73 protein-coding genes and 2 pseudogenes (2 of these 75 only partly in view) are annotated in these 54,141 nt (G+C 38.9%); 39 read left to right on the forward strand and 36 right to left on the reverse strand.

Annotation, left to right across the window (positions count from 1 at the left end; genetic code table 11):
• Positions 1–99: the 5' portion of an AraC family transcriptional regulator gene (locus I7X29_RS06325; RefSeq protein WP_088595163.1), read on the reverse strand. It extends 765 nt beyond the left edge of the window; only the first 99 of its 864 coding nucleotides appear in the window; it begins with the start codon at positions 97–99; the stop codon falls past the left edge of the window.
• A gap of 696 nt (positions 100–795) precedes the next feature.
• Positions 796–1,572: an SDR family NAD(P)-dependent oxidoreductase gene (locus I7X29_RS06330; RefSeq protein WP_198473447.1), complete on the reverse strand. Its 777-nt coding sequence runs from the start codon at positions 1,570–1,572 to the stop codon at positions 796–798.
• Between the two features lie 323 nt (positions 1,573–1,895).
• On the opposite strand from I7X29_RS06330, the gene I7X29_RS06340 reads away from it, so the two are divergent.
• Positions 1,896–2,228 (forward strand): MerR family transcriptional regulator, encoded by a 333-nt coding sequence (locus I7X29_RS06340; RefSeq protein WP_048746967.1) that lies wholly within the window; start codon positions 1,896–1,898, stop codon positions 2,226–2,228.
• The gene (locus tag I7X29_RS06345) at positions 2,228–3,307 is read left to right on the forward strand and encodes a winged helix DNA-binding domain-containing protein (protein WP_198473451.1); all 1,080 of its coding nucleotides are present in this window, start codon (positions 2,228–2,230) and stop codon (positions 3,305–3,307) included. The genes I7X29_RS06340 and I7X29_RS06345 overlap by 1 nt, the downstream gene beginning before the upstream one ends.
• A gap of 36 nt (positions 3,308–3,343) precedes the next feature.
• Here the strand turns inward: I7X29_RS06345 and I7X29_RS06350 are convergent, their stop codons facing one another.
• From I7X29_RS06350 to I7X29_RS06360, 3 genes are all read right to left on the reverse strand, one after another.
• Complete coding sequence (locus I7X29_RS06350; RefSeq protein ID WP_198473453.1) at positions 3,344–3,934, reverse strand: Uma2 family endonuclease; 591 nt, start codon at positions 3,932–3,934, stop codon at positions 3,344–3,346.
• A 139-nt stretch (positions 3,935–4,073) separates the two neighbouring features.
• Positions 4,074–4,604, reverse strand: a complete 531-nt coding sequence (locus tag I7X29_RS06355) for a DUF1877 family protein (protein ID WP_198473455.1) — start codon at positions 4,602–4,604, stop codon at positions 4,074–4,076.
• Between the two features lie 64 nt (positions 4,605–4,668).
• Positions 4,669–5,490: a glycoside hydrolase family 16 protein gene (locus I7X29_RS06360; RefSeq protein ID WP_198473457.1), complete on the reverse strand. Its 822-nt coding sequence runs from the start codon at positions 5,488–5,490 to the stop codon at positions 4,669–4,671.
• A gap of 138 nt (positions 5,491–5,628) precedes the next feature.
• On the opposite strand from I7X29_RS06360, the gene I7X29_RS06365 reads away from it, so the two are divergent.
• Positions 5,629–6,048 (forward strand): SlyB protein, encoded by a 420-nt coding sequence (locus I7X29_RS06365; RefSeq protein ID WP_198473459.1) that lies wholly within the window; start codon positions 5,629–5,631, stop codon positions 6,046–6,048.
• Between the two features lie 84 nt (positions 6,049–6,132).
• Here I7X29_RS06365 and I7X29_RS06370 read toward each other — a convergent pair whose 3' ends face one another.
• Positions 6,133–6,975: an aldo/keto reductase gene (locus I7X29_RS06370; protein ID WP_198473461.1), complete on the reverse strand. Its 843-nt coding sequence runs from the start codon at positions 6,973–6,975 to the stop codon at positions 6,133–6,135.
• Positions 6,976–7,179: 204 nt separating this feature from the next.
• Positions 7,180–7,833: a helix-turn-helix transcriptional regulator gene (locus I7X29_RS06375; RefSeq protein WP_198473463.1), complete on the reverse strand. Its 654-nt coding sequence runs from the start codon at positions 7,831–7,833 to the stop codon at positions 7,180–7,182.
• 85 nt (positions 7,834–7,918) lie between these two features.
• Between I7X29_RS06375 and I7X29_RS06380 the strand changes: the two genes are divergently transcribed.
• The gene (locus I7X29_RS06380; protein WP_198473464.1) at positions 7,919–8,767 is read left to right on the forward strand and encodes a CPBP family intramembrane glutamic endopeptidase; all 849 of its coding nucleotides are present in this window, start codon (positions 7,919–7,921) and stop codon (positions 8,765–8,767) included.
• Positions 8,768–8,863: 96 nt separating this feature from the next.
• Here I7X29_RS06380 and I7X29_RS06385 read toward each other — a convergent pair whose 3' ends face one another.
• From I7X29_RS06385 to I7X29_RS06435, 11 genes are all read right to left on the reverse strand, one after another.
• Positions 8,864–9,457, reverse strand: coding sequence for a nitroreductase family protein (locus I7X29_RS06385; protein ID WP_096088078.1), 594 nt, complete (start codon positions 9,455–9,457; stop codon positions 8,864–8,866).
• Between the two features lie 18 nt (positions 9,458–9,475).
• Complete coding sequence (locus I7X29_RS06390; protein ID WP_002679235.1) at positions 9,476–9,898, reverse strand: organic hydroperoxide resistance protein; 423 nt, start codon at positions 9,896–9,898, stop codon at positions 9,476–9,478.
• Between the two features lie 11 nt (positions 9,899–9,909).
• Positions 9,910–10,335 (reverse strand): MarR family winged helix-turn-helix transcriptional regulator, encoded by a 426-nt coding sequence (locus I7X29_RS06395; RefSeq protein WP_095898872.1) that lies wholly within the window; start codon positions 10,333–10,335, stop codon positions 9,910–9,912.
• 159 nt (positions 10,336–10,494) lie between these two features.
• On the reverse strand, positions 10,495–12,600 hold the full coding sequence (locus I7X29_RS06400; RefSeq protein ID WP_198473465.1) for a subtype B tannase: 2,106 nt from the start codon (positions 12,598–12,600) through the stop codon (positions 10,495–10,497).
• 64 nt (positions 12,601–12,664) lie between these two features.
• Positions 12,665–13,243: a Crp/Fnr family transcriptional regulator gene (locus tag I7X29_RS06405; RefSeq protein ID WP_198473466.1), complete on the reverse strand. Its 579-nt coding sequence runs from the start codon at positions 13,241–13,243 to the stop codon at positions 12,665–12,667.
• Between the two features lie 65 nt (positions 13,244–13,308).
• A complete protein-coding gene (locus I7X29_RS06410; RefSeq protein WP_088595145.1) occupies positions 13,309–13,773 on the reverse strand; it encodes a DUF302 domain-containing protein in 465 nt (154 codons plus the stop codon).
• Between the two features lie 8 nt (positions 13,774–13,781).
• Positions 13,782–14,951: an alpha/beta hydrolase gene (locus tag I7X29_RS06415; protein WP_198473467.1), complete on the reverse strand. Its 1,170-nt coding sequence runs from the start codon at positions 14,949–14,951 to the stop codon at positions 13,782–13,784.
• Between the two features lie 52 nt (positions 14,952–15,003).
• Positions 15,004–16,566: a hypothetical protein gene (locus I7X29_RS06420; RefSeq protein ID WP_198473468.1), complete on the reverse strand. Its 1,563-nt coding sequence runs from the start codon at positions 16,564–16,566 to the stop codon at positions 15,004–15,006.
• 59 nt (positions 16,567–16,625) lie between these two features.
• Positions 16,626–17,846 carry an RNA polymerase sigma factor gene (locus I7X29_RS06425; protein ID WP_198473469.1) on the reverse strand — a complete coding sequence of 407 codons (1,221 nt, stop codon included), beginning with the start codon at positions 17,844–17,846 and terminating at the stop codon, positions 16,626–16,628.
• A 1-nt stretch (position 17,847) separates the two neighbouring features.
• Positions 17,848–18,192, reverse strand: a complete 345-nt coding sequence (locus tag I7X29_RS06430) for a YciI family protein (RefSeq protein WP_002666814.1) — start codon at positions 18,190–18,192, stop codon at positions 17,848–17,850.
• Between the two features lie 142 nt (positions 18,193–18,334).
• Positions 18,335–19,651 carry a DUF389 domain-containing protein gene (locus I7X29_RS06435; protein WP_198473470.1) on the reverse strand — a complete coding sequence of 439 codons (1,317 nt, stop codon included), beginning with the start codon at positions 19,649–19,651 and terminating at the stop codon, positions 18,335–18,337.
• Between the two features lie 109 nt (positions 19,652–19,760).
• Here I7X29_RS06435 and I7X29_RS06440 point away from each other — a divergent pair, with 109 nt between their 5' ends.
• Positions 19,761–20,294, forward strand: coding sequence for a DUF488 domain-containing protein (locus I7X29_RS06440; RefSeq protein ID WP_198473471.1), 534 nt, complete (start codon positions 19,761–19,763; stop codon positions 20,292–20,294).
• A 4-nt stretch (positions 20,295–20,298) separates the two neighbouring features.
• Here the strand turns inward: I7X29_RS06440 and I7X29_RS06445 are convergent.
• The 10 genes and pseudogenes from I7X29_RS06445 to I7X29_RS06490 form a co-directional block, all read right to left on the reverse strand.
• Positions 20,299–20,964: pseudogene (locus I7X29_RS06445) on the reverse strand (DUF421 domain-containing protein).
• Between the two features lie 63 nt (positions 20,965–21,027).
• Positions 21,028–21,814: pseudogene (locus tag I7X29_RS06450) on the reverse strand (hypothetical protein).
• Between the two features lie 106 nt (positions 21,815–21,920).
• Positions 21,921–22,343 (reverse strand): organic hydroperoxide resistance protein, encoded by a 423-nt coding sequence (locus I7X29_RS06455; RefSeq protein WP_198473473.1) that lies wholly within the window; start codon positions 22,341–22,343, stop codon positions 21,921–21,923.
• Positions 22,344–22,759: 416 nt separating this feature from the next.
• Positions 22,760–23,128 (reverse strand): TfoX/Sxy family protein, encoded by a 369-nt coding sequence (locus I7X29_RS06460; RefSeq protein WP_198473475.1) that lies wholly within the window; start codon positions 23,126–23,128, stop codon positions 22,760–22,762.
• A gap of 3 nt (positions 23,129–23,131) precedes the next feature.
• Complete coding sequence (locus tag I7X29_RS06465) at positions 23,132–23,602, reverse strand: DinB family protein (protein WP_198473477.1); 471 nt, start codon at positions 23,600–23,602, stop codon at positions 23,132–23,134.
• Between the two features lie 76 nt (positions 23,603–23,678).
• Positions 23,679–24,248, reverse strand: coding sequence for a Crp/Fnr family transcriptional regulator (locus I7X29_RS06470; protein ID WP_198473479.1), 570 nt, complete (start codon positions 24,246–24,248; stop codon positions 23,679–23,681).
• The gene (locus I7X29_RS06475) at positions 24,245–24,589 is read right to left on the reverse strand and encodes a hypothetical protein (RefSeq protein WP_198466408.1); all 345 of its coding nucleotides are present in this window, start codon (positions 24,587–24,589) and stop codon (positions 24,245–24,247) included. Before I7X29_RS06475 ends, I7X29_RS06470 begins: the two co-directional genes overlap by 4 nt.
• 71 nt (positions 24,590–24,660) lie before the next feature.
• On the reverse strand, positions 24,661–25,860 hold the full coding sequence (locus tag I7X29_RS06480; RefSeq protein WP_198466407.1) for a hypothetical protein: 1,200 nt from the start codon (positions 25,858–25,860) through the stop codon (positions 24,661–24,663).
• Between the two features lie 341 nt (positions 25,861–26,201).
• Complete coding sequence (locus I7X29_RS06485) at positions 26,202–26,402, reverse strand: helix-turn-helix transcriptional regulator (RefSeq protein WP_225879463.1); 201 nt, start codon at positions 26,400–26,402, stop codon at positions 26,202–26,204.
• Positions 26,403–26,558: 156 nt separating this feature from the next.
• The gene (locus tag I7X29_RS06490; RefSeq protein ID WP_009750937.1) at positions 26,559–26,882 is read right to left on the reverse strand and encodes a hypothetical protein; all 324 of its coding nucleotides are present in this window, start codon (positions 26,880–26,882) and stop codon (positions 26,559–26,561) included.
• Positions 26,883–27,575: 693 nt separating this feature from the next.
• Between I7X29_RS06490 and rpsL the strand changes: the two genes are divergently transcribed.
• From rpsL to I7X29_RS06660, 34 genes are all read left to right on the forward strand, one after another.
• A complete protein-coding gene (gene rpsL, locus I7X29_RS06495; protein ID WP_002679283.1) occupies positions 27,576–27,989 on the forward strand; it encodes a 30S ribosomal protein S12 in 414 nt (137 codons plus the stop codon).
• 32 nt (positions 27,990–28,021) lie between these two features.
• On the forward strand, positions 28,022–28,498 hold the full coding sequence (gene rpsG / locus I7X29_RS06500) for a 30S ribosomal protein S7 (RefSeq protein ID WP_002679527.1): 477 nt from the start codon (positions 28,022–28,024) through the stop codon (positions 28,496–28,498).
• Positions 28,499–28,506: 8 nt separating this feature from the next.
• Positions 28,507–30,627 carry an elongation factor G gene (gene fusA / locus I7X29_RS06505; RefSeq protein ID WP_088595132.1) on the forward strand — a complete coding sequence of 707 codons (2,121 nt, stop codon included), beginning with the start codon at positions 28,507–28,509 and terminating at the stop codon, positions 30,625–30,627.
• Positions 30,628–30,639: 12 nt separating this feature from the next.
• Positions 30,640–30,951 (forward strand): 30S ribosomal protein S10, encoded by a 312-nt coding sequence (gene rpsJ / locus I7X29_RS06510; protein ID WP_002679460.1) that lies wholly within the window; start codon positions 30,640–30,642, stop codon positions 30,949–30,951.
• Between the two features lie 181 nt (positions 30,952–31,132).
• Positions 31,133–31,750 carry a 50S ribosomal protein L3 gene (rplC, locus tag I7X29_RS06515; protein ID WP_009750934.1) on the forward strand — a complete coding sequence of 206 codons (618 nt, stop codon included), beginning with the start codon at positions 31,133–31,135 and terminating at the stop codon, positions 31,748–31,750.
• Complete coding sequence (gene rplD, locus I7X29_RS06520; protein WP_198473481.1) at positions 31,750–32,379, forward strand: 50S ribosomal protein L4; 630 nt, start codon at positions 31,750–31,752, stop codon at positions 32,377–32,379. The genes rplC and rplD overlap by 1 nt, the downstream gene beginning before the upstream one ends.
• A gap of 7 nt (positions 32,380–32,386) precedes the next feature.
• On the forward strand, positions 32,387–32,674 hold the full coding sequence (gene rplW, locus I7X29_RS06525) for a 50S ribosomal protein L23 (protein ID WP_009750932.1): 288 nt from the start codon (positions 32,387–32,389) through the stop codon (positions 32,672–32,674).
• Between the two features lie 21 nt (positions 32,675–32,695).
• Entirely contained in the window at positions 32,696–33,523 is an 828-nt protein-coding gene (rplB, locus tag I7X29_RS06530; RefSeq protein WP_088595131.1) for a 50S ribosomal protein L2, read from the forward strand.
• Positions 33,524–33,534: 11 nt separating this feature from the next.
• A complete protein-coding gene (gene rpsS, locus I7X29_RS06535) occupies positions 33,535–33,813 on the forward strand; it encodes a 30S ribosomal protein S19 (RefSeq protein WP_002675018.1) in 279 nt (92 codons plus the stop codon).
• 8 nt (positions 33,814–33,821) lie between these two features.
• Entirely contained in the window at positions 33,822–34,232 is a 411-nt protein-coding gene (gene rplV, locus I7X29_RS06540; RefSeq protein WP_009750929.1) for a 50S ribosomal protein L22, read from the forward strand.
• An 8-nt stretch (positions 34,233–34,240) separates the two neighbouring features.
• Positions 34,241–34,981 carry a 30S ribosomal protein S3 gene (gene rpsC / locus I7X29_RS06545; RefSeq protein ID WP_198473483.1) on the forward strand — a complete coding sequence of 247 codons (741 nt, stop codon included), beginning with the start codon at positions 34,241–34,243 and terminating at the stop codon, positions 34,979–34,981.
• A gap of 20 nt (positions 34,982–35,001) precedes the next feature.
• A complete protein-coding gene (rplP, locus tag I7X29_RS06550; RefSeq protein ID WP_002679503.1) occupies positions 35,002–35,421 on the forward strand; it encodes a 50S ribosomal protein L16 in 420 nt (139 codons plus the stop codon).
• Between the two features lie 10 nt (positions 35,422–35,431).
• Positions 35,432–35,623 carry a 50S ribosomal protein L29 gene (gene rpmC, locus I7X29_RS06555; protein WP_002675028.1) on the forward strand — a complete coding sequence of 64 codons (192 nt, stop codon included), beginning with the start codon at positions 35,432–35,434 and terminating at the stop codon, positions 35,621–35,623.
• Positions 35,624–35,637: 14 nt separating this feature from the next.
• Positions 35,638–35,895: a 30S ribosomal protein S17 gene (gene rpsQ, locus I7X29_RS06560; protein ID WP_002675041.1), complete on the forward strand. Its 258-nt coding sequence runs from the start codon at positions 35,638–35,640 to the stop codon at positions 35,893–35,895.
• Between the two features lie 2 nt (positions 35,896–35,897).
• Complete coding sequence (gene rplN / locus I7X29_RS06565; protein ID WP_002675043.1) at positions 35,898–36,266, forward strand: 50S ribosomal protein L14; 369 nt, start codon at positions 35,898–35,900, stop codon at positions 36,264–36,266.
• Between the two features lie 16 nt (positions 36,267–36,282).
• Complete coding sequence (rplX, locus tag I7X29_RS06570) at positions 36,283–36,597, forward strand: 50S ribosomal protein L24 (RefSeq protein ID WP_009750928.1); 315 nt, start codon at positions 36,283–36,285, stop codon at positions 36,595–36,597.
• A 1-nt stretch (position 36,598) separates the two neighbouring features.
• Positions 36,599–37,150 (forward strand): 50S ribosomal protein L5, encoded by a 552-nt coding sequence (rplE, locus tag I7X29_RS06575; RefSeq protein ID WP_053581609.1) that lies wholly within the window; start codon positions 36,599–36,601, stop codon positions 37,148–37,150.
• A gap of 4 nt (positions 37,151–37,154) precedes the next feature.
• Complete coding sequence (rpsN, locus tag I7X29_RS06580; protein ID WP_002675050.1) at positions 37,155–37,424, forward strand: 30S ribosomal protein S14; 270 nt, start codon at positions 37,155–37,157, stop codon at positions 37,422–37,424.
• A gap of 21 nt (positions 37,425–37,445) precedes the next feature.
• Entirely contained in the window at positions 37,446–37,844 is a 399-nt protein-coding gene (rpsH, locus tag I7X29_RS06585; protein WP_002675052.1) for a 30S ribosomal protein S8, read from the forward strand.
• Between the two features lie 21 nt (positions 37,845–37,865).
• Positions 37,866–38,408: a 50S ribosomal protein L6 gene (rplF, locus tag I7X29_RS06590; RefSeq protein WP_009750926.1), complete on the forward strand. Its 543-nt coding sequence runs from the start codon at positions 37,866–37,868 to the stop codon at positions 38,406–38,408.
• A gap of 11 nt (positions 38,409–38,419) precedes the next feature.
• Entirely contained in the window at positions 38,420–38,776 is a 357-nt protein-coding gene (gene rplR, locus I7X29_RS06595; protein ID WP_002679484.1) for a 50S ribosomal protein L18, read from the forward strand.
• 5 nt (positions 38,777–38,781) lie between these two features.
• A complete protein-coding gene (gene rpsE, locus I7X29_RS06600) occupies positions 38,782–39,306 on the forward strand; it encodes a 30S ribosomal protein S5 (RefSeq protein ID WP_002679388.1) in 525 nt (174 codons plus the stop codon).
• 11 nt (positions 39,307–39,317) lie between these two features.
• Positions 39,318–39,500, forward strand: coding sequence for a 50S ribosomal protein L30 (rpmD, locus tag I7X29_RS06605; protein ID WP_002679387.1), 183 nt, complete (start codon positions 39,318–39,320; stop codon positions 39,498–39,500).
• 17 nt (positions 39,501–39,517) lie between these two features.
• On the forward strand, positions 39,518–39,970 hold the full coding sequence (gene rplO, locus I7X29_RS06610) for a 50S ribosomal protein L15 (protein ID WP_009750924.1): 453 nt from the start codon (positions 39,518–39,520) through the stop codon (positions 39,968–39,970).
• 10 nt (positions 39,971–39,980) lie between these two features.
• Positions 39,981–41,324 (forward strand): preprotein translocase subunit SecY, encoded by a 1,344-nt coding sequence (gene secY / locus I7X29_RS06615; RefSeq protein ID WP_198466405.1) that lies wholly within the window; start codon positions 39,981–39,983, stop codon positions 41,322–41,324.
• 9 nt (positions 41,325–41,333) lie between these two features.
• Positions 41,334–41,549, forward strand: coding sequence for a translation initiation factor IF-1 (gene infA, locus I7X29_RS06620; RefSeq protein WP_002675066.1), 216 nt, complete (start codon positions 41,334–41,336; stop codon positions 41,547–41,549).
• Positions 41,550–41,826: 277 nt separating this feature from the next.
• A complete protein-coding gene (gene ykgO, locus I7X29_RS06625) occupies positions 41,827–41,943 on the forward strand; it encodes a type B 50S ribosomal protein L36 (RefSeq protein WP_002676536.1) in 117 nt (38 codons plus the stop codon).
• A gap of 2 nt (positions 41,944–41,945) precedes the next feature.
• Positions 41,946–42,320 carry a 30S ribosomal protein S13 gene (rpsM, locus tag I7X29_RS06630; protein WP_009750922.1) on the forward strand — a complete coding sequence of 125 codons (375 nt, stop codon included), beginning with the start codon at positions 41,946–41,948 and terminating at the stop codon, positions 42,318–42,320.
• A 13-nt stretch (positions 42,321–42,333) separates the two neighbouring features.
• Entirely contained in the window at positions 42,334–42,735 is a 402-nt protein-coding gene (gene rpsK, locus I7X29_RS06635; protein ID WP_002679512.1) for a 30S ribosomal protein S11, read from the forward strand.
• 83 nt (positions 42,736–42,818) lie between these two features.
• The gene (gene rpsD / locus I7X29_RS06640) at positions 42,819–43,424 is read left to right on the forward strand and encodes a 30S ribosomal protein S4 (protein ID WP_009750921.1); all 606 of its coding nucleotides are present in this window, start codon (positions 42,819–42,821) and stop codon (positions 43,422–43,424) included.
• 27 nt (positions 43,425–43,451) lie between these two features.
• A complete protein-coding gene (locus I7X29_RS06645) occupies positions 43,452–44,444 on the forward strand; it encodes a DNA-directed RNA polymerase subunit alpha (protein ID WP_088595130.1) in 993 nt (330 codons plus the stop codon).
• 31 nt (positions 44,445–44,475) lie between these two features.
• On the forward strand, positions 44,476–45,003 hold the full coding sequence (gene rplQ / locus I7X29_RS06650; protein ID WP_009750919.1) for a 50S ribosomal protein L17: 528 nt from the start codon (positions 44,476–44,478) through the stop codon (positions 45,001–45,003).
• Between the two features lie 132 nt (positions 45,004–45,135).
• Positions 45,136–45,804 (forward strand): YceI family protein, encoded by a 669-nt coding sequence (locus I7X29_RS06655; protein WP_198473486.1) that lies wholly within the window; start codon positions 45,136–45,138, stop codon positions 45,802–45,804.
• A 57-nt stretch (positions 45,805–45,861) separates the two neighbouring features.
• A complete protein-coding gene (locus I7X29_RS06660) occupies positions 45,862–47,115 on the forward strand; it encodes a hemolysin family protein (protein ID WP_009750917.1) in 1,254 nt (417 codons plus the stop codon).
• 635 nt (positions 47,116–47,750) lie between these two features.
• On the opposite strand, the gene sufD is transcribed toward I7X29_RS06660, so the two are convergent.
• The 8 genes from sufD to I7X29_RS06700 all read right to left on the reverse strand — a co-directional run.
• Entirely contained in the window at positions 47,751–49,052 is a 1,302-nt protein-coding gene (sufD, locus tag I7X29_RS06665) for a Fe-S cluster assembly protein SufD (protein ID WP_198473488.1), read from the reverse strand.
• A 4-nt stretch (positions 49,053–49,056) separates the two neighbouring features.
• Positions 49,057–50,226, reverse strand: coding sequence for an immunity 26/phosphotriesterase HocA family protein (locus I7X29_RS06670; RefSeq protein ID WP_198473490.1), 1,170 nt, complete (start codon positions 50,224–50,226; stop codon positions 49,057–49,059).
• 41 nt (positions 50,227–50,267) lie between these two features.
• Positions 50,268–51,128, reverse strand: a complete 861-nt coding sequence (locus tag I7X29_RS06675; protein WP_198473492.1) for a hypothetical protein — start codon at positions 51,126–51,128, stop codon at positions 50,268–50,270.
• Between the two features lie 15 nt (positions 51,129–51,143).
• Positions 51,144–51,884 carry a Fe-S cluster assembly ATPase SufC gene (sufC, locus tag I7X29_RS06680; RefSeq protein ID WP_198473494.1) on the reverse strand — a complete coding sequence of 247 codons (741 nt, stop codon included), beginning with the start codon at positions 51,882–51,884 and terminating at the stop codon, positions 51,144–51,146.
• Between the two features lie 67 nt (positions 51,885–51,951).
• Complete coding sequence (locus I7X29_RS06685) at positions 51,952–52,629, reverse strand: DUF6348 family protein (protein WP_198473496.1); 678 nt, start codon at positions 52,627–52,629, stop codon at positions 51,952–51,954.
• A 15-nt stretch (positions 52,630–52,644) separates the two neighbouring features.
• A complete protein-coding gene (locus I7X29_RS06690) occupies positions 52,645–52,851 on the reverse strand; it encodes an SMI1/KNR4 family protein (protein ID WP_225883682.1) in 207 nt (68 codons plus the stop codon).
• A 63-nt stretch (positions 52,852–52,914) separates the two neighbouring features.
• Positions 52,915–53,691 (reverse strand): SH3 domain-containing protein, encoded by a 777-nt coding sequence (locus I7X29_RS06695; protein ID WP_198473762.1) that lies wholly within the window; start codon positions 53,689–53,691, stop codon positions 52,915–52,917.
• Positions 53,684–54,141 carry the end of an SMI1/KNR4 family protein gene (locus I7X29_RS06700; RefSeq protein WP_198473498.1) on the reverse strand. 550 nt of this gene lie beyond the right edge of the window, so 458 of the gene's 1,008 nt are visible here — the last part of the coding sequence; its start codon lies off the right edge, out of view; it ends in the stop codon at positions 53,684–53,686. The genes I7X29_RS06695 and I7X29_RS06700 overlap by 8 nt, the downstream gene beginning before the upstream one ends.

The following is a 54,141-nucleotide window of genomic DNA, read 5'->3' on the forward strand; positions in this document are numbered from 1 at the left end:
TTGGGTATAAGTAGTGTTCTTTTCAAGGTACTCATTTAGAGGAACGAGCTCAAGTTGTAAGGCAGTAGGGGTGTCTTTGTGTGGGTTATATTTTTCCATTTGTCTATAATATAGTTTAGCTATTTTTGCAAAGAGTTATCAATTTGTTAAGTCAATTGGCGAATGAGATAACATACTGACAGCACCTGAAGAAAGAGATTCATCCCCGTACCTTCAAGCGTTTCGTCAGTGAAAATATTCATTTGTTATTATATAATAGGCAAAGGTAATAAAAAAAATAATATAGTAACAAATAAATTAATTAACAAATAAAAACAATAGTAGCTATAAGTGCTTATTTTTATTAGCAGATTAACAAATTTGTCAGATAATCTTTTTTGACCTCTATATTGCCTGCGAAGGTTGCCCCACTGATATTAAAAGGAGTTGTAATGAGGTGCAGGCCGTTTTTAGAAGGGACTACACTCACCAGCTTTTCTTCTCCATAGGGTTTACTTCTGCTAATTGCTTTCGTATGGTAGCTATCATTGTCTATAGCTTGCTTATTTCATCTATATGTATAATCCAATTCTTACCCATCTTTTTTATAGAGGTCTTCCCCTTCTTTTATCTGATATAACTTTATGATATGAGCGTACTTGTGTAGCTCTGCAACATCCTTCTTGCTGGTTCGTTTTTCACTTGTAAAAGGCGTGTGTTTATGAGCTTGGCAAGTATATCGGAATTATCGGTGTGCATATAACCTACCTGAAATTGAGAGGATAAAGATAGTAATAATTAGCAAATTAGCAAATTTTAATTTGTGGTGAGCCCGCCATCTACGGCAAGCACAGTGCCTGTAATCCACGAAGCATTGTCGCTGGCTAAGAATACACAAGCTTTGGCTATATCTTCAGGCGTGCCAATGTGTTGCAACGGGTATATTTCCTTTACTATAGTCTCAAAAGCGGCTTGCTTTTCGGGGGTGAGAGCTTGCAAATTGCGGTTGAATTGCGGGGTAGAAATACTTCCAGGGGCAATGGCATTTACGCGTACGCCCAACTGTCCTATTTCAAAAGCTAAAGCCTTGGTAAAAGAGTTCAAAGCTCCTTTAGTAGCTGAATAGACGGTGGTCGCGCGGTTAGGAAGCATTCGGTGCGCAAAATACGACGAGATATTAATGACATTCCCCTTGCTTTTCACCAAAGCAGGAAGCAGACTTTGGGTAAGGAAATAAGGCGCTTTTACATTCAGGTTGAAGTGAGCATCGTATAAGGTGTTGTCCACTTGCTCAAAAGGCACAAACTTCCCCAAACCGGCGTTGTTTACTAAAATATCTACCGTAGGCAACAGTCGCTCAATGTCTTTCACTACCTCAGTTACTGTCTCTGTTTTTGATAAATCAGCAGAGAGAGTGTGTACTTGCACGGCAAACTCATTTAGTAGCTCTTGTTGGGCTCTTTGTAGTTTCTCAGGGTCTTTGCCTATGAGCAATAGGTTCGCGCCCTCACGGGCAAAGGCTTTGGCTATTCCTAAGCCAATACCATCACTTCCGCCGGTAATCACGGCATTCTTGTTGTTTAAGTTTTTCATTTTAATATTTGTTTATTGATTTTATATTTTCTTCGTTTATACCATTTTACCAAGGAAACATACAGTACTGCCTGAGGAAATGATATTGCGTAAGAGGTTAAAAACTTCACGCTCCAATCACTCCAAAGATTCAACTTATCACTTGTGATAAAGCTGTTTACCAAGCAAAGTGGTGTCGCTATAAAAAAGACAAATTGCAGAGTTTGTTTAAGTTCTGTATTCATTTGTTGATTATCTTCTTTAATTGTAGATTATTTACAAAATGCAAAGGTAAAGTATTTATTTGTATATTTGCAACTTATTTCGTAATTTATTTACAATTTATGGCAAAAGAAGTACAAAAAGAACTCTTGTTAGACTTTGATTTTCTGAGGAAATTGGTAGTGGGCATAGGGGAAGTATCACAAATCACTGGTATCCCTACCCGACAAATACGCTATTGGGAAGAGAAAGGGATTATCAGCAGTTTAACAGAAGAGGAAGGAAAAAATCGCCGGTATGATTACCTTAATATCAAAAAAATACTCCTCATCAAAGAACTTCTTGATGAGGGGTATACATTAGATGCTTCGGTAGAGAAAGTAAAGAAGCGTATGGCGATGATAGAGGAAACGCTCTCCAAGATGAATCAATTAGTTAATAAACAGATGAGTTGATGAGAACAATAAGTAGGCAAGAGGCTATTACACTGAGATTGTTGCACCAGCAATTGCTTTCTCCTCAATATGAAAAACCTGAGGATATTGTAGCGTGGCAAGGGGCTATGCAAGCGCAGGACTATAACTATTTTCGTTGGGCAATAGGTATACGGCAATGTACTCCGCAACTAACCCAACTCCAAGAGGCTTTTGCTAAGGCTGAACTTTTGCGCCTTCATCTCTTGCGTTGTACGGTGCAAGTGGTGAGCAAAACGGATATAGGCTGGTTACTTCCCTTATGCAAGGAACGCAATCTGAGTACTTTGCTATCTTGGCAAAAGAGTATCAGTACAGCGTTTGCCCAAAATTACTTTAAGGAAGTAACCCACGCTCTACGTGAATTGTTCGTTGGTGGTAAGTCATTGTCTAAAAAAGCTATTGCTAACAGACTCACAGCTTTGGGGCTTTTACCCAATGACAAACTGCTCAACCCTTTATTATTGCGTGCTGAGATTGAAGGACTTTTGTGTTCGGGGGTGATGCAAGGCAAGGAAGCTACTTGGGCTCTATTGTCGGAAAGAGTGCCTACAACAGCTATTATTACCCTTGATGAAGCTTTGAAACGACTGGCACAGAAGTATTTCAGGAGTCATTCGCCTGCATCGTTAGAGGATTTCACGTGGTGGTCGGGATTGCCTAAAATGCAATGTAAGAAAGCTATAGAGGGGATTGCCTCTGAATTAGAAGAAGTTTTGGTAGAAAGTACTCCAATGTATCTATATCGCAATAACTTTGAAGCTACCGATTACGCAAAAACAATGCATTTACTTCCGCCGTACGATGAGTATCTGATAGGCTATAAAAGCCGTTGGGTAGCTCTCGACAAAAAGCACGAAGCAAAGGCACATAATAAGTTTGGTATATTCAAACCGGTTATTCTGCACGAAGGCAGAGTTGTAGGCAATTGGAAAGCGAGTATTGATAAACAAGCAACTAACCTAACTACCGACCTTTTTACTGAGAAAACCAAAGTAAGAAAACAGAGTTTGCAAGAGGCTACCGACCAACTTGTAAGGTTTTGTAAAATTAATAGGTAAAGTAGTGATGATTTGCTGATTTTTCAAAATTGCTCATTACAGTCTAAAAATATCTTCAGTTGATACATAGAGTTCAGGAAATTTAACTGATTGAACTATATCGCCTTCTACAATAGGAGGGAGGGCGCGATATTTGCCCTCTTCAAGAACAAACTGGGTAATCTCCTTGTCGATAGGGCGGACTACCCAATACTCCATCACCCCTGTTTCTTCATACAATTCATACTTATTGCGCATTTCCTTTTTAGTGTTGCCAGGAGATAGTATTTCAATAATTAGGTCGGGAGCTCCTAAACAACGCTTGTCGTTCTCTAACTTTTTAGGGTCGCACACCACACAGAGGTCGGGTTGTACCACACTGTCCTCCAAACCATTTTTATTTTTGAGTACCACATCAAAAGGAGCTGCAAAGAGCTGACAGGTTTTTCCTTTGAAATAATGATAAAGTTCTCCCGTTAAATTTCTTGCTATTTTTTGGTGTGAGATAGCAGGAGCAGGGCTCATTCTGAAAATTTTTCCTTTGAGAATTTCCAATCTTTCTTTTATTTCCCAAAGTACATAATCCGCATACGTATATACCCCATTTGCAAGGTCTAACTGATTGATATTGTTGATTGTTGTACTCATAGTTAACTAATTTTAAACGATTGTCAAGGGCAAAGATATAAAATAATTGGCAATAAAAAAACTCCCCTCGCTAAGACTGATTGCAAGAGGAGATTAAAGGGTGATCTATAAGGGAGTCTCTACAAAAAAAACTCAAAAATTAGGATAATCTGAAGCTAATAACAGCATTACCACTTTTAGCTGTTGCCATATAGAATTCTTTTACTTTCTCGTATTCCTGCATCATATAGTCAAAAACTCTTTCTACGTCTGTTTCAGGGTCTACTTCTGTGTCTTCCTCTTCTAATAAAGGAAAAGCATTTGCACATTCCATACTGTCAGCGTCAAAATTTTTTCTTAATTCTTGTTCTGTTATATTGGCTAATTTAGCACTGAGTTCCTTTACCTCATCAGGAGTAAGGTATTCATAATACCAATTAGAGTAATCTCCTGTTAAGTCTTCTCCTAAAAACACACCGCTATGAAAGATTTTATGAATAATGTCTTTTGAACGAAGAATAGGTTTATAACTTACAATCATACGTTCTATATCTTCCCAAGCATTGGTGTAAATATAAGAATAATCTTCTTTTGAAAAACCAAGTTTCCACTCTCTGAACCAACAAGGTTCTTTTAGCATTTCTTCAAAATCTTCTTTTGGTATGCTAACTAATTCTATATAACAACTCATAAGTAAGTGATTTTAATAAGACAAAGATATAAAATAATAAGCAATTTGCTAATTTTCTTATTTGTTAATTTTTCTGATAGAACCGCACCCAGTCCACGTACATTCTTATTGGCTTGGTAAAAGGTTTTACTTCACCTACCCAACTACCGCCTAATTGCATATCAATGCGCAACATATAGGGGTGGTTAAAAGGAAATTGTCCTTCACTTTCTTTCTCGGGCACGCGGGCATAACTGAAAGTTTGTTTGCCATTTACATAAAAACGCACCTCATCGGTGTCGAGTTCTACGGCATAAATGTTGTAATCATTGGGGTTGATAGGGGCAGTAGCGGTGCTTTTAGGCGTGCGCTTAGATTTGTCTTTTTTGCCTTCTTGAGTGTAAGTGGAATGTACCGAATGGTGTACAAAAGGCTCGTAGTTGAGTCGTTCTACAATATCTATCTCACCACCCGTAGGCCAAGGAGCATCGGGTACCATCCACAGAGAGGGCCAAGCACCTTGATGAGCTTCGAGCTTGCAACGGATTTCTAAACGCCCGTTTTGAAAATATTTCTTTCCTTGGCTAGTTATCCCTCCCGTAATGTAAGGAGTCTTGTGCTTAGCTGGGTCTGTTCTGGGTTTGCCCAAGAGAATAAGATTGCCATCCTTTATCTCAAACAGACTGGGGTCGTGATTCATTGTTTTGCACCAATCGGCAGTGGAAGTAGGACAACCCCATATTTTAGACCATATACCAGTAGCAAAGATATCGTCGCGGTTGAACTCGTCGTGCCAAACTAATTTCCATCCCTCTTTTTCTATGCCAGAAGAGTCATCTTCTTTTTGTTCTTGAGAACAGCCTACAATGATGCTCCAAATGCATAAAATAATAAAAGTTTTTCTCATAATATTGTATTGTTTTTAAGTTATTCTAAATGCAAAGGTAGTGATAATTCGATAATTAGCAAATTAGTAAATTAGCGAATTTGCATATTAGGCAATTAAGTATTACTTTTGCAGCATTAAAATATTAATAATATAATTATGAAAAAAGTACTTTTAATGGGAGTGTTAGCTTCCTTTATGTTAGCGGGTTGTGGTACAGCTAAATCACCAGAGATGAAACGCTTGGAAAAACAACAACAAGCCTTGAAACTCAATACCGAGCTCAACGAATTGCAAATGAAACTCACACAAGAGCAAACCAATAATCAGTCGTTGCAAACTGAGGCTACACAAGCTAATGAAGAAGCTACCAATCGTACGGATGCTTTTAGTGATGCCAACTCGGCTTCGGCAAGTGCTAAAAAAGCGAACAAAGCTGAAAAGGCTTTGCGCAAGGCTAGTAAAGCTAATAAGCAATTAGCAAAAAGTAATCGCCGTATTGAGAAATTGCAAAAAGACATCACTAAATTGCAAGAAAAGATAACTAAACTAAATGCTGAAGTAGAATTTAGCAAATAGATACAAGTTAGATGTTTTATTAAAAAATCCTTGTATGGTATATACCACACAAGGATTTTTATTTATTGCTTGTCGTGCTACGACCTAATTACCATATTGTAGTATCATCTCTACAAAAGCAGGATCTCTGTGAGAAAAGAATAGCGTTTGCTGGGTGTCGAGAGCGGCTATTTGGCTCATATCCTCTGCTGAGAGTTGGAAGTCAAATACATTAAAGTTCTGTTCCATACGCTCTTTGCGCACCGACTTAGGAATGCAGATAATATCGCGTTGTAATAGGTAGCGCAAGGCTACTTGGGCAGCACTTTTGTGATACTTTTCACCAATAATATTGAGCGTAGGATTGGCAAAGAAATCGTTTTTACCTTCTGCAAAAGGTCCCCACGACATTAGCTTGGTATCGTATTTCTTCATTAGTTCTTGGAGGGCTTGCTGTTGGTGGAATACGTGTGTTTCCATTTGGTTTACAGCAGGTTTTATCTCAGCGTGATATGCCAAATCGAGGTATCTATCGGCATAGAAGTTGCTCACCCCAATAGCGCGCACTTTGCCCTCTTTGTAGGCTTCTTCCATAGCGCGATAAGAGCCATAATAGTCGCCAAAAGGTTGGTGAATGAGCAAGAGGTCTATATAATCAGTTTGTAGTTTGCGCAAAGAGGTTTCGATAGAGGTTTTTGCCTTTTCATAACCAGCATTGCTTACCCACACTTTGGTAACAATAAAGAACTCTTTGCGGTCAATACCACTTTTTTTAATAGCATTGCCTACACCTTCTTCATTGCGATAGATTTGGGCAGTATCAATCATTCGGTAGCCTACCGAAATAGCATCGCTTACGCAACGCTCACATTCTTTAGGGTCTACTTGGTATACACCATAGCCCAAGAGGGGCATTTGTACTCCGTTGTTCAATTGGATGTTTTTCATTTGTAATTCTTATTTTTAGTTTTTAGACCCTGCAAAGATACAGATATTTTTCATTTCTCCACTACCTCTCTCGTTTTGTATAAAAACATTTAGGGGTAAGTCCGAGTGAATTTTATCAGTAATAATAAAATCCCTATGTGGTATGCCACATACGGATTTTATTTATAGCTTGTCGTGCTACGACTCGTGTTACGACTCGTGCTACTACCTTATAGCTTCAATCATATTATCTACTTGTAGTTTTTCGAGGATATTTTGGCGGTGGCGGTTTACAGTATGTACACTGATATTCAGTTTTTCGGAGATTTCTTTGCTGAACATTCCTTCTTTGGCAAGGGCGAGAATTTCTCTCTCACGAGGGGTGAGTAGTGCATCGGTAGCAGTTTCGATAGCAAAAGGTACAATCTCATCGGTAAGGCAGTTTTTTATTTGAAAACGGACAGAAGTATTGGCTGATTGCTCGGGAGCGAGGTCTATGATGCCCATCCCCAAAAAATTATCGTCTTTGAATGCCAATATACGCATTTGGTAAATCATTCGTACATACTTTCCTCTATCCAAGACTCTCATTTCATAGATGTATTTGTAAGTCAGCTTTTCTTCCTTGGGGAGCGTGTCCAAAAACTCCCATACTTTTTTATCAATTCGTCTTACCACTTTTAAATCATCAGGATGCACCAATTTTTCAATATTGAGCTCATCAGATGCTTGAATATCTTCGGTTACATATTCAGTTACATAATAGTAATGACCGAATCTATCTAACAGAAAAACAGCAAAACTACCTGCTTGTTCTAAGATTTTTAAGTGTGGAATGTATTCCTGTGCTATTTCCTCTATGCTTTTATCGGTTGTCATCTTTAAAAATGGTTATTATTCAGTATTGTGTAGTGATGCGCACCGCCGTAATTTTGCGCCAAAGATAATCAAATATTTTTAAAAGATGAAGAATCAAACACGAACCATTAGGAATTTATGTATTTTTATTTTCGTAGCCCTCAGTTGTGGCTGGATAGGGGTGTGGGTAGATTCGCTTACGGGGGAAACGACAGGCGATTTCAGCGATACTAATAATGGTACTAGCGGAATGGGTATTTTTATAGTGGCTCCCCTGCTTACTTCGCTCTTGTTGCGCACCTTTATGGGCGATGGTTGGCGCGATGCAGGATTGCGTCCGCTTATTAAGAAAAAACTGCGTTGGTATGGGGTGGCAACCCTTATTTACCCTGCGGTGATTGCCGCTACCCTGCTTATAGGCGAGTTGTTAGGCTGGCTAAAAGTGCAAATCCGGTGGACGGACTATTTTGCGGGCTTTGGTATTTTTGTGTTAGCGGAATTTGTAAAGAATTTCTTTGAAGAATCGGCGTGGCGGGGGTATCTTACGGCTCGTTTGCTCAGTTTGCATATTAAAGACGTGTGGCTTTACCTCATTGTGGGGGTAGTGTGGTGCTCGTGGCATTGGCCTTACTTTTTCTACTTCATAAAACCGGAACAAATATTTGCCGTATTCCCTTATGATAAGGTTACTTTTTGCGTAATGGCATTGGTGTGCTGCATCTCGTGGACGGTGATGTATACCGAACTTTTCCGCCTTACCAAGTCGATATGGGCAGGGGTGTGGATGCACGCTATTGAGGATACCACTATCAACAGCTTGATATACGACAAACATATTTTTATAGAAACGGGCAAACATATACTCATTTCGCCAGTTTCGGGGATTATCCCTTGTCTGTTGTACCTTGGTGTAGGTCTGTGGCTGAGGAAATTACGAATGACGAGAGACGAATGACGAGAGACGAGTTACGAAAACTCCCCGTGATGCGAGCTACATAGGCAGTTTGCATTACGGGGAGTTTTATTTATTGAGTGTTGTGCTATGACTTAATTAGCGAATTTCCACTACTTCTTCCAGTGGAAGTCTCTTCTTAGGAGTCTTACTTGGGTGGTTGCCATCGGCTTCACTGTGATAGCCTACTGCTACAGCAAGTACCGCTTTACAGCCTTTTACTTGCAATTTTTCAGTGTAATAAGCCGTATCAATTCCTTCCATAGGGGTAGCGTCAATACCCTCTGTTCCACAAGCGGCTACAAAGAAACCTGTTGCCAAATACACTTGTTTTTGAAACCATGCCTTCGCTTTTTCATCATCACCAGCTTTTACACTCTGGTAATAATCTACTACAGGTTGTGGCTGATTGGCTTTGAAATGGTTTTCAAAAACGGCTGTATCATCATAAGCGAAAAACACGATGAGGTGACTAGCCTCTTTTATCTTCTGTTCGTTGAAGAATGAATGCGCTGCCAAGTCGGCTTTGAGGGCTTCATCACCTATGATAGCAAATTTCCAAGGCTGACTATTTACTGAAGAAGGAGCTAAGCGGAGAATTTCTGCCAATTCTTTGATTTTAGCTTCATTTATCTTCTCATTGCGATATGCTTTGGCAGCATATCTCTTTTGTGCGATTTCTAAAAAATTCATATTTTCTATTTCTTATAATTAGTTGTTTGTTACCTCTGTAGTTACTTCTATATTCCCACGAGTAGAGTTAGAATACGGACATACTTGGTGTGCTTTGTCCGCAAGTTCTTTGGCTTGCTCAAGTGATACCCCAGGTACATTCACTTGTAAGGTTACAGCAAAGATAAAACCACCAGTATCAAGCTTTCCTATAGATACGTGTGCTGTTACAGTAGTTACCCCTGTGGTTACTTTAGCTTGCTTAATAACCAAGTTCAGTGCGGTATCAAAACAAGCTGCATACCCTGCTGCAAAGAGTTGCTCTGGATTGGTATAATCATCATTAGCTCCTCCTAAGGCTTTAGGAGAGCGAAGTTCGAGGCTTAATACGCCATTGTCGGAAGTTACTTTTCTATTAGGGGCTCCGGTAGCGGTAGCCACTGCTGTGTACATTGCTGTCATCTGTCTTCTTTTTATTTATGATTTAATAATTTGTTTACTAATGTCCTAAGAGTCTCTAATTCTTCAGCGGTAAGTGCTATTGACTCTTTCAATCGCGAAGGAATGTCTTTGATGGTTTCTTGTAGCTGTTGCCCCTTTTCGGTCAGTGCTATCCACATAATGCGTTCGTCCTTCTTGCAGCGGATACGAGTGAGCAATTCTTTGGCTTCCATTCGCTTAAGCAAAGGGGTAAGGGTACCACTGTCTAAGTAGAGCCTTTCTCCTATGGCATTCACCGTGAGAGAGCCTTCTTCCGTGAGTACTAAAAGTACCAAATACTGTGGATAGGTAAGGTCTAAGGGGGTAAGATATTTAGCATATTGCTGTGTAATCTTACGCGAAGCCGCATAGAGCGGAAAGCATACCTGAGCGCTTAATTGTAAGTTTTCTTCTATCATCACTTCTTGATTTCGGGGGCAAAAGTATAATAAATATTTTAAACAACAAAATTTTTTACAAATAAATTTTGCACAATGTAATTTTATAATGAATTATTAGGTAGTTCAATAACTAAGAATCCCCCGTGTAGCAGGTACTACACGAGGGATTTTATGCGTTTATTTACTAATTTTCTCAGCCCAATCGAAGAGTTCTTCGAGGTCGTAATCACCACTATGAGGTTTATCCCAAGGGAGGGCATAATCTACAGCGTAGCGGTGATTTTGGAGTGTAGTAGCAAGAATTAAGGATATAGCTGCTGAGGTATCACTGTCCTTAGCCCCGTGGCGTATGCGCCAATATTTTGGCAAATGAGCATTCTTTTTACCTATAAAACTCATTGGGTTCATCAGTTTTACGATATTGGCATCTGCCATTTGGCTCTCTACAATACTGTTCTTAAAAGCATAAGGGGTGAAATGCTTTTTATCGGTGGTGCTATCGCCAAAGAGTTGGTTCTCTCCTGTGCTTAGGTCGAGGGCATCGAAGGCTGGAGGACTTTTGTGTCGCTCCATATAAGTGATGTAGCCTTCCCAATTGATAGCCGTAACTTTACCGTTTTTAAGGGTAAGGAAAGAATATTGACTAAGATCAGTACCTTCTTTTTGTGCTTTTTCGGCAGCCGCTATAACCGTTTGTTTTAGTAGTTCTTTAAAGCTACCTTCGCCTTTGGAGTTTAGAGTAAGCTGTTTGCCTTTACTGTCTTTTAGCTTTAGACTATTGAGGTAAGCGGGGAAGTCTTTTCTAAGGTCAGCAGAAACTTTAGCTTGCTCAGCGGTAAAAGTCCCTGTCTTATAAGTGCGTTGTACGTTGTAATCAAGCATAGAAACCTCCATCGTTTTATACTGACTAAGGTTACCAAACTGCCATTCATAGGCTTTATCAGCGTTCTCTAAGTTGGTGATAGGGCAGTAGGCTGATACAGCAAAAATAGCATCGGTAGCGGGGGCAGCACCTAATTCCTTTAAGTAAGGCTCGTAATCGGCTTGGTCGCCTGAGGCTCCTAAAAGGGCAGATGAGGCTCCTCCTGCACTGGTACCATTAGAGATGATTTTATTAGCATCACCAGGTATTTCTTTGTCGTTGTATTTGAGGTAACGTACGGCAGCTTTTAAATCGACAATTACAGCGGGGGCTTTGCCGGTAGCCGAGGTACGTCCGCGTGCACCAGGTGAGGCAACCACGAAGCCTTTGCTAAGAGCCATAATGAGCGAATTATTTGTGTCTTTAAACTTACCTCCGGTAAGCGAAAGAGGCTTGGCAGGCATATAGCCTCCTACACCATTAGGAAAAAAGATAGGGGCAGTTTGAGCGTTAAAGCCGTTGATTGTTTCGCCATTGAAGTAGGCTTCAGGAATGTAGAGATTGAGCTGTTGGTATTGTTCTTCTACCGGATTGGCTACATATACAATTCCTTCATAGGCGCGTACTGCAAGGGTCTGGTTACCTTGTGTCACTTGCTGGGTAGTGTATTTAGTAGCATCAAAGCGGAGAGGTGATTTTTGCAGTTCTTTTAAGATTGCTTCGCCTACACTCTTAGCTGATTGTGGGTTTTGCCCTGTAATTACGCGATTATCTACGCTCACTTTGTCTTGCCACAAACCTGCTTTATCAATGATAGCCCCGCGCTCTTTGAGTTTGTCTTCTAACGAGTAAGGCACTACTTGGCTGAGTTTTACAGCCTCTTCTTCCTCATTAGTAAAAGGACTCAAAGTTTTGCCACTCACTAAATATTTGCCGTTAGAGAGCTTAATATTCACTAAGCCCGATGGTCCGTGGCATACCGCTGCTACTATGCCACCTTTTTCGTAAATCTGTTGGGCTATTTTGGCAAGGGCTTCACTGTTAGCAAAATCCCACATTGTGCCGTGCCCACCCGCATAAAAGATAGCTACATAATCATTAGCTTTTACTTGTGAGGGGGCAAGGGTGTGAGCTAACTGTTTTTGATAGTCGGCACTTTCCCAATATTTTTTATTGATAGGATCGTCTAACTTTACGCCGTAGGCAGTAGCTGTACCTCCTTTCGGACTCACAAAATCGACCTTATAGCCTGCCTCTGTAAGCACTTCTAAGGGGTGAGTTACTTCCGATAGAAAATAGCCTGTAGTTTCACCTGTATTCCCCAGTTGGGTATGGTTTGTTACTACAAAAAGTACTTTTTTGTTCTGTGCTACCCCAGCTACACTGTAGATAAGGGTGAGCAATACGATTAATTTTTTCATTGTTTTTCTTTTTAAATTCGGAGACAAAATTACAACTAATATCTCTATATTGCTGTGAGGTATGTCACTTTTTTGTGTGTGAAGAAAAATACAGACGGCTGAGGGTTTCGCGTGATACCCCTAAATACGAGGCTATCAAGCTCTTAGGTAGGCGTTGTAACAACGAGGGGTAGAGTGCTACAAACTGTTCATAACGAGTGCGAGCATCATCACTGAGCAGGGAAAGGATGCGCCTTTGTTGAGCAGCATACCCCATATTACATTTTTGGCGGTGGAAGGTGTTAAATTGAGGTAGTTCGGCACATAGCTTTTCTTTGTCGGTATAAGTAATTGCGAGTAGTTCAGTATCTTCTAAGCAGCAAATGTTAAGGGTAGCTTTCTTCTTACCGAAAAAAGCTTGATAATCGGTAACCCACCAGTTTCCCATAGCGAACTGCACAATGTGCTCTTTACCATTAGCATCTAAGAAGTAAGTTTTTAAGAGCCCTTTCACTACCCAATATTCGTGGGTAACGATTTTACCTTCGTGTAGTAAGAAATCGTTTTTTTTAAGTGATAGGGGCGTAAAATGTGAGGCGATATAGTCGAACTCCTCATCGGTAAGAGAGAGGAGTTCCTCAAAGTGCTGTCGTAAAGGGTGCATATTTTTCTAATTAGTAAATGATAAGGCAGCAAAGATAGTGCTAATTTTCTAATTCTCTCATTTGCTCATTTGCTAATTGACGATCTTATCAACTGTCGCATTGCTGCATCTATTTTCTCTGCCGTAGCGAAGTTTTGCTTTATATGGTATTTTTCGGCGATAGCAGAGATTTTCTCGTAGCGTATGCGTACAATTTTTTCCTCCTTGTAGATAAGTATTTTCAAAGGAAGTTCAATAGCCAAGCGAGGGTTTTCCTGCATTAGGGCAGTCCCTACTTTGGGGTTGCCCACTATAAGTACAGTCGCGGGCTGCATACTTTCGCCTACTGCCTCGGCTGCCTTGTGGTGTTCAATAGTAGCAAAAATGTTAATCCCTTTGCTGTTCAGTGTTTTCTGAAGAGCTGCTACAGTCTCTTCAAAAGTCAATGGACTCTCAAAATCAGCATAAGGTTTTATCACATCAGTACAGCTAATAATAGGTTGTGCTGCAGCTAAGAATGGGAATAATAAGAAGATAATTAAGTGTTTCATATAGTTTATTATAAATGTTTTTCAAAGAAATTAAGAGTAAGTTTATTTAGTTTGCGGTGGGTTTCCTCAATAGGAGTTTTGCCACTAAATCCCAAGGTATGAGCAAAAGGTATCCACAGAGGCGCATCGGTAAAATCTACGTGGAAGATGTTGGGGATTTGTACAAATTCACTCTCAGGTGTGTTTTTGCATAGGTTTTCCATTGTGCTGAGGTGCTCTTGAATATCGCTTTCTGTCCATCCTCCTGAGCGTTCTCTTTCTGTACACATAGCTTCTGCTGGACGTGTGATAACCATTGTAGGCACACATAAGCCCGTTTGCGCTATTTTTAGCGGAATCTGTGATTCCATAATCAAATTAGCCTTGATGCGCGCGTCTTTCCACGAAGCTTCCGATACGATAATTCCTCCGAGAGAGACGCCAAAAGCTCCTAATTTATCTAAGTTGAGTTTATTGTAAAGAAAATTGTTAGGGTCGTTGGTATTGAGTGTGGTGAGGAAATCTATTACTCGCGATACATCTTTAGCAAAGTAGGCAATAAGTCCCCCTTCAAAAGTTTTTCCGTTATAGTTCAAAAGAGGATTTTCTTCTGTCAAACTCTCATTGAGCATAGGGTCGATGAGAGTTCGCGGCAGGCTTTTGAGCGTACTGCCATCGGCGAAAGTTGCTAAGGCTACTGCTATAGGGCAATCAATACCTACCACTATATAGCCTTGCGAGACTAATTCTTGTGTCTGGAAAGTGCTTATACATCGGTGACCATAAAGACCTGTGAGGTACAAAAGTACAGGATATTGGGATTTTCTCTTGCTTATGGGTGCTTTTTCTAAGGCATTAGAACGCTTGAATTGCAACGGATAAAGTAATGCCTTTGGGATGTGCAAAAGCTCTGAAATAGCCTCGCTCACCTTTGTAGCTTCAGGGATATAAGGGGCGTAATCGTGGTGAGAGGTATTTTCGGCGGGGTACCACACTTGTATAGGGATTTGTCTGACTTGGTGTTTATCCGTGATAAAAATCTCTTCCCTATCAGGGTCGGTTACACAGTAGGTTACTGTGCCAATGGCATACTTGCCCGTAGGTTTTGCAAAAAGCACAGGACGGAATATATAGTAAGCCCCTGCCACGAGCAAGAGCAATAGTATGGTGATAAGGATATACATCTTTTTCTTTTTCATTTGCTAATACAGTGAGGAAATTGTAATCTTAAAGTATAAAAGTAGTGAAAATTTAGAAATACTCTTTCATTGTTCTGATGTCTAGATAACCTTTCTTGCCTTTTTTTATAATGTGATAGAAAGAGTGGGTTTGGGGTTCTATTTTTTCGTATATAACCTTTTTATGCTGGGGGTAGATGCCTATCTTATTATCCTTGTAGAAATAGATAAGTCCATCCTTATGTTGCTCAATATTATCGTAGATGATAGGGAGCTGTTCTTCTCCTGTGAGATGAGTTGAAGCATATTTGCGTACATTGCGTTTAAAACTATTTTCTTCTTCGTTTTCTTTATTCTCCTCTATTCCCTCAATATATAGTTCTTTTTCTGAAATTTTTTGATAATTGTATTTGAACAGTCCGTATTTGTTCCCTCGTTGTACGCGAATGAGTTCGGGATGATGGTAAATGTTATCGACAAAAAAGTCATTATCATCCCATACAAAATACCTACTACCATCAATGAAAGAAAGTGTTTCATCGGCACTTCTATCAGAAAGATAGTTTCGTTTTTCGGCTTCAAAATCTGAAGCAAAGCCTCCAAAACCATAAAGCATATAGTGAGGGTGTTCAGATTTTTTAGGGTCTTTTTTCAATGAATAACGACTTTCATATACGGTTCCGCAGAGTGAGTAACTGATTTTGGGGAATTTCTCGATACGTTCGCCATCTATTGTGTAATATGCTGCTCCTTGCTTGTTAAGCATCTCAATACCATTGCGGTAGAAATAAGCACTACGCATCCCTTTGAACGATTTTTTTTGTAAGTAACTATCATAGAGAGTGAATTTGCTTCCTCTTCTACCTATAACGCCAAATTTGTTATAATAGATTGTATCGTATCTGCCAGAAAGCACTTTTTCTTTATACGTATTCATAAGCTCATAACGTTTGCCTTTGGGGCGAAGTATGAGATGCTCTTCTGGCTCATAATCGATAAAATCATCACTATAGGAGGAAGGGTATTGAGTTGGCGCAAGTATGGTTGTCTCTCTGCCGGTTAAAAACAAGGTTTTATCTTTTAAGGGTACCATAAAGCCCTCGATATTTCCTCCATCACTTAAGAGGTAAATGTTTCGCCCCTTTTTTAGATGGATAGTGTGTAGTGCATAATAGTCTTTTCTTTGATAAGGTTTTTCTTCTTCTGTGTCGATATCACATAACAGAGCCAAGTGAGGGTTAAAAATCTTCAGAATTGTTTGAGTATTCTCGTCATAGATAGGAGGAAGTGTCTTGAAGGTTTTGCCTACAAAGTCGCTGGGGGTAGTGCGTTGTATATCTTTGAGGTAGATAATTTTCTTATCGTCCTCTTTTATCTCGCTCAGGGTCTCCAAAATCTCCTCATTATAATCAACCAATTTGAGATCGTAGACTTCGGTATCGGTATCTACATTTTCATCTTCTTGAGCATCAAATTCTAACTCTGAAAACTTGTCTTTCTGTTTTTGAGCATAAAAATAAAGTCCCCCATCAGAGTCATAAGCGAGGATATCAATATGACGGATTGAAGTTTCTTTTTGTGCTTGCGCTAAAGAAGTGAGCAAGAGAGCAATGATAAGGGTAAAGTTTTTTAACATATCGTCCTAAGGTTTTTGTTGGCAAAGGTAATAATAATTAGCGAATAAAACTACTCCTCTTATTTCACTAATTGTTCTATCTGTTTTTGCAGTGTTGCTCGCTCGTTAGCCGATTTAGAAAGAGCAATCGCTTTTTGGTAGTGAGCAATTGCTTTTTGGTTATTGATATCAGTATACAAATATCCTAATAACTCGTGGTAGTAACGATTGTTTTGTAATCCTAATTTTTCAGCCTCTACAATAGCTTTTTCTTTGCCGTACACCTTGCCGTAAGCAAAAGTCCTATTTAAGGCTATTACAGAAGAATATTCAATGATAATGAGTTGGTTATATAGGCGGAGAATATACTCCCACTTATTTTCATCGGTAGGGGTAGTATGCCAATAGGCAATACCAGCTTCTAAGTGATATTTAGAGATTTGTGATCCTTCGCAGGCTTTTACTAAGTAATAGTTGCCTCTGTGTATGAGTTCTTTATCCCATTTGCTTTTATCTTGTTGTTCATAAAGAGTGTTTTCACCAGTGGTATTGATACGGGCTTCAAGTCTGGAACTTTGGAAACACATCAGCGATAAAAGAGCATTCACTTGTGGCGTATCAGTTTGAGGGTGCTCGGCAAGTAAGAGCGTAAGACGTAAGGCTTCTTTGCAAAACTCCTTTCGTATAAACTGATTGTTAGTTTCGGAAAAATAGCCTTCATTGAAAAATAAGTACAAACAGCGCAGTACAGTTTCTAATCGGGCTTGTATATCGGCTGGGATTACGGTTTTGATTTGAAAATGATGCTCTCTGAGTTTGCTTTTAGCTCTAAGAAGTCGTTTTTTTATAGTTTCAGTATTGGTGAGTAGGGCATTGGCAATCTCTTCTACTGTAAAACCACAGAGTATTTGCAAAGCCAAACTTATTTGTGATTCTACAGAAATAGAAGGGTCACATATATTGAAAAGCATTTCTAACTGACTGTCGTTTATTTCAGAAGTTTCAAAGGTAAGTTCTTCGCTTTTCTCAGTAGGTGTAAGTGTCTTTTTTACTTTATCTTCAAATATAGCTATGTGTTTCTCATAGTCCTTAGCTTTGTTTTTAGCGACGGTGTAAAGCCACGCAGTAGGGTTAGTAGGCAAGGGCTGTATTTCCCATAATTCATAGGCTTTTAAGAAAGTATCACTCGCAATATCTTCAGCAATTTCCAAATGAGAAAAGCCAAAATGGCGACATAACACTGCCACCATTTTAGCGTATTCTTTTCGAAACAAATCGGATAAAAGTTGTGAGTGAGGCATTTTAATCTCTTTTTAGCACTTCACGTACTTCAATACTGCCACCTACTTGTTCAAAAATAGGGTTGGCTTTAGCCATTTCCACTGCTTCATCAATGTTTTCAGCTTTTACTACCACATAGCCACTGATAAACTCTTTAATTTCGGTAAAAGGTCCATCGGTTACAACCTTATCGGCTTTGATAGTTTTGGCACTACCAGCGATAGGCAAAAGGGTATTGCCTTTGTCGGCTAATTTGTTTTGTGAAGCGATACCTGCAAGCCAGTTCATACGTTCTTGCATTTGCTCAGGAGTAGGTTTGAAATCAGCGATGTTGTTCAAACGAAAAATCAATACAAAATCTTTCATATATTTTTAAATTTAATATTATACCCCTATAACGATTGAATTTTTTCTATGGGGACAAAGATAGTAAAAATTAACAAATAAAAAACTCCCCGTGCAGTTATTCACTACACAGGGAATTTTTTACAGCTTGTCGTGCTACGACCTAATCTGCCAATTTACAAATTACTTTCTTGTCGCCAAACTTCTCAACGAGCCATTGTTGTAACTTTTGGGTATCTACTTCTTTGGCGACTTCTTTACCCTTCACAGTTTCTTTTTTAGGCGTGTAGAGCAGTACAGTAGCCGTTTGTAGAGAATCTTTATTAGACAAGAGGTTCAGCTTACCAAAATAAAAATCGTCTATGCTCGGGAATAATACCTGCATTTCTTTAGCAAAAGTAGCATCAGTAGGCTTGTATTTTTCCAGCTCGTCAGTTAGGTTCTTTATCATCACATCTTTACTAGAGAGCGACGACTTGTTTTTGTTGATTTCTGATAGTATTTCTTTATCAATTTCCGATTCTTTTTGTAGTATAATAAGCTTGGTATTGAGCAATTTGAATTTTTTAAGGTTGCTTTGTAGCGTTTTCAGCTCTTCATCGCTAAATTTCTTATCCAAAAACGCTAATTCTATGCTTTTAGGGTTCGTATTGTAACGTATTTTCTTATAAATGATAGTATAACCGCTATTTTCAAACTCTGCAGTGATATAGTGTGCCACATTCTCGTGGAATTCCTTCTCTTTCAAAAGAGTATATGCCAAATACAAACTCGGGGTAACAATGAGGATTACCAAGGTAGAAATAACAATCCGCAAACGTTTGTTAAGCGCCTCATTACCCGTATTCTTAGGGGTGTATTTCAAGTATTTAATAATGAGAAAAGTAGCAATACCTATGAAGAAGCAGTTAATGTTGTATAGGTAAAAAGCCCCTAAAAAGTAGCTAATATTGCCGGTCGCTAAGCCAAAACCTGCTGTACAAAGCGGAGGCATTAGGGCAGTAGCGATAGCTACCCCAGGGATAGGATTTCCTTTGTCCTCGCGAGTGAGCGAGATAGCCCCTACCAACCCACCCACAAAGGCAATAAACACATCGTAGATAGTAGGCGAGGTGCGAGCTAAAAGCTCCGACTGCACATCCTTAAACGGACTGATATAGAAGTAGATAAACGATACTATAAGGCTCACAACGGTAGCGATAAGCAGACTGCGCCCTGTTTTCTTCAGTAGCTCAAAGTCGTAGGTAGCCAACGCAAATCCTGCCCCCACGATAGGCCCCATAAGCGGAGAGATAAGCATCGCTCCGATAATAACAGCCGTAGAATTGACATTTAGTCCAATTGAAGCAATAAGGATAGCACAGGCTAAAATCCACAAGTTAGCACCTCTGAAAGAGATATTGCTGAGGATATCCTCAATTACTTTTTCTTTTTTCTCTTCGCCTTGGTGTAGATTAAATAGGTTTTTTAAGAAACTCATAATGTTAAGTATTTATGATGTTAGTTTAAATATTAGGGGCAAAGATAGTAATAATTTGCTCATTAGGCAATGATAATTCACTGTTTTTTCCTACTTTTGCTTTCTGATTATGAAGAAAATATATACTATAGGGCACTCTACCCATACCTTGGAGGAGTTTATAAAAATGTTACAATCGTTTGAGATACAACATTTAGTGGATGTTAGGGGACTACCAGGGTCTAACAAATATCCGCAATTCAACAAAGAGAATTTAGAAGTGGCATTACCCCAAGTTGGTATTGCTTATACTCATTTGGCGCTATTGGGGGGCAGACGAAAAGTGCACAAAGACTCCAAGAATACCCGCTGGCATAATGAGTCTTTCCGCGCTTATGCCGATTATATGGAAACTCTTGATTTTGAAGAAGGTATTGCGCAGCTTATCGCTATTGCCAAAAGAGAAACAACGGCTTATATGTGCGCTGAAGCCCTCTGGTGGCGCTGTCATAGATCGATGATATCCGATTATCTGAAAGCCAAAGGATGGCAAGTAGACCATATTATGGCAATAGACAAAGAAGAACTTCATAAATACACTGCCCCAGCTCGTGTTATAGGAGACAAGGTAGTGTACTATGATGATGGAATTCTTTGGGGGTAATTTGCTAATTATCATACAGTATCACCTTTATTTGCGCACTTTCGTATTCTGCTAAAAATACTTCCGACGGACTATCATAGCCTAATTCTTGTAGCTTCGCAAACAACCATTCTTCAGTTTTATCTACATCTTCCAATACGCTTTTTTGGATAATACCATCGGTGATGATAGGGTATTTAGGATTTTCTTCACCCGATAATACAATAATGAGCTCACCATTCTGTTCAAGTACGGCTCTTTTTACATCCCTGATGTAGTAAACCCCTTCTTTGCGGAGCTTGAAAGCGAGTTCGTGTGCTGTGATTTTAGCTTTTTTGCAAGCCGCGATGTCTATCTTGCCACGATTGATAACAATCACGGGGTTACCATCTATAAAACTCTTAAAAGCGTGGTTCTTGGTTTTGAGTTTTCGCAAGCCAATGATGAGTAATGCCCAAATAATCAATACAATAGCAAACTGAAAGAGCGTAACCGACGGACTGTAAATCACGCCCCCCGATAATACCCCCAAGTACGTAGTTTTGCACCTGATCCATAGCCGAAGTAGGCGCCAAATTACCCTTGCCCGATTTGTTGATAATTAGGGCAATAGCCAACAATCCTAAAAGAGTTTTAGGAACACATCCAAGTAGAAAAACTCCTCGGATTCAATATAAGGAATTGTAAACATAAAATTGATTTATTGATGAGACAATTTACTAATTTGCTAATTGACAAATCGACAAATTGATAATTAAAATGAAACATTAAGCCCTACTTCAAGCGAATGATACTCTTTTTTTATAGGTACAATAGGGGCAGTGTCATAGATAATTCGGTAAGTACCCATAATGCCTATGGTAGGGGTAATGTTGTAAGTGAGGTCGAGTGCCCCGCCAAAACGCGCTTCTTTGAAGTAAGTGCTATCGGGTTTCCCCTGATGTATAGCAGTGGTGATAAACGTCCATTTCTCAGCTAATTGAAGTTTGTAGCTGAGCGATAAATGAGTTTTGATACTACGACTATAAGTGTGGTCAGGGGTATTGGTATCAGGGGCAGGGTGTTGCCATTTTTCGTATTCAAAGAATAAGCCTACAGCAGCAAACATCAGTGAGGAATTAGTGTTTATTAATCGATAGCGCGACTGTAACCCCGTAGAAATCTTGTGGTTCATTCCCCTGCTCTCTGCCCATTGTGATTCGGCATAAGGATACACCTCAAAAGCGTGGTCTAACAAGTAGCGGTATTCTAAATGTACATACCCACCACTTAAGATTACTTGACTACCATAAGTAGAAAGTTCAAACTTGTTAATTACATTGATGACCCTATTGCGATTGATGAGCAAGTTGAGGTTTGCTGTATTTTTAAGAGTAAAAACGTCCTCTTTTTCGGTTTTGAAGTCCAAGATAGGCATCAAGCTCCCTTGTAGGGTTTTGGTACTATCTATCGTCATCGTGAGATTTTTCCGAAAAAAGCATCTGTGAGTAGGCAGAAGCCGAAGATAATAGTGTTAATAACACATAAAGTAATTTTCTCATTGTGCTTAAGGTTTTCTTTTTCAAGCGACAAAAGTAAGAATAGTTAGATAATTAGCAAGTTAGCTAATGAAAAAATCCCCGTGTAGTCATACCACACGGAGATTTATTAGTTATTTGTCACTTCTGTAATTACCTCTATATTCCCACGAGTAGAGTTAGAATACGGACAAACTTGATGTGCTTTTGCGGCAAGTTCTTTGGCTAGTTCAAGTGATACATCGGGTATATTCACTTGTAAGGTTACTGAAAAAATAAAGCCGCCATTATCGAGCTTTCCTATAGATACGTGTGCTGTTACAGAGGTCTCGCCAGTGGTTACTTTAGCTTGCCTAATAACCAAATTCAGAGCAGTGTCAAAACAAGCCGCATAGCCAGCTGCAAAGAGTTGCTCAGGATTGGTATAATCGTCATTAGCCCCACCTAAGGCTTTAGGAGAGCGTAGTTCAAGGCTTAACACGCCATTATCGGAAGTTACTTTCCTTTTTTGACCACCGGTAGCGGTCGCCACTGCTGTGTACAATGCTTTCATAATAATTCTTACTTATTTTGTTATTTATTCTTACTTTGTGAGTTTTATAGGTCAGGCTTTTAAGAACCTTAAACTATATTTCGAGAGACAAAGATACAACAAATATTTTTAACAATGTTTTTTATAAACAATTTTCTAAAATAACGTCAGTTCGATATAACAGAATATTGATTTACAGCTTTATATCATAATATATTCACAAAATAATTCACCGTCAGGTGAAAATTCGTGAGATAATAAAAAATAAAGACTTTTATACATTCCCAAATTCGTGAAAATTTGTGAAATTCGTGGGAGATTAAAAATATTTTACTGATTGTTAAGTAATTACTTACGTCGAACTCACGTTAAAATAGAATTTATGATGATTAGTGGGGCAATTGATGATTAACAAAAATCCCTATGAGGTAAGTACCTCACAGGGACTTTTTAGTTGTTTTATTCTTTTTCTTAGAACTCTTTGCTTTGCTGTTGAACTCTAAACAGAGTTGCAACCAAAACTGAAAGTCCTCTTTTTGGCTATACCCTGAGGGCTCTACATAGCAATAGCCAGAGAGCTCTTTCCCTCTCATTACCACTGGCGAGAAGCCCTGCCTTTCGGCAATTTCTTCTGTCTGCTTAGGGTCAAACCTACACATTAGGCAATCATCTCCTATATTGATGCACATCTTGTTATTCACCAAGAAAGCCAAACCGCCAAACATCGCCTTTTCCTCCACCGTGATATGAGGAATTTCAGCTAAATATTCGCGAACTCTATTGGCAAGTGTTATACTATAAGCCATATATTAAATTTTTGAGCTAAAATAGTTTAAAGCGACTACAGTTCCCAAATGTCTCGATTCGTGCATATTGTTTACATACATAGCATCTTCTATAGTATCAATAGAAAATAAACCTACCTTAACCGTTGGAAACTCATTGAATAACCTTCCTTGATAATCTTCTTGTAATTGATTTACTGTACTAAGTAACAATTCCTTTACTTGGTAGATTTCTCCCTTTGAAGGTGCAATCTTTTGAGGAAAGGTGCCACGATTGTATTTCTCTAAAAAATCATTGCTTATTAGCAGTTTATTTCCACTGAGTTGATAACATAAGAATTGCTGTACAGCAATACAATGTGCTATATTCCAAAAGATATTATTAGAAAAACCTGTTGGAATATAACCTAATTGTTCAGGAGTAAGATTATCCAAGTAAGTCAATAGGTTTTTGCGAATGGATAAAAGAAAATCAAAGTGTTTTGTTTTTGTCATTTTTAAATACTTTTTAAAATTCGGGGGCAAAAGTACTGCCTTCAAACAAAAAAAATCTTGCCATAAGACAAGATTTTCACATTTCTTTCCTGATACGACTCAGCGAAGTATCTGTAATGCCTAAATAAGTAGCTATATGTTTTAAGGGGGCGTACTTTATAGCACTCGGTTTTTCCTTAATAAACTGCATATAGCGCTCTTTGGCAGGGAGTATAATCATTTCAAGCGATCGTTTCTTTGCCTCAAACAATTTCTCTGTCATAAAGAGTCGCCCCCATTCCGAATATCCTTTCAAACTGTGATAAAGTTCTTGAAAATGGTCATAATCGATATGCCAGCCCTCACAATCGGTAAGGGCTTGGATATTTTCGGCAGAAGGCAAATGCTTAAAAAGAGAAAGTTCTTGCACGATAATTTCACCTTCACAAAAGAAGTCGGTAGAGATATCATTCCCTTCATAGTCATACACAAAGGCGCGAGCAACTCCTCTCTGCAAGATGAGATAACCACGAGCTATTTCGTCCTTACGCAAGATAAAATCACCTTTGCGAAAAGCAATAGGCTGATGGGCTTTTTGTATTTGTTGTAGTTCTTGCGCTCCTATCAGAGGGTGTTTGTAGATGTTTTGAAATAAGTTATGTGTCATTGTTGTTCTTCATATTTGCCCTCGTGAAAGTATTCATAAGCACTGACTTCCAATTCCCCACAATCGGAAATAAGATTGCCATCTTTATCGTATATTTTGTAAGTCTGCTGGGTGTTGCCTATGGAATTTTCGCCATCTAATCCTAATAAAATGCTGTAAAACACATCTGTTAAGAGGGTATCTATTACATCTTTAAGCTGCTCTTGATGAGTGCTACTGAGTGCCATTTCTTTTATTTTAGCATTTACAGTGCTGGGGTATTCGGGCTGCTCTTCAAAGCAGGATTTTAGAATATTTAGTTTTTCGAGATAAAAGTTCTTTGCAAATTCGTCGGAGGTCATAATGTTATTGAATAAATTTATCAAAATCTGATTGAAAAAGTGAAGATGCTCTTACTATAAAAAATGAGAAATTACTCTTGTGGATACTTTATTTCATAGGACAAAAGCCATACATTATTCTTCTTTTTTAAGCTGATTGAAACAATTCCTAAGGGCACTTCTTTTTCTATGATAACACTGTTTTTCTGTATTGTGTAATTTATATAGTGTTTATTATCATAGAAACTTTTTAGAGGTATTTTATTCAATAAGTTTTCTGAAGCATAAGGAAAATCGGTTAAAAAGCAATTGTATGCCTCTTGGAGGTCGCTAAAATTATATTCTTTTTCTACTTTCCAATAATTTCTGTCATCACCTGGAATTCCTTCTATATGAAAGTTTTTACTTGCAGAATCATCTTTGTATTTCTTTTTAAAATAGAAGAAATAACCTCTGTCACGGAAGATAATAGTTGTATCGTTCAAATACAATGTATTAAAGGTATTATCACACTGCAAATCATCTTCAATCCCTTTGATAAAACTAATACTATCCTGTTTAGGTTTTAAAAATATTATGTAACTATCCTCCTCATTATCCTTTTTTAATTTTGTGGGGTATTTATACTGAAAAACGTATTTAGAACAACCCTTAGGAACGATCAAAGAATCTTTTTTTATTTCAAATTGAGCAAAATGAGAAAATTGCTTAGCGTAGTTCTCACTAAATATTTCATTTTCATTGTTATTTCCATCATCTTTAATGTATTTAAAGCATTTCCATTTCCCCTCATATCTTTTATCCACTAAATTCTTCTTTATCTTGGTATGGTTACTACTTTCAGATTCCGATATAATTTTGTTTTCATTACTCTCCTTACATATTTTTTCAATGTTATCTGCAGTAAGTAAATTTTTGTCGAAAGTTAGAATAATAGGATTTTCTATATCGTAAGTTATATTGTACAGTTTTTTTTCCTTCACACAAAGCAATAACCAAGCAACGGCATTTTCAACAATTTGTTTGGTATTAGATTCATCTTTATCAGTAATATCCATATCAAAAAAGACTTTGATAAATATACTATCTCCCGAAATGCGATCTATTCTTGTGAAAGCTTCAGGGTAATGTTTCCAATCTAAAGAACTTGATTGTACAATTTTTGAAATAATTTCTTCACAATCTAATTCTTCCTCTTGTTTGTTTTGATTGTTATTACTTTGATTATTAATAAAATCACAAGAGATAAGTACTCCTATAAGGAAGAAAAGATAAATTATTTTTCTAATCATTTTGATTGTTTTTTAATTATCATTTAAACGATTCCTTTTTCAATGTATCACAAAGTTTGCCTTGTACTGTCTTGCGTATTTGGGCAAATCTATAAGAGTAGAACCTTCAAATATTAGTTCTATATAATAAGGCAGGTCATACGCTTGTATTTCCTCGTCTATAAGGTGATCAGTAGGGGCGTCGAGTTCGTCAAAATTATATATAGTTATTAGTTTTTTTAATCGATTAGTAAATTAGTAAATTTGGAAATTATCAAATGGGTGTATTGTTCTTTCATTGCAGCAGAAAGAAAACTACTCTCAACCCACTGTTGCCAAGTAGGTAACGCTTACTACTTGTTTCATTCCTCAATAATACTTACGACTCCTACTTCGGCACCGAAGAGAGCCAATACTTGATTTACTTTATCCAAACGCAAGTTTTTTTTACCTTGTTCCAATTCGCGTACAAAACGCAGTCCAACGCCCGCTCGCATTGCCAATTCAGGCTGTGTAAGGCGTAACTCCTTACGCCTTTCCTTTACAAAAGAAGCGATATTCATAATTAGTAAATTGACTAATTAGCAAATTAGCTAATTAGATTATACCTTTTCGGGTGTATTTTTTATTAAAATTTCTCAACTCGTCAAACCACTGCGTTATTTTTTCTTCCTCAATAGTAAAAGGTAATGTTGAGTAAAAACATATATTTCCCATATTTACTTGTTTATTAATATCAGAAAGGTCATCAATACCGAAAAAAACGCTACCAATAATGTAGTAGGTAAATGAACTTTTACAGCTAATAGCACAGTGAATCCCACTAAAAGTACATTTATAATAATACAATAACGAAAACTAAGAGGCAGTTGCAGTTGGTAATGCATCAAGTTAGCAATCCCAGCAAAGATAAGAGCTAATCCAGCACTGAAAAACCAAAAACCTTCAGCTGAAAAATGCTCATACTTCTTAAAACTCAGTGCCGAGTGTACCACCCCCAGCATTATAATTACTATAATAGTAATGAAATAAAGACTCCTCATTGTAAAAAATGTTTATCAAAGGCAAAGGTAATACTTTCTAATAACAAATACAAATAGATTCGTAATTTACCGTCAGGTGAAAATTCGTGAAAATTCGTGGAGTTGTGATAATCAATCACTTTTGTAGTATGTTATGTAGGGGCGTTTTGCAAACGCCCTTTTGCAAACGTCCTTTTGTAAACGTCCTTTTGCAAACGCCCTTTTGTAAACGCCCTTTTGTAAACGCCCTTTTGTAAACGCCCTTTTGTAAACGCCCTTTTGTAAACGCCCTTTTGTAAACGCCCTTTTGTAAACGCCCTTTTGTAAACGCCCTTTTGTAAACGCCCTTTTATAAACGCCCTTTTATAAACGCCTTCACAAATAAAACATTTTAAACACCTTACATTTTCTTATCTCTTATCTCTTATCTAAAAAAAACAACTTTTTTGTGATATTTGTAACAAAATTAAAAGTATATAACTCCTTATAATATAATCACTTCTATAAAAAGTAAATGTATAATATGTTGATAATCAGTTTTTAATAGGTGATTACTGCATCTAACCCCTAACCCCTAATCCCTAATCCCTCTTACCTCTTATCTTTCAGATAGTTTTGTGGTTTTAAAAAATAATTGTACTTTTGCACCCGCTTTGAATAATTAAAGCCTAAAACTCAAGTAAACAAATAAATAAATATATAGTATTGTAAATTATGCCAACAATTTCACAATTAGTACGAAAAGGAAGAACCAGAATTACCAAGAAGAGTAAATCGGTTGCTTTGGATTCGTGCCCACAACGCCGCGGTGTATGTACACGTGTGTACACCACTACGCCTAAAAAACCGAACTCTGCTATGCGTAAAGTAGCTCGTGTTCGTTTAACTAATGGCAATGAGGTGAACGCTTACATACCAGGTGAAGGTCACAACCTCCAAGAGCACTCGATAGTATTGGTACGAGGCGGAAGGGTAAAAGATTTACCAGGTGTTAGATATCACATCGTGCGTGGCGCACTTGATACTGCCGGTGTTGCCGGTAGAACGCAACGTCGCTCTAAATACGGTGCTAAACGCCCTAAACCAGGACAAGCCGCTGCCGCACCAGCTAAAGGTAAGAAAAAGTAATTTAACACACAAAATCTTTTAACTGAAAAGAAATGAGAAAAAGACAGGCTAAAAAACGCCCACTTTTACCGGATCCTAAGTTTAACGACCAATTGGTTACCCGCTTCGTGAATAACCTTATGTGGGACGGTAAAAAATCAGTGGCTTTTAAAGTATTCTACGACGCTATCGATATCGTAGAACAAAAGAAAAATAACGACGAAAAGTCGGCATTAGAAGTTTGGAAAGACGCTCTTAGCAACGTAATGCCTCACGTCGAAGTACGCTCTCGCCGTGTAGGGGGTGCTACCTTCCAAATCCCTATGCAAATTCGCCCAGACCGTAAAGTCTCTATGGCTATGAAATGGCTCATCGGGTACGCTCGTAAACGCAACGAGAAATCTATGGCTCAGAAATTGGCTGCCGAAATTATCGCGGCCTCTAAAGAAGAAGGTGCTGCCGTGAAGAAAAAAATGGATACGCACCGTATGGCTGAAGCTAACAAAGCATTCTCACACTTTAGATTTTAATTAACACGATGAGTAGAGACTTAAAATATACAAGAAACATAGGTATTGCCGCTCACATCGATGCTGGTAAAACCACCACTACCGAACGTATACTTTTCTATACCGGTAAAACTCACAAAATCGGTGAAGTTCACGATGGTGCATCTACTATGGATTGGATGGAACAAGAAGCTGAACGCGGTATCACTATCCAATCTGCTGCAACCACTTGTAAATGGAACTTCCCTACCGAAAATGGTAAACCTACAGCCGACGCTAAAGAGTATCACTTCAATATTATCGATACTCCCGGTCACGTCGATTTTACCGTTGAGGTAAACCGTTCTTTGCGCGTACTTGATGGATTAGTATTCCTCTTCTCTGCCGTAGACGGTGTAGAACCTCAATCTGAAACTAACTGGCGCTTGGCTGATAACTACAAAGTACCTCGTATCGGATTCGTAAATAAAATGGACCGTCAAGGTGCTAACTTCCTCAATGTTTGCAACCAAGTAAAAGATATGCTCAAATCTAACGCTGTGCCTATCGTATTGCCTATCGGTGACGAAGCAGATTTCAAAGGCGTTGTAGATTTGATTAAAAACCGCGCTATTGTATGGCACGAAGAAAACTCAGGTTCTACCTTTGATATAGTAGAAATTCCTGCCGATATGAAAGAAGACGTAGCTAAATACCGTGCTCAATTGATTGAAGAAGTAGCTGGTTACGACGAAGGTCTTCTCGAAAAATTTATGGAAGATGAAAATTCTATTACTGAAGACGAAATCCACAAAGCATTGCGCGCTGCAGTAATGGATATGGCTATCATTCCTATGGTATGCGGCTCATCATTCAAAAACAAAGGAGTACAGTTTATGCTTGATGCTGTTTGCCGTTACTTGCCTTCACCTCTTGACAAAGAAGCTATCGAGGGTACTAATCCTGAAACTGGCGAACCTGCCCTACGCAAACCAGCCGTTGATGCTCCTTTCTCAGCCTTGGCATTCAAAATCGCAACCGACCCTTATGTAGGACGTTTAGCATTCTTCCGTGCTTACTCTGGTCACCTCGATGCAGGTTCTTACGTATTGAACACTCGTTCAAACAACAAAGAGCGTATCTCTCGTATCTACCAGATGCACGCTAATAAACAAAATCCTATCGAATACATCGAAGCTGGTGATATAGGGGCTGCAGTAGGTTTTAAAGATATCAAAACTGGTGATACCCTTTGCGACGAAAAATATCCTATCGTACTCGAAAGTATGGTATTCCCTGATCCAGTAATCGGTATTGCTGTAGAACCTAAAACAAAAGCCGACGTTGATAAATTAGGTATGGCTTTAGCTAAACTCGCTGAAGAAGACCCTACCTTCCAAGTAAAAACTGACCAAGCCTCTGGACAAACTATCATCTCTGGTATGGGTGAGTTGCACTTGGATATCATCGTAGACCGCCTCAAACGCGAATTCAAAGTAGAAGTAAACCAAGGACAACCTCAAGTAGAGTACAAAGAAGCCATTACTGGTAAAGCTGATCACCGCGAAGTCTACAAAAAACAAACTGGAGGTCGTGGTAAATTCGCCGACATCGTATTCCGTATGGAACCAGCCGAAGAAGGTAAAGTAGGTCTTGAGTTTGTCAACGAAATCAAAGGTGGTAACATCCCTAAAGAGTATATCCCATCAGTTGAAAAAGGTTTCAAAGAAGCTATGAAAAACGGACCTTTGGCAGGCTTCGAAATGGACGCAATGAAAATCGTTCTTATCGATGGCTCTTTCCACCCTGTCGATTCCGATTCATTGTCATTCGAGTTGGCAGCCAAATTGGGTTACAAAGAAGCTGCTCGCGCTGCAAAAGCCGTATTGATGGAACCTATTATGAAATTGGAAGTTATTACTCCAGAAGAAAATATGGGAGATATCGTAGGCGACTTGAACCGCCGTCGTGGTCAAGTAAATAATATGGACGACCGTAATGGCGCTAAAGTAATCAAAGCTTTTGTTCCATTATCAGAAATGTTCGGCTATGTAACAGCACTTCGAACTCTCTCATCAGGTCGTGCTACTTCTACAATGGAGTTCTCTCACTATGCCGAAACTCCTTCTAACATTGCAGACGAAGTAATTAAAAACGCCAGAGGCAACTAAATTATTAAGCAAATGAGTAATCAACAAAAAATAAGAATAAAGTTAAAATCTTACGACCACAACTTGGTAGATAAATCTGCTGAGAAAATCGTAAAAACAGTAAAAGCAGCTGGTGCTGTAGTAGTAGGACCTATTCCACTACCTACCCACAAAAAAATATTTACTGTATTGCGCTCTCCTCACGTAAACAAAAAAGCTCGTGAGCAATTCCAATTGAGCTCTCACAAACGTCTCCTCGACATCTACAGCTCTTCATCTAAAACTATCGACGCTTTGATGAAATTGGAATTACCAAGCGGTGTTGACGTAGATATCAAAGTTTAATAACTTTACTAAAATGTCCCGAAACTGCGGGTTAGGGAAAAACGGATAAAAATGATTCAGGGTTAAAAAGCCTCGGGCATTTTTTGACCCTGAAACATTTATAGGTATCATTCCCTGATACCTCACACCTGTCCCCTGACTCCTAAATAAAAAACTAATAACTAATTTAATATTTAATTTTATGTCTGGGTTAATCGGAAAAAAAGTAGGAATGACCAGCATTTTTGATGAGAACGGTAAAAATGTACCTTGTACCATCATCGAAGCAGGTCCTTGCGTAGTTACCCAAGTCAGAACCAAAGAGGTTGATGGCTATGAGGCTCTTCAACTTGGTTTCGATGACAAAGCAGAAAAACGTGCTACCAAAGCTGAGCTTGGTCACTTCAAAAAAGCAGGTACTTCTGTAAAGAAAAAAGTTGTTGAATTCCAAGGTTTTGAAAACAATTACAAATTAGGTGATACTATCACCGTCGATTTCTTCACCGAAGGCGAGTTCGTCGATATCACAGGAACTTCCAAAGGTAAAGGCTTCCAAGGGGTGGTACGTCGCCACGGTTTTGGCGGAGTAGGTCAAACTACTCACGGTCAGCACAACCGCCTCAGAGCACCAGGTTCAGTAGGTGCTTCGTCTTACCCCTCTCGCGTATTCAAAGGTATGCGTATGGCTGGACGTATGGGAGCTGAAAAGGTAACAGTACAAAACTTGAAAGTATTAAAAGTGGTTGCTGAGAAAAATCTTTTACTAGTAAAAGGTTGTATCCCAGGTCACAAAAATGCTTACGTAACTATTCACAAATAATGGAAGTAGCAGTATTAAACATACAAGGAAAAGAAACAGGTAGAAAGGTAACCCTTTCTGATGCTGTATTCGGTATCGAGCCTAACAATCACGTAGTATACTTAGATGTAAAACGCTATTTAGCTAACAAACGTCAAGGTACTCACAAGGCTAAAGAAAGAAACGAAGTAGCTGGTAGTACTCGCAAAATCAAAAAACAAAAAGGTACTGGTACAGCTCGTGCAGGTAGCGTAAAATCTCCTGTATTTGTGGGTGGCGGTCGCATATTCGGTCCTCGTCCTAAAGATTATACACAAAAACTTACTAAAAACGTAAAACGATTGGCTCGCCGATCTGCCCTCAGCGCTAAAGTGCAAAACCAAGCCCTCGTCGTAGTTGAAGATTTAAATTTCAACGCCCCTAAAACTAAAGATTTTACAGCTGTTGTGAAATCCCTCGGCTTAGAAAATAAAAAATCACTTTTTGTGTTGCCAAATACAAATAATAACGTATATTTGTCCTCTCGTAACGTACCTACTTCAAGCGTGGTAACAGCTTCAGAATTAAACACTTACCAAGTAGTCAATGCTGCAAAGGTAGTACTTACTGAGAGCTCAGTAACAGTTTTAGAGTCAATTTTAACAAAATAAGAAGAAAATGAGCGTATTAATTAAACCTGTAAATACAGAAAAAGCAACCGAAAATAGCGAGTTAAAAAACTGCTATACTTTCGTAGTAGCTAACGACGCTAACAAGATTCAAATCAAAAATGAAGTTGAAGCTACTTATGGCGTTAAAGTAAAATCCGTACGTACCCTTAACTACGGCCCTAAACGTTCTACTCGTTATACAAAAACAGGCTTGCAAATCGCTAAAACAAACGCAGTGAAAAAAGCAGTTGTGCAAGTAGAAGATGGAACTATAGATTTTTATAGTAATATATAAGTATTTAACAAATAGACAAAAATGTCAGTTAGAAAATTAAAACCAATTACCCCCGGTCAGCGTTTTAGAGTAGTAAACGAATTCGACACCATTACTACTGATAAGCCGGAAAAGAGCTTACTCGTTCCGTTGAAAAAGACTGGTGGTAGAAACAATCAAGGAAAAATGACCATGCGTTACATTGGTGGTGGTCATAAGAAAAAGTACCGTATCATCGACTTCAAACGAAACAAATTCGGCATCGACGCCAAAGTAGTTTCTATCGAGTACGACCCTAACAGAACAGCATTCATTGCTCTTGTTCAATACACCGACGGCGAAAAACGTTACATCATCGCTCCAGCAGGTTTGAAAGTTGATCAAGTAATCGTTGCAGGTCAAGAAAATATCGCCCCTGAAATCGGTAATGCAATGCCGCTCTCTCAAATCCCACTCGGTACCGTAATTTCTTGCATTGAATTGCGCCCTGGACAAGGAGCTAACATCGCTCGTTCCGCAGGTACTTTCGCCCAACTAATGGCTAAAGATGGTAAGTATGCTACCGTAAAATTACCTTCTGGTGAAACCCGTATGATCCTCCTCACTTGCCTCGCAACCATAGGAGCTGTATCAAACTCCGACCACCAATTGGTACTTTCTGGTAAAGCTGGTCGCTCTCGCTGGTTAGGACGCCGTCCTCGTACACGTGCCGTAGTAATGAACCCTGTCGATCACCCAATGGGTGGTGGTGAAGGTCGTGCTACCGGTGGTCACCCACGCTCACGTAAAGGAATACCAGCTAAAGGTTATAGAACCCGTTCTAAAACCAAAGCAAGTAATAAGTATATTGTAGAACGCAGAAAAAAATAAGAGACTAACAAATGGCACGTTCATTAAAAAAAGGACCTTACGTTCACTATAGCTTGGAAAAGAAAATCCAACAAAATATACAATCAGGTAAGAAAAACGTTATCAAAACTTGGTCACGAGCTTCTATGATTACACCTGATTTCGTTGGCCAAACTATCGCTGTACACAACGGTCGTCAGTTCGTCCCTGTATATATTACTGAAAATATGGTGGGACATAAATTAGGAGAATTTTCACCTACTCGTTCCTTCCGCGGACACGCAGGTGCAAAAAATAAAGGTAAAAAATAATTAAGGCTATGGGAGTTAGAAAAAAATTAAGAGCAGACGAAATTAAAGAAGCTAAAAAAAGCTTGGCTTTCGCAAAGTTAAATAACTGCCCTACTTCCCCACGAAAAATGCGCTTAGTAGCAGATTTAGTTCGCGGTCAGCAAGTAGATAAAGCCTTGGCTATTTTGAAATTCAACCAAAAAGAAGCAGCAGCTCGTTTAGAAAAATTGTTGCTTTCAGCTATCGCTAACTGGCAAGCTAAAAACGAGAACGCTAACTTGGAAGAAGCAGGAGTATTCATCAAAGAAATCCGCGTGGATGGTGGCGCTATCCTTAAACGCTTACGCCCAGCCCCACAAGGAAGAGCACACAGAATTAGAAAACGCTCTAACCACGTAACTTTAGTGCTTGGAGCTAAAAATTTTAACACAGAAAGCTAAGATAAACTATGGGACAAAAAACAAATCCAATCGGAAATCGCCTAGGAATTATCAGAGGATGGGAGTCTAACTGGTATGGAGGCAATGATTACGGAGATAAACTCGCTGAAGACGACAAAATCAGAAAATATGTTCTCGCTCGTTTATCTAAAGCTAGTGTTGCTCACGTGATTATCGAACGTACTTTTAAACTTGTAACCGTTACTATCACCACCGCCCGCCCCGGTATCATCATCGGTAAAGGAGGTCAGGAGGTAGACAAGCTGAAAGAAGAACTTAAGAAAATCACCGGTAAAGACATCCAAATCAACATTTTTGAAATCAAACGCCCTGAGCTCGACGCCGCTCTCGTTGCAGCAAGCATCGCCCGCCAAATCGAAGGTCGTGTCTCTTACAAACGCGCTATCAAAATGGCTATCGCTTCAGCTATGCGTATGAACGCCGAAGGCATCAAGGTAATGATTTCTGGCCGTTTGAATGGAGCCGAAATGGCACGTTCCGAAAGCTTTAAAGAAGGTCGTATCCCTCTTTCAACCTTTAGAGCTGATATCGATTACGCTATTGACGAAGCTCACACTACTTATGGCCGTATGGGCATCAAAGTGTGGATTATGAAAGGCGAAATCTATGGTAAAAGAGAACTCTCCCCACTCGTAGGTATGACTAAAAAAGCTACCGGTGGAAACTTCTCCGGTAAATCAACTGACAAGCCTGCTGGTGCACCCAAAAAAGCGCGTCGCAAAAAGTAATTTTTTAAAGAACAAGAAAGATGTTACAGCCAAAAAGAACGAAATATCGTAAACAACAAAAAGGCAGAATGAAAGGCGTAGCTCACCGCGGTGCGCTCCTTTCTAATGGTACTTTCGGAATTAAATCGTTAGATTCAGCATTCATCACTTCTCGTCAAATCGAGTCAGCTCGTGTCGCTGCTACCCGTTATATGAAACGCGAAGGTCAACTTTGGATCAAAATCTTCCCAGATAAACCTATTACCAAAAAACCACTCGAAGTACGTATGGGTAAAGGTAAAGGTGCCGTTGAATACTGGGCAGCCGTAGTAAAACCAGGTAGAATAATGTTCGAGGTTGGCGGAGTGCCGCTCGACGTAGCCAAAGAAGCGCTACGCCTCGCCGCTCAAAAGCTACCCGTGAAAACAAAATTCGTTGTAGCAAGAGATTATCAAAATTAATTAAAGAACAATGAAACAGTCTGAAATTAACAAATTGACAATAACTGAGCTACAAGAAAAGCTTGGTGAGTTTAAGAAATCGTATGCAGATTTGAAAATGGCACACGCAATTTCGTCATTGGAAAAACCAATTCAATTACGTAACGTAAGAAGAACTATCGCGAGATTGGCTTGTGAGCTAACTAAACGTGAATTACAATAATTCGAACCTGCCTTATGGAAAAAAGAAATTTAAGAAAAGAAAGAATAGGGGTTGTTACAAGCAACAAAATGGATAAATCTATCGTCGTTTCAGAAGTGAAACGTGTAAAACACCCTATGTACGGTAAGTTCGTGTTGCGCACAAAAAAATACGTTGCGCACGACGAAAAAAACGATTGCAACATTGGTGATACTGTACGCATAATGGAAACACGCCCATTGAGCAAAACCAAATGTTGGAGATTAGTAGAAATCATTGAAAGAGCTAAGTAATTATGGTACAACAAGAATCAAGACTAAAAGTAGCCGATAATACTGGCGCTAAAGAAGTGCTAACTATCCGTGTACTCGGTGGTACTAAGCGCCGATACGCCTCTGTTGGCGATAAGATTGTAGTTACCGTCAAAGAAGCTACCCCTAACGGAAACGTAAAAAAAGGACAAGTTTCTACCGCGGTGGTTGTAAGAACTAAAAAAGAAGTACGCCGTGCCGATGGTTCTTATATCCGATTTGATGAAAACGCTTGCGTTCTCTTGAACGCAGCTGGTGAAATGAGAGGTACCCGTGTATTCGGTCCCGTAGCACGCGAACTTCGTGATAAACAATTTATGAAGATCGTTTCATTAGCACCAGAAGTGCTTTAATTTTTAACTAAAGTAAATGATGAAACTAAAAATTAAAACTGGAGATACCGTAAAAGTAATTGCCGGAGAAGAAAAAGGTAAAGAAGGCAAAGTATTACGTGTAGACCGCGAGAAGAACAGAGCGATTGTTGAGGGGCTTAACTTGGTGAAAAAACACACCAAACCTAACGCACAAAACCCTCAAGGTGGAATCGTAGAAAAAGAAGCATCTATTCACATTTCTAACCTCTCCCTCATCGACCCTAAAACAAAAAAAGCTACTCGTGTAGGTTTCGAAGTGAAAGACGGTAAAAAAGTGCGAATCTCTAAAAAATCTAATGTAGTAATATAATATGGCTTACGTACCTAGATTAAAACAAGAATACAATGAGCGCATCATTGCGGCTCTTAAACAAGAATTTGGCTATAAAAACGTAATGCAGGTTCCTAAACTTGAAAAAATAGTTGTGAGCCGTGGTGTTGGTGCTGCCGTAGCCGATAAAAAACAAATCGACTACGCCGTAGACGAACTTACCAAAATTACTGGTCAGAAAGCTGTTCCCACTTATTCTAAAAAGGACGTCGCTTCTTTCAAACTCCGTAAAGGTATGGCTATAGGTGCCAAAGTTACCCTCAGAGGCGAAAGAATGTACGAGTTCTTAGACCGCCTTATCACTACAGCTCTTCCCCGTGTAAGAGACTTCCAAGGCGTCAAAGCAAATGGATTCGACGGTAGAGGTAACTATAACTTAGGCGTTACCGAACAAATCATCTTCCCTGAAATCGACATCGATAAAATCAATAAGATTGCAGGTATGGATATTACCTTCGTTACTTCAGCTCACACTGATAAAGAAGCTAAATCATTATTAAGCGAATTAGGATTACCTTTTAAAAAGAACTAAGTATATGGCTAAAGAATCAATGAAAGCCCGCGAGGTGAAACGTCAAAAGTTAGTAGCTAAATACGCTGCTAAACGCAAAGCTCTAAAAGAAGCTGGTGATTATGAAGCACTTCAGCTCATCCCTAAAAATGCTTCCCCTGTCCGTTTGCACAACCGTTGCAAACTCACCGGACGCCCTAAAGGGTATATGCGCACCTTTGGAATTTCACGTGTGTTATTCCGCGAAATGGCAAACAAAGGATTAATTCCTGGTGTAAAAAAAGCAAGTTGGTAATAATTTAAAAGGACAAAATTTATGTATACAGATCCTATCGCAGATTATTTAACAAGAATTAGAAATGCTAATAGCGCTGGTCACAGAGTCGTTGAAATCCCAGCATCTAAACTCAAAAAGGAAATTACTAAAATCCTTTTCGACCAAGGGTTCATCCTTAGCTATAAATTCGATGACTCTACCGTTCAAGGTACCATCAAAATAGCTCTGAAATACGACAAAGTAACCAAAGAACCCGTTATTAGGCATATTGAAAGAGCCAGCCGCCCAGGTCTGAGAAAGTACGCGGGCGCTGATAACCTACCTCGCGTATTAAACGGTTTGGGTATCGCTATCATCTCTACATCACAAGGCGTGATGACTGGTAAAAAAGCGAGAGAACTCAATATCGGTGGTGAGGTAATTTGTTACGTTTACTAATCAATAAAAAGACAATAAACAATGTCAAGAATAGGTAAAGCACCCATCAATATTCCCGCAGGCGTTACAGTTACTATCAAAGATAATACCGTAACCGTAAAGGGGAAATTAGGCGAATTAACCCAAGAGGTTAAAGACATTGCTGTAAAGCAAGAAGATGGACATTTAGTGTTTGAAACTACAGATACTACCAAAGACCAAAACGCTAAACACGGATTATACCGTGCATTAGTACACAATATGGTCGTAGGTGTCTCTGAAGGTTTCACTAAAGAATTAGAGTTAGTAGGGGTTGGATACCGTGCAGCTAACCAAGGTCAAAAACTCGACTTAGCCCTCGGTTTCTCCCACAATATCATTCTCGAATTGCCTAAAGAAATTAAACTCGAAACAATCAACGAGAAAGGTAAAAACCCCATCATTAAATTAACTTCTCACGACAAACAACTACTCGGTCAAGTAGCGGCTAAAATCCGTAGCTTCCGTAAACCTGAACCTTACAAAGGTAAAGGTGTTAAATTCGTAGGCGAAGTGTTGAGAAGAAAAGCAGGTAAATCAGCTTAATAGTTAGAACAATGGCATTATCAAGAATAGAAAGAAGACAACGTATTAAAAGCAGAATCAGAAAAGTAGTAAAAGGTACTGCTGAACAACCTCGTTTGGCTGTTTTCAGAAGTAATAACGAAATCTATGTCCAAATCATAGACGATACTAAAGGTACTACCCTGTTGGCTGCATCTTCACGCGATAAAGAAATTAGTGCCGCCAAAGGTACTAAAACTGAAAAAGCAGCATTGGTCGGTAAAGCTATTGCTGAAAAAGCTTTAAAACAAGGTATCGAAAAAGTATCCTTCGACCGCGGAGGTTACCTTTACCACGGACGTGTAAAATCATTAGCCGACGGTGCTCGAGAAGGCGGACTTAAATTCTAATAACTATGTATCAGAAATATAAAAATGTAGAATATGTAAAACCAAGTGGTTTGGAATTGAAAGACCGTTTGGTAGGTGTACAACGTGTTACTAAAGTAACTAAAGGTGGTCGCGCTTTCGGTTTCTCCGCTATCGTTGTAGTTGGCGACGAAAACGGAGTCGTAGGTCACGGGTTAGGTAAATCTAAAGAGGTTTCCGAAGCTATAGCTAAAGCTGTTGAAGACGCTAAGAAAAACTTAGTGCGTATCCCCCTCAACGGTACTACCTTGCCTCACGAACAAAAAGGAAAATACGGCGGTGCCCGTGTATTCCTACAACCCGCTACCGATGGTACTGGAGTTATTGCTGGTGGTGCAGTACGTGCCGTATTGGAATCCGTAGGTATCCATAACGTACTCTCTAAATCTCAAGGCTCTTCTAACCCTCACAACGTGGTCAAAGCTACTTTCGACGCTTTATTACAATTGCGTAGCGCTAAAACTGTCGCTGCTCAACGTGGCATCTCTTTAGAAAAATTGTTTAAAGGTTAATTTATATAGCTATGGCAAAAATTAAAGTAACTCAAATTAAAAGTAGCATCAAACGCCCTAAAGACCAAAAACTTACTCTCGAAGCTTTAGGTCTTACTCGTATCGGTAGAACCGTCGAACACGACGCTACACCAAGCATCCTTGGTATGATCAATAAGGTAAAACACTTAATTTCTGTAGAAGAAGTTAAATAATATTTTTATACAAAGTTATGAACTTGAGTAATTTACAACCCGCACAGGGTTCAATTCACAGAGAAGGGAAGCGCGTAGGTCGCGGTCAAGGTTCTGGTAAAGGAGGAACTTCTACCCGCGGTCACAAAGGAGCTAAATCTCGTTCTGGCTTTTCTAATAAGATTGGCTTCGAAGGTGGTCAAATGCCCCTACAACGACGCGTACCAAAATTCGGTTTCAAAAACTTTAACCGTAAAGAATACGTCGGTATCAACTTGGGTCGTATCCAAGAACTCGTTGATAACGGTAAAATTACCGATAAAGTTGACCTCGAAACCTTAGTTCAACTAAACCTCGCTAAAAAAACCGACTTGGTTAAAATTTTAGGAGGTGGAGAACTAAAATCTAAATTAAAAATATCTGTTCATAAGTTTACTGCAAGTGCTAAAGCCGCTATCGAAGCTGCTGGTGGCGAAGCAGTAACCTTGTAATATTCAATTTATGAAGAAGTTTATCGAGAACCTGACCAATATTTGGAAAATTGAAGAGTTAAAAAATAGAATCATTTTAACTCTCGGAATTTTGTTAGTTTATCGCTTCGGAGCTCACATCGTCCTCCCTGGTATCGACTCCGCTCAATTACACGAGTTGTCTACCAGAACCTCTGGCGGTGGTCTCCTCGACATCCTCAACGCTTTTACCGGTGGCGCTTTCTCCAATGCCTCAGTATTCGCACTCGGGATTATGCCCTACATCTCAGCTTCTATCGTCGTTCAGTTGATGGGAATCGCTATTCCTTATCTCCAAAAACTACAAAAAGAAGGTGAAAGCGGACGCCGAAAGATAAACCAAATCACTCGATGGCTTACTATTGCAATATGTATTGTACAAGCACCCGTATACCTATACGGTATCAATAGATTAGGAGTCCCTGATTCTGCCTTCCTTTTAGGCAAGGGACTCTCTTTTATAGTACCCGCGGTGCTTATCTTAGTAACAGGAACTATTTTCGCAATGTGGTTAGGTGAAAAAATCACCGATAAAGGAATTGGTAACGGTATCTCCCTACTCATTATGGTAGGTATCATCGCTCGCCTCCCTCGCGCATTCCTCTCCGAAACCGCTTCTCGACTTACCGGTACTGGTGGACCTCTGTTAATTCTCATCGAGATAATCCTTTGGTTCGTGATCATCCTGCTCTGTATCTATCTGATCAAAGCAGTACGACAAATCCCAGTACAGTACGCCCGTAGAACAGCCGACGGAGGAACCGCTAACGAGAGAAATATCTTCGGCGCTCGCCAATACATTCCTTTAAAACTCAACGCTGCAGGGGTAATGCCTATCATCTTCGCTCAAGCCTTGATGTTTATCCCAGCCACTGTAGCCGGATTATCACAATCCGAATTTGCCAAAAGTGTTCAAGCAGCCTTCTCCAACGTCTTCGGATTTTGGTACAACCTGCTCTTTGCAGCTATGATTATACTATTCACGTATTTCTACACTGCAATTACAGTGCCTACTAACAAAATGGCCGACGACCTAAAACGTAGCGGAGGTTTCATCCCAGGTATACGCCCAGGTAAAGAAACTGGCGACTATTTAGACAAAATTATGTCGCTCATCACATTCCCTGGCTCTATATGTATAGCCTTGGTAGCTATCTTCCCTTCACTGCTCAAAATTATCGGTATGCAAGACCAATGGGCATTGTTCTACGGGGGTACTTCACTACTCATCTTAGTAGGGGTTGCTATTGATACTATGCAACAAGTAAATTCATATCTGCTCAATCGCCATTATGATGGTTTGATGAAAACAGGTAAAAATAGAAAAGTATCTTAATTAAAATTTATGGCTAAACAAGCAGCAATTGAACAAGACGGAACTATTGTAGAAGCACTGTCTAATGCAATGTTCAGAGTAGAGTTAGACAATGGGCACGTAGTCATCGCACACATCTCAGGAAAAATGCGTATGCATTACATCAAACTACTCCCAGGTGATAAAGTAAAACTCGAAATGAGCCCTTACGACCTAAGTAAAGCTCGCATCACCTACCGTTATTAGTTTTAATTAAGAGAATTCTTCCAATATTTTGGTTGATAATTTCTCACAGATACAACCCTTTTAGTTATATCTGTGAGAAATTACAATCATAAAATAAGAATTTTTTATTTGTGGTATTTTTAGCGTAAAACATTTGTATTCAAAATGTTGAATACAAAAATTACGCTCAAAAAAACGAGTGAACTAAATGCAAAATGAAATTTTTGTACACTAAAAATGTGGCTATTACAAAAAAAAATTGTAGTTTTGCGCACTCTATTGATATAAACAAAACAAAATGAAAGTTAGAGCATCAATTAAAAAAAGAAGTTCCGAGTGCATCATTGTGCGCAGGAAAGGACGATTGTACGTAATTAACAAGAAAAATCCTAAATTTAAACAACGACAAGGATAATTATGGCACGAATTGCAGGTATTGACTTACCAAAAAACAAAAGAGGGGTTATTGGTTTAACCTACATTTTTGGTATTGGAAAAAGTAGAGCTAAAGAAATATTAAGTAGAGCTCAAGTAAACGAAGACACTAAAGTAAACGAATGGAATGACGACGAAATTAGCCGCATTCGCGAAATCGTTGCGTCTTACAAAATCGAAGGAGAATTGCGCTCCGAAATCCAATTAAACATCAAACGTTTGATGGACATCGGTTGTTACCGCGGTATCCGCCACCGTAACGGATTACCTTTGCGCGGTCAAAAAACTAAAAACAATTCTCGTACAAGAAAAGGTAAAAGAAAAACTGTTGCGAACAAGAAAAAAGCAACTAAATAATAAGTAGTAGAGTATGGCAAAACAAAATGCAAAAAATGCAAAAGTCTCTAAAAAGAGAAAAGTAGTCGTTGAGTCTGTTGGCGAAGCTCACGTTTCAGCTACTTTCAACAACGTTATCATTTCTCTTACCAATAAAAAAGGAGATGTAATTGCTTGGTCGTCAGCAGGTAAAATGGGCTTCAGAGGCTCTAAGAAAAATACCCCTTACGCCGCACAAGTAGCCGCCGAAGATGCTGCTAAAGTAGCTTTCGACGCCGGTCTTAAAAAAGTAAAAGTATACGTAAAAGGTCCAGGTAACGGTAGAGAATCCGCTATCCGCACTATCCACAACGCTGGTATCGAAGTAACTGAAATTATCGACGTTACTCCCCTTCCTCACAACGGATGCCGCCCTCCTAAAAAACGTAGAGTATAATTTAATATAACAAGTAAGAAAGGTGAGTTGTTATCGAAGGAATGCCTTAATTCATAACTGCCTTTCATTTTAAACAATTCAAAATGGCAAGATATACAGGACCAAAAACTAAAATAGCTCGTAAATTTGGTGAAGCTATCTTCGGAGATGATAAATCTTTTGAAAGAAAAAACTATCCTCCCGGACAACACGGCTTGGCTCGCCGTAGAGCAAAACGCTCTGAATACGCCACCCAGCTACAAGAAAAACAAAAAGCTAAATATACTTATGGAATCCTCGAAAAACAATTCCATAACCTATATGAAAAAGCTAAAAGAAGTAAACACATCACCGGTGAGGTACTTCTTCAACTTTGCGAATCTCGCTTAGACAACGTCGTATACCGTATGGGTATCGCTCCTACTCGTAGCGCCGCACGCCAATTGGTGTCTCACCGCCACATCACCGTAAACGGAGAAATCGTAAATATCCCATCTTACTCACTTAAACCTGGCGATGTAGTAGGCGTTCGCGAAAAATCAAAATCTTTAAGCGTGATCGAAAATTCATTGGCCGCTCACAGCACCGTATACGAATGGATCACTTGGAACCCTGAAAAATTAGAAGGTACTTTCGTAGCTGTACCTCAACGTATTCAGATTCCTGAAAATATTAAAGAACAGTTAATCGTAGAGTTGTACTCTAAATAATAAATAAAAAAAGACAGCAGTCAAAATATGGCATTATTTAACTTTCAAAAACCAGATAAAGTTATAATGATTGAATCATCTGATTTCGAAGGGCGATTTGAATTTCGCCCTTTGGAACCAGGATATGGTTTAACTATAGGTAACGCATTGCGCAGAGTTATGCTCTCCTCCCTCGAAGGTTTCGCTATTACCTCTGTGAAATTTGATAAAGTAGACCACGAATTTTCTACTATACCAGGCGTGAGAGAAGACGTAACCGAAATCATTCTCAACTTGAAACAAGTTCGCTTCAAACGCCAAGTCGAAGATGTAGAAAATGAAACAGCTACCATTACTGTTTCTGGTAAAAAACAATTGACTGCCGGTGATTTTCAAAAAACTCTTTCAGGTTTTCAAGTGCTAAACCCTGATTTGGTGATTTGCAATATGGAAACTTCCGCCGCCTTTACTATGGAAATTACCATTGAAAAAGGTCGTGGATACGTGTCCGCCGAAGAAAACGCAAAACCAAACGCCGCTATAGGAGTCATCGCTACCGATTCAATCTTTACTCCTATCAAAAACGTGAAATACACCGTTGAAAATTATCGTGTTGAACAAAAAACTGACTACGAAAAATTAGTCTTCGAAATTAAAACCGACGGTTCCATCCACCCTAAACAAGCTCTTACTGAAGCAGCTAAAACCCTCATCCATCACTTTATGCTCTTCTCCGACGAGAGAATTACCCTCGAAGCCGATGAAGTAGCCCAAACCGATGCTTACGACGAGGAATCATTACACATGCGTCAGTTGCTCAAAACTAAATTGGTAGACATGGACCTTTCAGTGCGCGCTCTCAACTGCTTGAAAGCCGCCGAAGTAGAAACATTAGGCGACTTAGTATCATTCAACAAAGCCGATTTGATGAAATTTAGAAACTTCGGTAAAAAATCCCTCATCGAACTCGACGAATTAGTGGCTAACAAAGGTTTGGTGTTCGGTATGGATACCTCAAAGTATAAATTGGATAAAGATTAACTCGCTCTTGCGATATTTTAACTAAGGAAAAATGAGACACGGAAATAAAATTAATCATTTAGGAAGAAAATCTGCTCATAGAAATTCAATGCTCGCCAATATGGCTTGCTCTCTTATCGAGCATAAACGAATCAATACCACCTTGGCAAAAGCAAAAGCTCTAAAACTTTTTGTAGAGCCATTGGTAACTAAATCTAAAGAAGATACTACTCACAATCGTCGTATCGCTTTTAGTAAATTGCGCAACAAATACGCTGTAACCGAACTCTTCAAAGAAGTAGCAGTAAAAGTAGGCGACCGCCCAGGTGGATACACTCGTATCATCAAATTAGGAAATCGTTTAGGCGATAACGCCGAAATGGCTATGATTGAGTTTGTAGACTACAACACTACTTACAACGTAGCTAATAAAGCAGCTAAAAAGAAAACTACTCGTCGTGGTAGAAAAAAAGCAACTGAAGAAACTGCAACTGAAGCAAAAGCTGAAGTTAAATCTGAAGTGAAGTCTCAGGTTAAATCTGAAGCAAAATCTGAGGTTAAAGCTGAAACAGCTGAATAATTGCAATTATTTAAGTTAATAAAAATAAGGAGGTTTGCCACGGCAAGCCTCTTTCGTTTTCTAAATAAATTTGGCAGAATAGATTATATTTCATACCTTTGCCCAATTAATGACTTAAAAATGAAATCACTAATGAAAAAAATCGTCTTGAGCTTAGCTGTTATAGCAAGCATTGCACTCGTGAGTTGTAACAATACAAATACTCAACAAAGTACTGAAACAACTACCCCTACTACCGATCAAACTACTGCACCTGAAGCTACTCAAGTATCTACTTTTGCTTACTCAGTTGATCCTACTTCAGTAGTAGAATGGGTGGGTAGCAAACCTGCAGGTAAACACAAGGGTACCGTAAATGTTACCAAAGGCGGTGTAAATGTAGAGAATGGTGCTATTACCAAAGCTGAGTTCGTGTTGGATATGAATACTATCACAGTACTCGACCTCCAAGCAGGCAAAGGTAAAGAAGACCTCGAAGCTCACCTTAAAGGTACTGATCCTGAAAAAGTAGACCATTTCTTCAATGTGAAAGATTTCCCAACAGCTTCTTTTGTATTCAAGAAATTCGATGGTAAAAACCTTACTGGTGACCTTACTATCAAAGGTAAAACTAAAGAAGTGTCTTTCCCTGCTACTGTTACTGTTACCGATAACGAAGTGAGCATCGTTTCTCAACCCTTCAAAATCAATCGTGTAGATTTTGGAGTGAACTATGGTTCTAAATCAGTGTTTGATGATTTAAAAGATAAATTTATCAACGATGATGTAGAGTTAGTAGTAAAAGCTAAGGCTACCAAGTAAAAATTCTTTTCATAAATAAAAGGCAGTTGCTACCAACTGCCTTTTTCTATTATTCTTATGGTTGAACCTATTTCTATAATTATTATCCTTACTACGCTGGCACTTTCAGCCTTCTTTTCGGGCTTTGAAATAGCATACGTATCGTCTAACAAAGTACACTTAGAAATCCTCAAAAAGCAAGAGGGTGTGATTGCCAACGTGCTTACTAAACTCACCCGAAAGCCCTCTAAACTGTTGGCTACTATGCTCGTGGGTAACAATGTGGCTTTGGTAGTCTACGGTTTTGAAATGGGCAAGGTGATGACTGCCCTCTTGCCCGAATTCTTCCAAAATGTGCTTTGGCATACTATAATCTCTACCCTTATCATCCTCATTACAGCAGAGTTTATGCCTAAAGTATTCTGCCAAATTTATGCTAATCAGTTGTTGAAAATATTTGCTATTCCTGCTTATTTTTTCTACCTACTGTTTTATCCGCTTTCCAGCTTTGTAATGTGGATTTCCGATTTTGTACTGCGCGTGTTCTTCAAAACAAAAGGCGATTACGTGCCTCTTTCATTCACTAAAGTAGAATTAGTAGACTACATCTCTGAACAACTGGAAAATGTGCCTAAAAAAGAAGAAATGGATAGTGAAGTGCAGATGTTCCAAAACGCTTTAGAGTTTTCGGGAGTAAAAGCGCGTGAGATAATGATACCCCGCACCGAAATAGTAGCTGTAGAACTCAACGAATCTATTGAAAATCTGATTGCTACTTTTGTCTCTTCGGGATTTTCTAAAATATTGATATACAACGAAAATATCGATGATATTTTGGGCTATGTACACTCGTTTGATATGTTCAAAAAACCTAAAAATATCAAAGAGGTACTCATTCCTATCGTGAATATCCCTGAAACTATTCAAATAAACGAAGTGTTGAATCTCCTTACCCGTAAGCGCAAAAGTATGGCTGTAGTACTCGATGAATATGGCGGTACTTCAGGGATTGTAACCTTAGAAGATATTGTAGAAGAACTCTTTGGCGAAATTGAAGACGAACACGACAAAGATAAGTTTATAGAGGAACAACTATCGGAAACTGAATACCTATTTTCAGCGCGTTTAGAGGTGGAATACCTCAATGAGACATATCATTTAGAAATTCCTGAAAGTGAAGAATACGAGACCTTAGGAGGCTTTATTGTGCTTCACAATGAAGGAATCCCTACCCAAGGTGAAAAGATAGAAATTTCTCCATTTACTTTTGTAATTGAAGCTTGTTCCCAAACCAAAATAGAAACTGTAAGATTGATAGTAAACAACGAATAATTATCAATTGTTATCAATTAAAAAAAGACTCTCCCTTTCGGAAGAGCCTTTTTTCACAATGCATATAAATACTACTACTAACTCCAAAATTAATACTTTTAAGCTAATAAAAATTTTATGAACTTAAAAGTATTTGTTTTTTCCATAAAATTTTGTCCTATAAATAGCTTAATAAATGATCTTTTTCAGTAATTTATTTTTTTTCAATTTCTGCTTTAATGATAATGTTTCTTATAGTAAGCAATTTTGATTAACAATTAGCAATCTCTGTTTCTCAAAATCTTGTTTTCAATGAAATAATCTTTATCTAACAATGTTTCTTATAGCAATTTTTCAGTAATTTTGTTTAATTCAGTTTTTTCAAGCAATTTTCAGTATAATCATTTATTATGATTTAAATGCACTTGTAAGCTTTACTAACATCCCGTCTGTCAAACTTACGCTTACTATATAGAAAATAGTGTGCCAAAAATGGAAAGTCTATCTGTTTTACGTATAAGTTGCTTATTATCAGTGTTAAATAAAGTTTTGATACTTCGTGCCAAAAAATGAAGTTACAGTTTTTTGTATATACGCTACACGGAAATTTTGTATAACTTTCTCATTTTACACGTTGTTAGCTCATACTTCTTCTCTTAAAAATCTACGGTTACGCCTAATTTTTTAGCAATAATGCCATTGATATACTCTGAAAGAGCAGGGATTTTTACGCTTTCTAACACGGTATTTGCAAAAGCATACGTGAGTAGGGCAGCCGCTTCTTTTTTGCCTATGCCTCGTGTTTGCAAATAGAATAAGGAGTCTGCGCTGAGAGAGCCTACGGTACAACCGTGCGAACACTTCACATCATCGGCGAAGATTTCGAGTTGGGGCTTGGTGTATACCGTTGCCTTATCGGAGAGAAGGATATTGTCGTTCTGCTGATAAGCATTCGTTTTCTGGGCGATTTGCTCCACCATTATCTTACCGTTGAACACATTGGTGGCTTCATCACTTACGATACTCTTATAATCCTGATGACTCTCGCAATTAGGGCAAGCGTGGTTCACTAGCGTATAATGGTCGGTGTGTTGTGTGCCTTTGAGGATGCTCAACCCTTTGAGGGTAGATTCTAAATGCTCGCCTTGGTGATAGAAATTGAGGTTGTTGCGAGTGAGTGTCCCCCCAAACGAGAAAGTATGTACGCTGGCGTGGCTATTTGCTTCTTGCGAAATATAGGTGTTATCAATAAGGGAAGCAGTAAGACTATCGTTTTGCAATTTGTAATAGTCGAGGAAAGCCTCTTTGGCTACAAATACCTCGGTTACTGCATTGGTAAGGATAGCCGTAGCTGTATCCGATAGGTTTTGGTGTACTTCAATGACTTTGAGCTGTGCATTCTCGTCCACAGCAATAATATTGCGCGGTTGGTAGCAAGTGGTTTCTCTTCTATCGTTGAAATACAACAGCTGTATGGGTTTATCTACTATTTTTCCTTTAGGTACTTCTATATAGAGCCCTTCTGAGGCAAAAGCCGTGTTGAGGGCTGTGAATATATCGCCTTTTTCGGTATTGGTGTTGAAGTATTTTTTGATAAAGGCTTCTCCACCCTTGTGTAGTGCCTCTAATAGAGGGCTAATAGTCGCGCCTGCAATCTCTTTGCTTGACATTTCGGGGCAGTAATAGCCGTTTACAAACACAAGCTGATAACAATCCGCGATAGCGTACTTGTGTAATACTTCGGGAGAGAGGGTTGTTTTATTGTGAATAGGTTGCCACAAACTGTAATCAGTAGCTTGGAGGTTAGAGAGTGAAGTGTATTTCCACGCTTCTACTTTCTTATGTGGGAAACCTTTTTCGGCAAAGAAACTAAGGGCTTCTTTGCGAATGTTTTTTAATATATCGTCTTTATGTGGGAACGCCTCGAAGGCAGCAACCCATTTTTCTTTTAAATTCATCTTCTTAATCTTTTAATTCATTTGGTAAGGGTATTGTGTATAACTTCTTGCAATTTGCGGCATAGCTTGCTGTAGGGTCAAGTCCGAAAATTGTAAGGATTTCATCTTTGATAGCTTTGTTGAAAGGAGCACGCAAATCTCTATCACACCAGCATAAGTCATCGCCACTGAGCATTTGTGCTAAACGATGTTTTCTATACATCTGTGGTGAAATACCATTTCCTCTATTGTTATAATCCAAATTATCGGTGAGTGTTTTGAGTTTTCCGACTCTTTCATCAAAGGCGGCTTCACTCATTCCTAATTGTATCAATCCCCATTGCAAAAAATATTTAGGACCGCCGTATAACATAAATCCATCATCTTCAAAGTTGATAGGGAAGTCGTATTCTTCATCGGGGATAGGAGCGTTGCCTATAATTTCATATTCGCCATAGAACAAATTGTTGTCCATCATCACGTTAGAGGGCATTGTTTTCTGCTGTTGCAATACTTCTATAGCTACATTTTTAGTATCGGAAGCGTATACAAAGAACTGTATCATCACAGGTCGACCGAAAAGAAATCTCCAAAAGTGGTTTTCGGGGATCATATTTTCTTTTTGAACCTTATAGATATCTAAAACCACTCTGCCAAATCCGTATTGGGTGCGATTGAGTTTAAAACAGAAGATATCGCCTTTTTTGAATTTTACGTGCTTGCGTTTCTGTTGTTTAAATTCGGCTATTTCCTCTAAATGATTTGCTGGTGATTGAGCTATAAAATCAGCTATTTGCTGTGGGATAGAGGTTTGCTTTCTATCGGAAGGCTTTTCCCAAAAAGTATCGTAAAAAGTGATTTCGGAGGTGTAGCTCGTTATTGCCAAGCGGTCATTTTTGATTTCTACCCACACGCCAATAGGGGTGCGTTTTTCAAAATGATTGGCTTGCAAAGGCACTTCTTTACCTTTTTGGGTTTTAGGTAACAATATTTTGCGGTTGCGTGTTGCTTCCTCGTACTGTTTTTCAATATACTTTTCCTTTGTGGAGATGATTTGCCTTTTGATGATATCGCCGTCAAAATACAATATGCTCTCAGGGCGGTGTTTGTCGCCTGCCAATAAAACCCTATCCCAATGAGGTAATATAGGGTCTAAACCTACGTATTTGCGTTGTTCGTTGTTGAGTTCAAACATACCGATTTGTCAATTTGTCGATTTGCTAATTAGCACATTGGCTAATTTTCTAATTTACTAATGAGCCAATGGTATATAGGATTACTTTGTTTATCTACTTCGGTATATCCTCCTATCAGCTGACCGTTGTGGTAGTTGAGTTCGTCAATATCGCTTACTAAAAACTCTTCTACCTCATCTTGATAAGGTTCAAAACCTTTGAAAATGATTTCGTCTTCCACTGTGAGGGTACTGACATCAAAAATGTAATGCCGATTGCAGTACATATCGGTAATCAGTATTTTGTCACCTTTGAAAGGTTGTGCTACGGCTCCCCAATCCTCAGAGAAATGGTGCTTTTTGAGCGTTTTTAGCGATGGATAACTCATTACATAAAGCTCTGCCTCGTAGAAATTGGTGAATACAGCTTCTTTTTCACTGAGCATACAGCAGAAATCTACATCGTTAGGCAATTGTTTGGCGACTTTTAGTTTTTCGTTTTCAAAAGATAGCAGATAGCTCATACAGCCGTTTTGTCCGCCATAGAAAGTGATAACTACCTTGTTGTTAGGTAATGCTTTCAGCTCTATATTAGCATCGTAGATTTCGTCATCCATAGGCATAGAAGCCAATGCCTTCTCTTGTAAATCATACGCCCATACGGTGATATGTTCAGCATCGTGGCGCTGGGCAAGCCAAATTTGCTGGCGATCTATCGCTAATAAAGCCCCAACAATAGGTTTATTTATTTCCCAAAGCAGTTCTTTTTCAAAAGTGTAGAGCGAAAATCCTTCTGACTCATTGCATACGCCTATTTGCTGATGTTCATAGTCAATAGCAAAGATGTCTTTTCTTTTTAAGAACTGAAATGTCTCAGGCAACAAAGGGTTTGTTAAGGTTTCTGTGTATTTTTCAATAAGCATAACCGTAATTCATCATTATCCTTTCAACCAATCATAACCTTTGGCTTCCAATTCTAAGGCGAGGTTTTTGTCGCCTGTTTTTACGATTTTACCATCGGAAAGCACGTGAACATAATCGGGGACGATGTAGTCTAAAAGGCGTTGGTAGTGGGTGATAACGAGCACTGCATTGTTTTCGTTTTTGAGTTTGTTCACGCCATTAGCGACAATGCGGAGGGCATCGATATCGAGACCAGAGTCGGTTTCGTCGAGGATAGCAATTTTGGGTTCGAGCATAGCCATTTGGAAGATTTCGTTGCGTTTCTTCTCACCGCCAGAAAATCCTTGGTTAAGGGAGCGAGAGAGAAAATCGGGGTTTATTTCTAAAAGGGCTGCTTTTTCGCGTATTTTTTTGAGGAGTTCGGCAGCAGGCATATCAGGGAGTCCTTTTGCTTTGCGACTCTCATTGATAGCTGTTTTGATGAAGTTCGTTACAGATATACCAGGGATTTCCACTGGGTATTGGAAAGACATAAAGATACCTTTGTGAGCGCGCTCTTCGGGGGCATCTTCTAATAGACTTTCGCCTTCTAAGAGGATATCACCCTCGGTTACCTCGAAGTTTTCGTTGCCTGAAATTACCGAAGAGAGAGTGGATTTTCCGGCTCCGTTAGGTCCCATAATAGCGTGAACTTCACCTGCTTTTATTTCTAAGTCAATCCCCTTGAGGATTTCTTTGCCGTCCACACCAGCGTGGAGATTTTTTATTATTAACATTTTAATTGAGTTTAGCGTTAAGGGCGCAAAGTTCCGATATTATTTTGAATTATGCAAAATTAGGCGCTTATTTATCGTTGTGTATAGCATCGCAAAGGCGGAATATCAGTATTTGTTTTATAGATAGGAAAGAAGCTTCGTCTTGCCAAGTTTGGGCGTATTGACGCAGGCGTTCTGCTCCTTCGTCCCAATCTTCATTGTTTAACAAACACTCGGTTACATATCCGCTTTTTGTACGTGCTACAAAACATTTTAGCGACTGGATACGGTATTCGGTAGTGAATTTTTGAGGTAGAATGTCTATCAAAAGGTTGTAAAAATCTCTTTCATTGCGAGGCGTTTGCCATTTTCCTAATAAGTATAGGTTGCCTATAGAGGTATGCCAATGATAATTGCCCCGATAGATATCGCAACCTTTATCAAAAAGGCAACCCAAACTATTGATGATGGTTTGGAATGTAGTAGAAAGGTAATTTTCTATGAATGAATCTATCTTTTCTTCATCGGTATCACCAAAACCTGCTATATTATCCAAAATTCCTTGTGGAAAAAAACCGTCCTCTAAATAAGTGCCTATATGTATTGGCAACACACTTTTATGAATATCGGGGGTGATAGGGATAGGATCAAGCTCAATACGCATTTTGTCGCCTATTCGTATCATAAGATTAGGCAAATCTGGAGTGGCGTCGTACCCTTGATCTCTTATCTGTTTAGAAAGTTCTAAAAGTATTATTTCTTCCATAATATCTAAATTTTATTAGCTTAGTTTCTCTAAAAACTCTAAAAAACTACTTGCTACTTTGCGCCATTTCCACTCACCTGCACCGTGGGGAGCTTTGTAGATAGGCGCATCGTTGCCATCACTTTTGGAAAGGTTGAGTATATAAGGGTCGGCATCTTTATCGGCGATTACGAGCCAATGGGCTTTCCAATCGGGGAAGAGTTCATCTTTTTTAATTTTCACTTTGCATAGAATGTTACAAAAGCTATTAGAAAAGTCGGGCAAATACATAAATTTGCACTAAAATTAGAAAGAGCCTACTTTTCTGTCTTTGTAAATACCATTTATTATCTGCCAACAAACATCATATTCTGCAGCTCCAGCCCCGCCTGTTGTTACTATGTATAAAGCATCATTATCTTTATCGTAATAAACTTTTATGGCAGACAAAGGATCAAGCAAATCACTATAAGCCTTTTTAGGGAAATCAACTTTTTTACCGTTAATGGTTACTTCAATGCTTTTATATTCGTCTTTAGGAAGGTCGTAATCAACGCCATAAGGGTCAAATCCGTCTATTTTAGTAACACCAAACTTTTTAGTATAAATAATTTTATGTTTGTTTTTGTCGAACTTTTGAGTTGCAACCTTTACTTCAATACCATCTTGTGAGAAAATATCTAAGTATTCATTCCCTCCAACTGATGGAATAGCTTTAAAATGATGTATCCATTGTACTCTATCTTTATAGATATATCCATTGTCTTCGTTTTTAAGCCAATTGCCAATAGGATCTTCACCAATATAAACCATTGTATTATTGTTAAGTGTACCAATAACCTTACTTTTGATGTTGGCTTTCTCACGAATATTTACATAACCATCGTTATCTTTGATAATGCCAAAGAAGTCTTTTACTTGTGCAAAACTGCAATGACTTATGAATAATAGTGCTAAAAGGATTCGTTTCATTACTATGATATTAATTTTGTTCTTTTGTAACGCAAAATATGACTCACTACCATCGGTAGTGATGAGGAGTTTTTGAGAGAGAACGCTGAAATCTTTTTCTTGTTTAGTCATTGTTTGCTTCTTCAAAAGTTACGGTTACATTGGGGAATTGCTTCAGCGCCTCAATACGCTCTTTGAAAGCGCCTAAAATATACTCTTCCCACGGAACGCCATACTGGTCGCTGTAGTACAATTGCATTTTCTTGCTGTACTCTAAGCGATCGGTAACAGCTTTGTTTTGTCGCCAATTCAGTGCTTTGAGGGCATCATACACTTTGTCGTTTTTGGCAGGGATAGGACTTACCCTTACATAGAGCGTTCCGTCTATATATCGCAGAGGTGTACTTTCTACTTCATTTTCAGTTGTATATACAAAGGTCTTTTCGCCTGCTATGGGGATATGTTGTTGCAGGATTTGCTCCAATTCTTCATCAGATAATAATCCTTGATAGGTTTGGGTAGAACGAGGGAATACACGTGTGAAATCGGTGAGTTTCCGGATGTAAACTTCTTGTATTACTT

It is taken from the genome of Capnocytophaga periodontitidis, assembly GCF_016126015.1.
Taxonomy (GTDB): Bacteria; Bacteroidota; Bacteroidia; order Flavobacteriales; family Flavobacteriaceae; genus Capnocytophaga; species Capnocytophaga periodontitidis.

Excerpts from the sequence above, each read along its gene's own strand:
- I7X29_RS06330 (WP_198473447.1), bottom strand. The coding sequence starts at position 1,572 with ATGAAAAACTTAAACAACAAGAATGCCGTGATTACCGGCGGAAGTGAT.
- I7X29_RS06340 (WP_048746967.1), top strand. The coding sequence starts at position 1,896 with ATGGCAAAAGAAGTACAAAAAGAACTCTTGTTAGACTTTGATTTTCTG.
- I7X29_RS06345 (WP_198473451.1), top strand. The coding sequence starts at position 2,228 with ATGAGAACAATAAGTAGGCAAGAGGCTATTACACTGAGATTGTTGCAC.
- I7X29_RS06350 (WP_198473453.1), bottom strand. The coding sequence starts at position 3,934 with ATGAGTACAACAATCAACAATATCAATCAGTTAGACCTTGCAAATGGG.
- I7X29_RS06355 (WP_198473455.1), bottom strand. The coding sequence starts at position 4,604 with ATGAGTTGTTATATAGAATTAGTTAGCATACCAAAAGAAGATTTTGAA.
- I7X29_RS06360 (WP_198473457.1), bottom strand. The coding sequence starts at position 5,490 with ATGAGAAAAACTTTTATTATTTTATGCATTTGGAGCATCATTGTAGGC.
- I7X29_RS06365 (WP_198473459.1), top strand. The coding sequence starts at position 5,629 with ATGAAAAAAGTACTTTTAATGGGAGTGTTAGCTTCCTTTATGTTAGCG.
- I7X29_RS06370 (WP_198473461.1), bottom strand. The coding sequence starts at position 6,975 with ATGAAAAACATCCAATTGAACAACGGAGTACAAATGCCCCTCTTGGGC.
- I7X29_RS06375 (WP_198473463.1), bottom strand. The coding sequence starts at position 7,833 with ATGACAACCGATAAAAGCATAGAGGAAATAGCACAGGAATACATTCCA.
- I7X29_RS06380 (WP_198473464.1), top strand. The coding sequence starts at position 7,919 with ATGAAGAATCAAACACGAACCATTAGGAATTTATGTATTTTTATTTTC.
- I7X29_RS06385 (WP_096088078.1), bottom strand. The coding sequence starts at position 9,457 with ATGAATTTTTTAGAAATCGCACAAAAGAGATATGCTGCCAAAGCATAT.
- I7X29_RS06390 (WP_002679235.1), bottom strand. The coding sequence starts at position 9,898 with ATGACAGCAATGTACACAGCAGTGGCTACCGCTACCGGAGCCCCTAAT.
- I7X29_RS06395 (WP_095898872.1), bottom strand. The coding sequence starts at position 10,335 with ATGATAGAAGAAAACTTACAATTAAGCGCTCAGGTATGCTTTCCGCTC.
- I7X29_RS06400 (WP_198473465.1), bottom strand. The coding sequence starts at position 12,600 with ATGAAAAAATTAATCGTATTGCTCACCCTTATCTACAGTGTAGCTGGG.
- I7X29_RS06405 (WP_198473466.1), bottom strand. The coding sequence starts at position 13,243 with ATGCACCCTTTACGACAGCACTTTGAGGAACTCCTCTCTCTTACCGAT.
- I7X29_RS06410 (WP_088595145.1), bottom strand. The coding sequence starts at position 13,773 with ATGAAACACTTAATTATCTTCTTATTATTCCCATTCTTAGCTGCAGCA.
- I7X29_RS06415 (WP_198473467.1), bottom strand. The coding sequence starts at position 14,951 with ATGAAAAAGAAAAAGATGTATATCCTTATCACCATACTATTGCTCTTG.
- I7X29_RS06420 (WP_198473468.1), bottom strand. The coding sequence starts at position 16,566 with ATGTTAAAAAACTTTACCCTTATCATTGCTCTCTTGCTCACTTCTTTA.
- I7X29_RS06425 (WP_198473469.1), bottom strand. The coding sequence starts at position 17,846 with ATGCCTCACTCACAACTTTTATCCGATTTGTTTCGAAAAGAATACGCT.
- I7X29_RS06430 (WP_002666814.1), bottom strand. The coding sequence starts at position 18,192 with ATGAAAGATTTTGTATTGATTTTTCGTTTGAACAACATCGCTGATTTC.
- I7X29_RS06435 (WP_198473470.1), bottom strand. The coding sequence starts at position 19,651 with ATGAGTTTCTTAAAAAACCTATTTAATCTACACCAAGGCGAAGAGAAA.
- I7X29_RS06440 (WP_198473471.1), top strand. The coding sequence starts at position 19,761 with ATGAAGAAAATATATACTATAGGGCACTCTACCCATACCTTGGAGGAG.
- I7X29_RS06455 (WP_198473473.1), bottom strand. The coding sequence starts at position 22,343 with ATGAAAGCATTGTACACAGCAGTGGCGACCGCTACCGGTGGTCAAAAA.
- I7X29_RS06460 (WP_198473475.1), bottom strand. The coding sequence starts at position 23,128 with ATGGCTTATAGTATAACACTTGCCAATAGAGTTCGCGAATATTTAGCT.
- I7X29_RS06465 (WP_198473477.1), bottom strand. The coding sequence starts at position 23,602 with ATGACAAAAACAAAACACTTTGATTTTCTTTTATCCATTCGCAAAAAC.
- I7X29_RS06470 (WP_198473479.1), bottom strand. The coding sequence starts at position 24,248 with ATGACACATAACTTATTTCAAAACATCTACAAACACCCTCTGATAGGA.
- I7X29_RS06475 (WP_198466408.1), bottom strand. The coding sequence starts at position 24,589 with ATGACCTCCGACGAATTTGCAAAGAACTTTTATCTCGAAAAACTAAAT.
- I7X29_RS06480 (WP_198466407.1), bottom strand. The coding sequence starts at position 25,860 with ATGATTAGAAAAATAATTTATCTTTTCTTCCTTATAGGAGTACTTATC.
- I7X29_RS06485 (WP_225879463.1), bottom strand. The coding sequence starts at position 26,402 with ATGAATATCGCTTCTTTTGTAAAGGAAAGGCGTAAGGAGTTACGCCTT.
- I7X29_RS06490 (WP_009750937.1), bottom strand. The coding sequence starts at position 26,882 with ATGAGGAGTCTTTATTTCATTACTATTATAGTAATTATAATGCTGGGG.
- rpsL (WP_002679283.1), top strand. The coding sequence starts at position 27,576 with ATGCCAACAATTTCACAATTAGTACGAAAAGGAAGAACCAGAATTACC.
- rpsG (WP_002679527.1), top strand. The coding sequence starts at position 28,022 with ATGAGAAAAAGACAGGCTAAAAAACGCCCACTTTTACCGGATCCTAAG.
- fusA (WP_088595132.1), top strand. The coding sequence starts at position 28,507 with ATGAGTAGAGACTTAAAATATACAAGAAACATAGGTATTGCCGCTCAC.
- rpsJ (WP_002679460.1), top strand. The coding sequence starts at position 30,640 with ATGAGTAATCAACAAAAAATAAGAATAAAGTTAAAATCTTACGACCAC.
- rplC (WP_009750934.1), top strand. The coding sequence starts at position 31,133 with ATGTCTGGGTTAATCGGAAAAAAAGTAGGAATGACCAGCATTTTTGAT.
- rplD (WP_198473481.1), top strand. The coding sequence starts at position 31,750 with ATGGAAGTAGCAGTATTAAACATACAAGGAAAAGAAACAGGTAGAAAG.
- rplW (WP_009750932.1), top strand. The coding sequence starts at position 32,387 with ATGAGCGTATTAATTAAACCTGTAAATACAGAAAAAGCAACCGAAAAT.
- rplB (WP_088595131.1), top strand. The coding sequence starts at position 32,696 with ATGTCAGTTAGAAAATTAAAACCAATTACCCCCGGTCAGCGTTTTAGA.
- rpsS (WP_002675018.1), top strand. The coding sequence starts at position 33,535 with ATGGCACGTTCATTAAAAAAAGGACCTTACGTTCACTATAGCTTGGAA.
- rplV (WP_009750929.1), top strand. The coding sequence starts at position 33,822 with ATGGGAGTTAGAAAAAAATTAAGAGCAGACGAAATTAAAGAAGCTAAA.
- rpsC (WP_198473483.1), top strand. The coding sequence starts at position 34,241 with ATGGGACAAAAAACAAATCCAATCGGAAATCGCCTAGGAATTATCAGA.
- rplP (WP_002679503.1), top strand. The coding sequence starts at position 35,002 with ATGTTACAGCCAAAAAGAACGAAATATCGTAAACAACAAAAAGGCAGA.
- rpmC (WP_002675028.1), top strand. The coding sequence starts at position 35,432 with ATGAAACAGTCTGAAATTAACAAATTGACAATAACTGAGCTACAAGAA.
- rpsQ (WP_002675041.1), top strand. The coding sequence starts at position 35,638 with ATGGAAAAAAGAAATTTAAGAAAAGAAAGAATAGGGGTTGTTACAAGC.
- rplN (WP_002675043.1), top strand. The coding sequence starts at position 35,898 with ATGGTACAACAAGAATCAAGACTAAAAGTAGCCGATAATACTGGCGCT.
- rplX (WP_009750928.1), top strand. The coding sequence starts at position 36,283 with ATGATGAAACTAAAAATTAAAACTGGAGATACCGTAAAAGTAATTGCC.
- rplE (WP_053581609.1), top strand. The coding sequence starts at position 36,599 with ATGGCTTACGTACCTAGATTAAAACAAGAATACAATGAGCGCATCATT.
- rpsN (WP_002675050.1), top strand. The coding sequence starts at position 37,155 with ATGGCTAAAGAATCAATGAAAGCCCGCGAGGTGAAACGTCAAAAGTTA.
- rpsH (WP_002675052.1), top strand. The coding sequence starts at position 37,446 with ATGTATACAGATCCTATCGCAGATTATTTAACAAGAATTAGAAATGCT.
- rplF (WP_009750926.1), top strand. The coding sequence starts at position 37,866 with ATGTCAAGAATAGGTAAAGCACCCATCAATATTCCCGCAGGCGTTACA.
- rplR (WP_002679484.1), top strand. The coding sequence starts at position 38,420 with ATGGCATTATCAAGAATAGAAAGAAGACAACGTATTAAAAGCAGAATC.
- rpsE (WP_002679388.1), top strand. The coding sequence starts at position 38,782 with ATGTATCAGAAATATAAAAATGTAGAATATGTAAAACCAAGTGGTTTG.
- rpmD (WP_002679387.1), top strand. The coding sequence starts at position 39,318 with ATGGCAAAAATTAAAGTAACTCAAATTAAAAGTAGCATCAAACGCCCT.
- rplO (WP_009750924.1), top strand. The coding sequence starts at position 39,518 with ATGAACTTGAGTAATTTACAACCCGCACAGGGTTCAATTCACAGAGAA.
- secY (WP_198466405.1), top strand. The coding sequence starts at position 39,981 with ATGAAGAAGTTTATCGAGAACCTGACCAATATTTGGAAAATTGAAGAG.
- infA (WP_002675066.1), top strand. The coding sequence starts at position 41,334 with ATGGCTAAACAAGCAGCAATTGAACAAGACGGAACTATTGTAGAAGCA.
- ykgO (WP_002676536.1), top strand. The coding sequence starts at position 41,827 with ATGAAAGTTAGAGCATCAATTAAAAAAAGAAGTTCCGAGTGCATCATT.
- rpsM (WP_009750922.1), top strand. The coding sequence starts at position 41,946 with ATGGCACGAATTGCAGGTATTGACTTACCAAAAAACAAAAGAGGGGTT.
- rpsK (WP_002679512.1), top strand. The coding sequence starts at position 42,334 with ATGGCAAAACAAAATGCAAAAAATGCAAAAGTCTCTAAAAAGAGAAAA.
- rpsD (WP_009750921.1), top strand. The coding sequence starts at position 42,819 with ATGGCAAGATATACAGGACCAAAAACTAAAATAGCTCGTAAATTTGGT.
- I7X29_RS06645 (WP_088595130.1), top strand. The coding sequence starts at position 43,452 with ATGGCATTATTTAACTTTCAAAAACCAGATAAAGTTATAATGATTGAA.
- rplQ (WP_009750919.1), top strand. The coding sequence starts at position 44,476 with ATGAGACACGGAAATAAAATTAATCATTTAGGAAGAAAATCTGCTCAT.
- I7X29_RS06655 (WP_198473486.1), top strand. The coding sequence starts at position 45,136 with ATGAAAAAAATCGTCTTGAGCTTAGCTGTTATAGCAAGCATTGCACTC.
- I7X29_RS06660 (WP_009750917.1), top strand. The coding sequence starts at position 45,862 with ATGGTTGAACCTATTTCTATAATTATTATCCTTACTACGCTGGCACTT.
- sufD (WP_198473488.1), bottom strand. The coding sequence starts at position 49,052 with ATGAATTTAAAAGAAAAATGGGTTGCTGCCTTCGAGGCGTTCCCACAT.
- I7X29_RS06670 (WP_198473490.1), bottom strand. The coding sequence starts at position 50,226 with ATGTTTGAACTCAACAACGAACAACGCAAATACGTAGGTTTAGACCCT.
- I7X29_RS06675 (WP_198473492.1), bottom strand. The coding sequence starts at position 51,128 with ATGCTTATTGAAAAATACACAGAAACCTTAACAAACCCTTTGTTGCCT.
- sufC (WP_198473494.1), bottom strand. The coding sequence starts at position 51,884 with ATGTTAATAATAAAAAATCTCCACGCTGGTGTGGACGGCAAAGAAATC.
- I7X29_RS06685 (WP_198473496.1), bottom strand. The coding sequence starts at position 52,629 with ATGGAAGAAATAATACTTTTAGAACTTTCTAAACAGATAAGAGATCAA.
- I7X29_RS06695 (WP_198473762.1), bottom strand. The coding sequence starts at position 53,691 with ATGACTAAACAAGAAAAAGATTTCAGCGTTCTCTCTCAAAAACTCCTC.